Below are 57,671 nucleotides of genomic sequence, written 5' to 3' on the forward strand. Positions count from 1 at the left end.
CGCGGACCCTGAACTGCCCGCTGCAGAAGGAAACAAACCTCTGTTCTCCAAGGATAACCAGGACAAGATCGGCCTTGATGTCATTGTTTCGATCGAGAACATGCTGAAGGAACGGCAGCTGCTGACCTATAAGAATAGAGGCCTAGAGGATCAGCTCTTTACCGCGAACGAGACGATCAACCGGTATAAGCATGAGCAGATCAAGAGAGATCAGCTGGTTCAGGAAAAGAACAAGGAAATCCGCGAACTCGAGAACGTGCTGACGAACAAACAGATGGCCTACGATCAGCTGCTGGAGGATTACAAGGAATACCAGTTAACGTCGAACCTGGCGTATGAGAAGCTCTCCAACCAGCTCGAAACCGAGACCGCCAAGTACAACAAGCTCTATGAGGAGTCTAACAACACTCAATATCAGAGCATGCTCAAGATCAACTCGCTTGAAGAGAAAGTCCGGGAGCTGGAGATTGCCAACCAAAAGTACGCGGAGCAATACCAGAACATCCTGGATGATAAAGCCAAGCTGATGCAGACCATCAATGATTTTACCGAGAAGATGTCCTTCTCCTTCTCACCGAAAACCGCGGCTTCCAATACACCATCGGAATAATCTTACCCGCATGAACAGCGATACAAAGGGGGGCCATCATGTCAGAATCCTATGGCAGAATCATAGAGCTGCTGGCGATCGAGAGGGATACCGAAACATTCGGTCTACGAATCAAGCTATCCCTAATAGAATCGGCGGAGCTATTATGGCTAACCGATAACGAGACCATAGCAAATATAGCAGGCGCGGCGGAGTTCGACGGGGTCCATAAATACCGAATATCCTTGCATACCGCATGGGATGAAAACAAACAGCAATACATAGTATCCATTACGCGTACATATCGTGAACATAGTGAGCGGTTTTCATTTGCCTGCTCCGTTCCGTTCAGGAACGAATTAGAGTCAATCAAGAAGATCCGACATGCAGATGAGTTGCATACGCTGCCTTTCCTCTTCACGCATCGATCCGAAGCGGATCCTTCCGAGGAGATATCCGCCGCCGAAGGGGACCTGAAAACCAATCGTTTCGCAAGGAAACGGCACCATCTTCCGCTTAAGCTGGTAAGCGCCACCATAATGAGCTTGATTTTTGTTGTATTATTAAGTTCTTTTAATTACTCGTCTCCCGGTGACATGAATCCTCACCCTACAGTAACGGCCACTGGGGAAGCAGAGACCGTTATCCAATTGCTTGCCGAGAACCGGAGCCCTATCATCGCGAAACCCGTGGCAGCCTCAATGGAGGAAGCAGCGCAGAGCAAACCGAAGGAGAGTAAACCGGAGGATAACACCCCCCCTGCATCCATTCCACAGCTGGAGCTGGAGGAGTTCATCTCGTTTAGCCTTCCCAAAGGCTATGTAGCCCTTACATTCGATGATGGGCCATCCAAGCACTCCATCGATATTATGAATGTCTTAAAAAAGCACGAGGTTGGCGGAACGTTCTTCTTTGTGGGCACCAATGTAGAAAAACATCCCGACTACGTCAGGGTCATCCATGCGAACGGATACTCTGTCGGCAGCCATTCCATGACTCATAGCCAGCTGACAAGCCTTACCTATGAACAGCAGCAGGCAGAGTTGACCCGCGTGTCAGACCTCATCGAGCATATTACCGACGAGAAGCTGATACTCTTCCGTCCGCCCTACGGTGCCTTTGACGATCGGACCGAGGCGTTAAGTCAACAGCAAGGCAGTAAGATGGTGCTCTGGAACCGGGATCCCGAGGATTGGCTGACACGCGACAAGGATAAAATCCTCGAGTATGTCCAGCACATCGAAGCTTCCGGCTCCATCATCCTCCTGCATGAATCGCAGGCGGTTGTGGACGCCTTGCCGAAGATTATTAAGCACCTGCAGGATCAGGGACTCACCATCGTCAGTTTGAAATAGCGAACCTATCCTGTAAGAGAATGCCGTATCCGTTGTTCTGCAAACATCGGGTACGGCATTTTTATGGATAAACGAACGATGGGCCTCAGAAGCTAAATATATTCGTTCAGCCTTCTTAAAGGCATTAAGAACGCAAGCGTAGAATAGTATGTTCGAGGTGAACCTATGACAACCCGGATTTCCCGCAAGAAGGCCATTCTTGCGATCATCGTCCTTCTTGCTCTAATCGGCATCGTTTTCTTTGCCTACGCTATCATCCGAAGCAAGGAGAACCCCGACGTGACAGCAGCGTTTATTGAAGAGCATATGACCAACGATAACGGTACCATTGCTACCTATCTCAAGCCCGCTTCTTCCGAGAACCCGGACATCGTTGCCGGGAGAGAAGCGTTATCCGAGTCGCTCGGACTTTGGATGCAGCATGCTGTCTTATCCGGCGATCGAGCCCGGTTCGATGATAGCGCCCAGCTTCTTACAACCTACTTCCTCCATAATGGTCAGGAAACCTATATCAGGTGGAAGCTCAGACCAGACGGTCAATCCGAGGTAACGACCAATGCCCTGGGCGATGATCTCCGAATCCTCGATGCCCTGCTGAAGGCGTACAAGCTCTGGGACCAGGACGAATACCTTCAATTGGCGAAGGAGATCGGCTCCACATTGCAAGCCTCCGCTCAAACCCAAGGATATTTCGTGGATTATCATGATTTTGAACGGAATGCATCGGCAGCCGTGTTAAGCCTGGTCTACGCTGACATATCGGCGCTGCGCGAAATGCAGAATAACGGAATCCTGTCCCGCCAGAAGTATGAACAGTATCAGGACCTGCTCTCCCACATGCCTTCTGACGGCATCTTCTATCCCAAAACCTATCAAATCGGGTCCGGTCAATATGAGTATGACGCGTCGGTCAATCTGATTGACCAGCTGATCGTTGGCATCCATCTGGCGGAGATGGATCATCCGCCGAAGGAGCTCATACAATTCTTGAAGGGAGAATTCCGGAAGAATCAGCAGCTGGCGGGGCGCTACAACCGGAAGACACGAAAGCCTGACGCGGCATATGAGTCGCCTGCCGTCTACGGACTGGCTATTATCCTGGCGTCAAAAACGAATGATCTCCCTTGGGCCCGGGAGCTGCATGATCGAATGATCCAATTCCGAGGCCAAGATCCCGCTTATCCGGGAGGGTATGTGTTTGATGGAAATACGCATGCTTTTGATAACCTGTTTCCTCTGCTCGCGGAGACGCTGCTAGAACCAACCGTGAAATAATCCGTCGTCGCTCCAGTCTTTGGTCTCTTTACAGACTCTCGATGAGCATATACACACCCGTAAAGATTAAAATGATATAGGTGAATATCTGGAATACTCTCTGGTTAATGACAATGAATAGCCGCTGTCCGATCAACAGCCCGACGAACACCAAGGGAAGCGCAATTCCACTCGATACCCAGACCGTCTTGCTCGTTCCCGCCACGATCGCCTGAATGATCAAACTCAAGGAATAGATAAACAAATAGAAGGCCAGTGTCGTCCCTCTGAGCTTTGCCTTCTGCGTGTCGGTGCCCGAGAAATATAACAGCAGGGGCGGACCCGGCATTCCAATGCTGGTCGTTAGAGAGCCTGAGAGTCCCCCTACCGCCAGGTCCCTGCCATGGCTCTGACGGATTCTGAATGTTAGCATCAGCATGACGGTTAATGCCAATATGATCAGACTAACGCCTAACTTCAGATAACGAATATCGATAAACGAAAAAATAACGATGCCGAGAGGGAGTCCTGCCGCACTTCCGATCACCAATCGTTTGAGGATGCCATAGTCGATGTCCTTGCGTATCCTCGCAATTAGAGCAGCCGAGATGACAAGAGAAAGAATCAAATTAATCTGAATAGCCTCGTTGGGTTGGAACAAAAGCAGCAGAAACGGCGTAGCCAGGATAGAGAACCCGAATCCGGTGCTGGTCTGAAGAATGGATGCCACAAATATAATGACCGCAAACAGCATAATATCCACGCTGCACCTGCTTTCTTCACGTAATGCGGGAGACTCCTAATTTGAGGCAATCCCATCCTATCATTGTAACATAATGGAATCATGGGGACGGGTAAGTGGGCCTGCTTAATTTGTGCATGTTGTGCACCAAGCACCAGATGTAAGACGCGTGCCCCGAATCCGTCGATTATGCAATCGTCCTATATTAGAAGCCTGTAACTGGCCAATACCAATACTTCGGTTACCGAGGATTAAGCCTTTCCGCAGACACCGTAAAAAAACATATGAACCATTCCCTCCAGGAAGCCGTCCATATCATCACTTTGCTGGGCCATAGCCAGAATCGATTCATATTGATTCATGTACAGCTGGATAAAAGCCAGGACGTGTTCCGTCGATACCTCCGGTGAAATCTCACCGCTGGCCTTGCCCTCCTCAATAATCTGGATGGTGAGCGGAATGGCTTTGTTCCTGTACTGCTCCTTCATATAACGGGCCAATTCTTCGTCATCGATCAACAACTCTTTAATCAATCCTGGCGGGAAATCACTGTAGGATTCCTTCTCCAGAAAAATAATGTGCTCGATCTTCTCCTTCAAGGAATGGCCTTCGCTCATATATTCCTCAAAATCCCGGATCGCCTTATCAAAATAGTTGCGAAAAACCTCGCGCAGCAGCTCCTCCTTGCTGCCGAAGTAATTATAGATCGTCACCTGCGACACCTTGGCTGCCTTGGATATGTCGGCAATCCGAATTCGCTTCAGCTCCGAGGTGCGCACCAGTTCCAAGGTGGTTCTCATAATCTTCTCTTTGATCAGATTCGCTCTTTTCTCAAAACCGTTCATTTCCCTTCATCCTAACTCCTAAGATTAATTATGTAATTTATGAAATTTATACATAAATTAATTTCATTAAATCATTGACGATGCCACAAGCTGGGTATATTATAACATATGAAATATCCGATCTATAATATTTCATTTCTTCAATTATTCCGGAGGTGGCGGTATGTTAACCGTTCAACATTTGACGAAGACATTTTCCAACGGAAGGGGCATCTTCGATGTATCGTTTTCGGTGGAGCCGGGCGAGGTTTTTGGTTTTTTAGGGCCGAATGGCGCCGGAAAATCAACGACCATCCGGCACATCATGGGTTTTATGAAGCCGGATCAGGGATACGTCAAGGTAAATGGGCTGGATACCTGGAGAGAACAAGGAAAGTTCCAATCGGACGTGGGTTACCTGCCAGGTGAAATTTCCTTTATCGAAGGGATGACTGGAAAGACCTTTCTGGATTTCATGGCCGATATGCAGGGAATTCGGGACTTGTCCAAGCGGAATCAATTGATCGATCGCCTGCAATTCGATGTGCAGACCCCGATTCGTAAAATGTCCAAAGGAATGAAACAAAAGGTCGGGATCGTCGCCGCCTTCATGCATGATCCGAAGGTCATTATTCTGGATGAGCCCACTTCGGGACTCGATCCGCTGATGCAAAAGGTGTTTATTGAAATCGTTCTTGAGGAGAAAGCCCGCGGCACAACATTCTTGATGTCATCCCACAGCTTTCAGGAAATCGAGAGAACCTGTGACCGAGCCGCGATTATCAAGGACGGGGTCATCATTGCCGTCAAGGACATTCACGAACTGCAATCCATGCAGCGGAAGCTGTTCGAGGTCAACTTCGTGCATTCAAGCGATGCCGAGGCCTTTCAGAGTTCAGGGCTGCTTATCGAGTCTTATGAAGGCACTCGGGTGAGCGTAGCCGTCCAGGGCAATTACGATCAGTTTATCCAAGAGACGGGCAAATACCCTGTGCGCAGCATCGATGTCTTCACCCAGAACCTCGAGGATATTTTCATGAATTATTATGATCGGAAGGGGATATCGAAATGAATGTCACCTTATATAAACAGATGTTGAAAGTAAATATGAAAAGCTTGATGAATTACGCGTTCGGGTCCGCTTTTTATATTCTCCTGATGTTCTGGTTATATCCCAGCATCGCCAAGAACACAGGAGCCATCGACGATCTGGTCGCGTCAATGCCGGAGGGCGTCGGAAAAGCCTTCGGGCTTAATGGCTTCGGTACAGCGGAAGCTTTCATCTCCGGGGAATATTACGGATTAATTCTGGTGCTCATCCTGGCTATCGTCTGCGTTCAGCTGACGACCCAGCTAATGGCCAAATTGGTCGATCAATGCTCGATGGGCTATTTGCTGTCGGCTCCGACGACAAGAGGGAAAGTGGCGCTCACGCAAGCCATGGTTATGACGAGCGGGCTCTTCCTTATCCTGGCGGTCACGACGCTTGCCGGATTCGCCGGATACGCTTGGCTGCTGGGGGATTCCTACGAATTCAATACCGCCCGATTCATCCAGATGAACGCAGCGGCTTTCCTGCTCTTTTTTGCCATCTCCAGCATTTGTTTTCTTGTGTCCTCGCTGTGTAATGACGAGAAGAAGGCACGGAGTATCTCCGGGTTAATTACATTCGGGTTCTTCAGTCTGGATTTGATCAGTAAATTCAGCGATAAGATTGATTGGATGCGCAACCTCACCCTCTTCTCCTTATATCGGCCTGGGGAAATCGTAAATGGAACGGGGGATTTCGTGGTAACCTCCCTTGTGCTTGCCGCCATTGGCCTGACCGCATTCGGCCTGGCCGTCGTGTTATTTCGAAAACGTGATTTGCCGTTGTAATCCATTCAGGTTGTTAGCTAAGTAAACATAGAGGGCACCCGGGTCGGGTGCCCTCTCTTATATATTCCATTCGTTCTCCTCCAAAACCCACCTACCCCGTTATGATCGACTTTGCCTTTTCCAACGCCGAAACAACCTTGTCACACCACACATCAAACTCTTCATCTTCCCGTTGATGCTCCGGATGGGATAGGATATAGTTCACCGTTTGCCTGATTCCTTGATCCGCCCGGGTGGTTGCCACGAATTCAGGGACAAGCCGCTTGAGCTTGGCATTATCAAACACAACGGTATTCGCTTTGTCCCCCAGCAAAGAACCTCTAAAGTCCTGCGTGCTGGTTGCATCCAAAAATTCCGAGGACACGTGCACCGCGTTCAGCTGTACGCCCAGGGCATCCGCAATGATTTGGTAGATCTGATTCCAGGTGAGCGACTCGTCAGAGGTAATATGCACCGACTCCCCGATGGCATGAATATTGCCCATCAGACCGATGAATCCTTTTGCAAAATCGCTGTTGTGCGTCAACGTCCACAGAGACGTCCCATCCCCGTGAATAATGACCGGTTTATTCTCCAGCATCCGCTTCACAACCTGCCAGCTTCCTTGGCTGCCGTGCACGCCGAGTGGAATCGACCGCTCATCATACGTATGGCTAGGCCTTACGATGGTTACCGGGAAGCCATGTTCCCGATACTGCTTCATTAGATAGTCTTCGCAAGCGATTTTATTCCTGGAATAGGCCCAGTATGGATTGGATAAAGGCGTGCCTTCCGTAATGCGATAATCCGATAGTGGCGTCTGATAGGCGGAAGCGGAGCTGATAAATATAAACTGCTTGGTTTTTCCGTTGAATAGACGATAGTCTCTCTCCAGATGGGCCGGTTCGAATGCTATAAAGTCGGCAACAATATCAAAATCGTGAGGCTCCATAAGTTTCGCCACTTGGTCTTCGTCATGAATATCGGCCTGCAAAATATGTGCGCCCTCGGGCAATGTGTCGTTTCGGTTCCCTCGGTTGAGCAGGTATAACTCGCATCCCTGTTCCAGCAGCTGCTTCGTAATCGCCGAGCTGATCGTTCCGGTTCCTCCAATAAACAACGCTTTCATAAACTGCACCTCCGCTAGCAATAATGAGAAGACCTGAAACTTGACCTTCTAACCTTTACGATAGCATGGGCACGGTTGCCATTACAATTTCCAAAAAGGGGTTGACCAGCAGCAAGTTGGTTATTTGCACACCGCTAATGCAGCCTCCAAATCCGGTGAGAATTTGGCCGCCAGCTTGTGCAGCAAGAATAGCAGACGTTGTCGCACGCTCCCGTAAGCCATATACTCCAGCAATTCTTCCATTTCTTTGAGCCTGCCAGTTACGAGTTCAATGTACTTGAATGCCAGATCCGGCTGTTCGCTGATCAACCTTCGGAATTGACGGCTCTCGATTTCACAAATGACGGAGTCTTCCATCGTGACGGCAAACATGGCAGATCCCGTATGAAAGGATGTCATTTCCCCAAACAGATGCCCCGCGCCCAAAATATCAAGCGTCAGCTCCTTCCCTCCTGCCGTCAGCTTATAGAGCCGCACCTTTCCGGATTTTACGATGTACAGTACCTTCGGCACCATATGAGGAGAGGCCACCACGGTTCCTTTGTTACGGATTTCAAGTGGCGTCACATGGTTCAATTGCAGCAGCTCTTCTTCGCTAAGTCCATGAAACAGATCCAGCCGTGATAGATATTTAATCATCTCCATGCCATGTTTCTCCCTTTCGCTATGTATTCTGGACTACATACTCCGATGTTTTGTGGCGTGTAAACTAATCCTCGACAGGTTAAGCCGCCAGAAAACAAAGGAGTGAGGATCACATGGAACCACTTTGGGTAATTTTATTTCAATGCATCTTGATCGGTATGTTTGTACTTTCCGCGTCGTTCAAATTTCTCCGCACCCGCTCGATGGTGCAGCAATGGAGCGAATACCGATACCCCCTCTGGGGGATGTTCGTTGTTGCCGGTCTGGAGTCAGCGGGGATTGTCTTGATGATATCAGCATTCTGGATTCCAGAGAACAAGATCTACGCTGCTTCTCTATTTGCGGTTCTAATGGTGGGAGCCATTCATGCCCATCTGATTCGGGCCAGGCATAAACCCTTCATGGCCCTGAATGCCCTGCTCATGCTTGTATTGTCGGTTACCCTTCTTCTTCAGTAGTCGCTCCGAATAAATCTGCACCGTAAAAAGAGGCAACACATGCTGTCTGCAAACAGACGTGTGCAAGCCTCTTCCTCTTTTCCCTATTCTTTTATTTCACCCATTTATGCAGCAGTGGCCCTTCCGCTCCAAAAACAGGATCCATATCCGGAACAGGCATGCTTCGGATTTCATTGATCGCCTGCGCCCGATCCGTCGGGTTCCGCTCCCTCATATTCGGCGTATTCCCTTCGGGATAGGCACCAATCACTTCAAAATCAGGGGTGCTGGTGAGCTTCATATGTGCAGTGCCTGCCGGCAAGACAATCACATCGCCTGTGGCAAGCTCCAGCCGTTCTCCCGCATCGCCGCCCACCAGGACGGTCGCACTTCCGGACCGCACACCCAGGACTTCGTGCGTGTTGCTGTGATAATGATGGTAATCGTATACGCCGCCTGCCCAGCTTCCGCTCCAGTGGTGCCGGTTGAAGGCAGCCTCCAAGCCGCTCGGGTCATCCGCGAACACCCCATTGTATACAATGACCGGCAGATCGGGATTATTGGGAACCTCTCCATCGTCTTTCACGAAAAAGGATCTGACATGTACCTCCACGGTCTTCCGCTCCTTTCTACTCATTGATGCACTCGTAGTACCAGTACCCGGGGCAAGTCGTTTTTAAACCGAGTTGCTTAAAAATAGGGATGATGAAGAACGGTCAAAGCGATTTTATCGTTCTTTTTTGTATCATGTTCGACCGCCCAACATTGCCGCCGCAATCATCAGAAAATCCTCTCGTTTGATCTCGAAATGCCCATAACGAAAGGCATACCCCCAATTTCGATTCCCTCGCGTAAAGCTAAGCTGGTCCAATAGGCAGGCTATTTTCACTTGCTGAGCTGGAACATACCGGATATCCCGGCGGTAGGGGACGAATGATGCCGTCATTGGATACTCATAGACTTGATCATTCACAACCTGGCCGACTGCGGTGAATGCTTGAAGCGCCTCCCCAGACTTCATCTCGGTGCGCGGAGAATAATAGATCAGCCAATCTCCTTTGCGCATACGCCGCAGTGGAGCCGATTTACCGTGACATAGCTGGGCAAATCCCCCTTCCATCCCCAATTTCACATGCGATTCGGATACTACTCCAATCCAATAACGGGTTCGATCTCCTAATCGTGTAACCACCTCCTGACTTCCCATCATCCACGCTGCTGCTCTAAAGTCTGTTTCAATCGGTCCAGCTGCCGGAGATGATGCCGATAGTGCATCTCGATAAGCAAAAACCACTCTTGTGCATGCAATCCTCCAAACCTCGGGTGGGGGACGGTATGCTGCAGGGATGCCTCAGCTAGCATCGGCTCAGTTTGTCTCATTCGTTGGATGACGGTTACCACGCCTTGAATCAACTGCTCTTTGGTTGCTGGCTGCTCCGGTGTATATTGGGGAGACGGCGGAACCTGAATACGGATAGGCGGGAAACTGCCCTGTTCGAATATCGCCATACCTTCTGTCGTTTTTCCCGCTGGAGAGGCAAGTCCATCCCCAATCGGGTTTAAACATAACTCAATATTTCGCAGATGCATGTATAACGCGGATTGAATCAAGTGCTGGTACATTTGCCCGATCGACCACTCGTCCTCTGCCTGTCTGTACTTTAATTCCTCCATGCTGAAGCCATCCAGCTCCTGCAGATAGACCTGCACCGTCACTTCAAATTGCTGCAATGCTTCCGTTGTATTCAATATCAACCACTCCTTTAAATCGTCTTTGTACCGAATATACAAAAACGCTACTGACAACGTCATGTCAGTAGCGTTTTAACATCTTTTCCGCTTCATCGCGGATCCGGTCACGGAAGGATTCCGGCTCAAGGACGGCGACATTCGATCCCCAGCCGAGCACCCACTGCATGATCTCCTCCAGCCGGCGAACGCGAAAGCTCACAAGCAATCCGTCCTCGCATTCTTCTAATGTCTCCATGTAATAGTTGCCGGATTCCTTAACTCGATCCGCAATATCGGGATTTGCCAGAATCCGCACCCGCAGGTTACGGTCATCCGAAGGTCGATAGTCTTCCAAGTCAAAATTCGGCGGCATCTCAAAACGCTCCTCAAGGACCTTCAATTCCTTCATGCGGGATAGCCTAAAATGGCGGATTCCCTGCCGCAGATCACACCATGCGATTAGTGTCCATGCGCCTTGGAGAAATGCCAGACCATAAGGAGCTGCCGAGCGAAAACTCTTCCTGTTGCCGTTAGAATCGGGCATCTTCTTCACATAATGGAATTCGACCTTCCGCTCCTGCAGGATGGCTCGCCGAACGATTTCAACATAATCCTTCTCTTCTCCTAAACTTACCCTGTTGCCGGGTGAGAGCAGCCGCATGGTCTTCCGAACCCGCCAAGCATCTGCGCGGACAGGCTCCGGCAGAATGGACTCTATCTTCTTGCTCGAAGTCCGAGCCTTCAGACCATATTCCGGGTCAAAGCGTTGTTCGACGAAATCCGTTCCAATGAGCAGCGTCACAGCCTCCTCCACCGTGAACATGACCGGTGGCAGAAAATACCCCTCCATTAATGAGTATCCTTGCCCGGGAGCTCCCATCACAGGTACGCCCGATTCGCTAAGGGCCTGAATATCCCGGTAGATGGTCCGGACACTCGTCTCGAATATGGATGCCAAATCTTCAGCCCGAACAACCTTTCGCTGCTGCAGCTCAAGCACGATAGCCAGCATCCGGTCTGTCTTGTTCATGCTGCTGTACCTCCCGTCCATTATTAAAGCCGGTGCTCTATTATTCTGCAAACAGCGAAACCGAGCCAGAGGACTATTACACCTCTCCCCAGTACACCTCCGTCTCATAATCAAAAAACACGCAGCCAGCCTGCTCATTCCGTTCATATATCGTGCGCAGTTCGTTCATCATTGGATCGTAGTTCGGATGCCCCGGCAGCGGAGCGTAAGAGGACGACTGCAAACGGCCGCATAATCCTTCATAATCAAATGTCTGCCGATTGAAGAACTTCGCCTCTCTCATGTCCCCTCCCCGGAAAAAAGCAGCCAGCGTTTCACGCGAAATGTTCTTCTGATCCACTTCTTTATAATCGGTGCCATAGGTAAGGAGCAGCTGCTCATACGCTTCCAGGAACGGCGTTCCCTGCGTGAGCCTGGAATTCCATATCAAGGCAACCCTTCCGCCCGGTCTCAGGATCCGCCGGAACTCCGGTTGGGCGGCATCACGGTCAAACCAATGAAAGGCCTGGGCGCTCACGATATGATCCACTGATTGATCAGGCAGTCCCGTCTCTTCGGCTGAACCCGAGACCATTCGAAAGCCGGGCTCGCCTTCAAGGTCCGACTCGGCAGCTTCCCTCATCGCCTGATTCGGCTCCACAGCGGTCACGCGACTTCCCCGTTTCAGCAGCAGCTTCGAGAAGATCCCCGTCCCGGCGCCAATGTCAGCAATCTCGCCGTCCAATCCTACCGTATCATACAAATAATCCATGACCTCTTGCGGATAACTCGGGCGATACTTCGTATACGAATCGACGCGATTCGAAAACCGTTCCTTGCTGTTCATCCTAACCACGCTCCCATCCAAGATATAAGCGAAATCCAGACAATGACATTATTGTCTCACTAGATGAAACCCTATTTCATTTTAATTCCATTTTATAGCAACATTCACCTATTAGCCAGCATTAATTGCCTAACGCCTAACCGGATCGGCGAAACTCTCGTGCGAGCATTTGCAATATACAGATAACCCCGCATTCGCCTGAGCAGGCAAACCGGGGTTATCCGGGATTGTATCTAAGGCTCATACTCGCTCAGTTTCCCTTCATAGACCAGTTGCAGGCGCTCGCTTTGGCGAAAATCGTCCGGCGTCACCAAGGCCGGCAGCTTATCCCATAGCCTGACTCCGGACCGCTGCAGAATCTCCGCCACGAATTGCGAACAGAAGTAGGAGTTGCTGAATTCGATCGGTTCTTTTAGCGCGATGCCCAGGACGCCCAATATATTATAAAAATACTTTTTGTCCTTTCGGATAAAAGCCTGCAGAACCCGCTTCATTTTCGCAATGTCGCGTTCCGATACCTGAAGCTCATAGATGACACACGTCGTGTTGGGATATTTACTGAACGTTCCCGTCTTCAAATCCTCCTTCACGAACCCGCCGTTCAGAGGATTGTTCGGATTCTTTCTCCCGAAGCTATATAACTCCGACAGCTCCCGATTAAAGGAGATCGAAGCATGGTTGTAAGGCGCCCTCGTGTAGCCCTGAATGACTTTCGTAAAGAGCGTTCCGGTATTGGTAAGCAATATAAAGACCGATTGATCCTCTACCATTTACGAAATTTCCCCTTATCCGTATTGAATTATTCCTTCATAATAACATATGATTCTTTTAGTAGAACAAGAATGATACCCGTGATAAGTTGGTGATGATAGGCATATGGACAGCTCGCTTCTAACCTTAATTCTAATATTCTCCGTCTTGTCGGTCATCCAGCTGCTCTATTATGTGATGAGCAAGACGCAGCCGAATATCGACTATACCGAAGTCGGATTTCGCATCAAAACCTGGTGGGGCATGCTGGTCATCTTCTGCTTGGCCACGCTTCTGAATCCCGTGGTTTCCCTGCTATCCCTTATGGTGTTAACCTTCTTTACGCTTAAAGAATATTTCTCGATGATCAAAACGCGAAAAGCCGATCGCCGTTTGTTTCTATGGGCGTATTTAACCATACCGGTCCAATTCTATTGGATCTACATCGAGTGGTACGGGATGTTTATCGTGTTTATTCCGATTTATGTATTCCTGGTGCTGCCGCTTCCGCGGTTGATTAACAAAGGCACCGTCGGCTTTATGCGCAGCGTCAGCTCCACCCAATGGGGTCTCATGCTCATGGTGTTCGGGCTCAGCCACCTGGCCTATTTCCAATTTGCCACGCCCCAGTATGGAGCAGGGCTGGTGCTGTTTCTCGTTGTCTTAACGCAGCTGAACGATGTGGTGCACACGATCGCCTCCCTCTATTTTGGCAAACGAAGAATCGTGCCCACCTCGAACCCCAATCTGACTTGGGAAGGCTTTGCCTGCGCGTTTATCGTAACCACCGCGAGCTCCTATCTCATCTATCCCTATCTGACGCCGCTCAGCCCGACATTTGGCCTTCTGTCCGGCATGCTGATCAGCCTCGGCGGCTTCTTCGGCAGCTTGACGGTTTCGGTGCTGAAGCGCGATTTGTTAATCGGGGATGACGGACGGTTCGATGCCTTGAAGAAAAGCTATCTGAGCCGGGTCGACAGCCTGACCTATACCTCACCGATCTTTTTTCATTTCATCCGTTACTTTTACGACTTTATGTAGAAGTGCCAGACAATTCCTTAGGTACAGCACGGGGCGATATAACCTTTAGAAGCCATAACCAGGCGAGCTAGGCTCAACTTGGTTATGGCTTTTTACAATGCATGAAATCCTATTAGTGCGAATACCCCTGAATCCTTGTTCCAGAATCCATGGACACCCCCTGCCAAATCGCTTTAGCCGCCTAAAATATAGAAAGTGGAACCAAAACAGAGACTGCCCTCGAAAAGCATCTATGTATTCGTTTTCTTGCTCTATAGAGCGGTTTTACAATTAGGAGTCCATTACGATAGTTTATTACATAGAATGTCATATGGGTTTATATGGAACTAAAGGTTTTAAATGGATGATATTACCCCTTTATACCTGAATTTTATCCCTTGACATTGATGGCTATAGAGAGCGCATACCTACCCGAGTCCAATAGAGTAGGCGCACCATACTGGTCTTCATCACAAAGAGAGTCAGAGAAGAGAGGAGTGAGGAGTTTGCAGTACTTTTTTTATGGATTAGCCGGCGTATTTCTCGTGTTTCAAACCCTGTATACCTTCATCCCGCTGCTGTGCAGCAAGGTGAAGCAGCTAAATCCGGATCTCGTCGAAAAATCAATCTCTGTGCTCGTCCCCGCTTACAATGAGGAGCTGACGATTCGAAATTGCATCGATGCCATGGCGGGCTTGCGCTACAGCAACTATGAGATCATGATCATCAACGACGGCTCCAAGGACGGAACCTTATCCGCCCTAGACGAGCTCCTGGATTTGGAGCCGGGCAACAGATCGGCCGACAACAAGCTGAACTACAAGCCGATAAAAGGATTCTATCGCTCGAATCGATACCGCCATATTTACGTTATCGACAAGATAAATGGCGGAAAAGCGGATTCGCTGAATGCCGGGATCGATCATGCCGCCTCCGATATCGTCATCACGCTAGATGCGGACAGCATGCTGGAAGCCGACTCGCTCAAGTATGTGAATCAATATTTTCATGATGACGACATTATTGCGCTGGGCGGTACCGTCAAAATTGTACAGGGCGCCGCGCGGGACAAGAACGGGGCCATCGTTGAGAAGTTTCGCGGAAGAGGGCTCATCAAGAGCCAGATCATCAATTATACGCACGGCTTCTACGTCCGTAAACTCACGCAATCGTATTTTAATTCCATCGTGGTGATATCAGGCGCGTTTGGCGCCTTCTATAAAGACGTTCTCGTTCATGTTGACGGCTTCCGCAGCACGGTCGGGGAGGATATCGACATTACGCTGAAAATCCACGAGTACATCAAAGCCAATCAGTTGAAGAAAAAACTCGTCTACGCTCCCGAAGCGGTATGCTATACCGAATGTCCGGAGAATCTATCCAACTTCTATAAGCAGCGCATCCGCTGGCAAAAGGCCTTTATTGACTGCATCCTCATCTACTGGTCCAGGCTGTCCCGAAAATTCAGCGTCAGCGTGAGCCTGTTCTTCGCGATTGACGGGTTTATGCTGGGGACACTTTCCGCGTTTACTACGATTTTTTATCTGGGGCAGACCCTGATCGTTGGCGGAAACCTCCTGCATGCCATCCTCTTTCTGCTGATGAGCGTGCTGCTGAATGCGGCACAGATCATGATCGCCCTGTACTTATGCCGTAAATATGGCAGTACGTATACATTTTCCGATTATATGAAGATGTTCTTGTTCAGCCAAGCGGAGCTGTTAACCTACCGAAATTTGCTGCTGTACATTAACATTGCGGGGACATTCAAATATTTTGACAATGATGAAGGCTGGGGCTTCGTGGAGCGCAAAGGCGTGGCCGCCATCAGCCAGAACATCGCCGCAGGATCGAATTAACTTAAGGTGAAGGAGGCTGCCTGAAACAGCATGGTTCCCAATAAAAGAATTATTTATGTCGATATCCTAAGAATTCTATCCATTGTTGCCGTCATCATCCTGCACTACACAGCGGAGGTGCTGACCAGCACGAATGATTTCCATTCCTCCTCCTGGTGGATCAGCAACGGGTTCAACTCCATATCCCGCTTCGCCGTGCCGGTTTTCTTCATGATCAGCGGAGCGATGATCCTGCGCACGAAGATCACATCCTACCGGGAGTTCTATGCAAAGCGCGTCGTACCGCTGCTTATTCCCCTTCTGACCTGGTCGCTCATCTATGGCTTGTATAATCAATACTATTTGATGCGAAGCAAGCTGAATGCCTATGAGTTCGTTGTTGACTTCGGGTATCGGCTGCTGACCGACCGGAATTATGTGCATCTGTGGTTCCTGTACGCCATTATCGCCATCTACATGACGGTGCCGCTGATGAGCAAATTTATCAAATCCTGCAGCGAGAAGGATCTCCGGTATTATCTGCTCCTCTGGTTCATCGTCAGTATCGCCTATCGCTTCATCTCGGATGCCGTATTCCGTGCAACGGATCAATACATCAACATTCCGATCATGAACATCCCGTTCTTCATGGGCTTCCTCGGCTATTTTATATTGGGGTACTATCTCTTTCATTTCGAACTGCCGCTCAAAGCCAAAAACATCCTATACAATGTGGGCATCATCTCGTTTTTTATCACGCCGGTGGCCACCTATTTCGTCTCGCTGCGCAGCGGTGTCCTGGATGAGATGTTCTACGGCAACTATTCGATCACCACGTTCTTCATGGCTGTCGGGTTGTTTATCTTCTTTAAGGAGAAGGAGGCCCGAATCAGCGATCAAGTGAACCATAAAATCCAGAAATTGATCAGCTCGGTCTCCCGGGCGAGTTTCAGCATCTATCTGATTCACCTGCTGGTCGAGATGATGTTATCCGGCCGAACCGAGGTTGAAGCCACATTCCTGGAAGCCTCCCTCAGTCTGATCGTGAATATCTCCATCATCTTCGCCATCAGCTACATCACCGTCAAGGTGCTGAACCTAAGCAAGACGGCAACCTACATTCTATTTGGCGGGCGAGGTTAAAGGACGATGAGAATAACGATATATACAAAAATATTCATTGTGGTGCTGCTTGCCGGCATGGGTCTCTATTTTTATCAGATCTCCGCGGCGGAGGACCGGAAAATCACGGCAGTCTACGTGGAGGCCTGGCAGGATTACCGAAACATCAAGTTATCGGAGAAAGGCGTGGACATCGCGTTTATCGCTTTTGCCAAGATTAAGGGAACGGATCTCTATTTCCATGAAGACAGCACAACCAACAACCAGATCAAAGAAAACATCAAGCAGTTGAAAGCGGCGAATCCGAAGACCCAAATGGTCCTGGCTATAGGTGGTTACGGCGCAGACGGCTTCTCCGACGCTTCGCTGGACGGCAACCGGTACCTCTTCACCGAGAGCATCATCAACCTGGTCAAGGAGCTTGATCTGGACGGCGTGGATATCGACTGGGAGTATCCGGCGTTCCATGCCTGGAATACGCAGAAAGCGCGCCCGGAGGATACGAAGAATTTCACCAATCTGATGAAGGAGCTGCGCGAGAAGCTGTACAAGCTGCCTCACAAGAACAAGAAATATCTGCTGACCTTCGCCTCCGGAACCCAGGACTGGTATTTCCAAAACGTCGAGGTCAAAAAAGTGGAGAAATACGTGGATTACATCAACGTCATGACCTACGACCTGACAGGCAAGTGGTCCGACACCACCGGCTTCAACTCCAATCTGTATGTGGACAGCCAGGGGAAATCCAAGCACTCCATTGATGGAATTATCTCGATGTACCTGGACCATGATATCGACAGCCAGAAGCTGCTGCTCGGCGTCCCTGCTTATTCGTACGGCTGGAAAAACGTGAAAGAGGCCAAGGGTACTAAAGACGGACTCTTCGCTCCCGGTACGCCCATCGACATCGACAAGGTGGACCTCAATTATAAGCAGATCGAGAAAGCCTACCTGAACAAAAACGGCTTCACGCGTTATTACGACAACAAGGCGAAGGCCGCCTACCTCTATGACGGAAGTACCTTCATCAGTTACGAGGATACAGAAGCCTTGAAGGAGAAAGTGGCGTACATTCAGAGTAACAATCTTGGAGGAGCGATGGTCTGGCAATACTCCCAGGATGCGGAGGATGGCATCGTGAAGTATCTGACGGAGCATTTAAATGAGAGGCAGCAAGACGACAAGCGGTAACATTCAGTACCTTTTCTAAAGTTATCTCCTTAACGGCATCTTTACTGGGGTATGCGCCTAGCGTCAACACGCCCCTGTCGCAAAAAGCCGATGATTATCGCAGTCGAATGCGGATCATCGGCTTTTTTATATATTTTCTGTCAGACTCCCGTGAGAGCCTGGTGGGACGTTTAAAGATCTTGCCTGATCACTTTTCACCCGTGATTCTAACTGCCTCTATGTGACTGTATCGATTAAAGTATAGAACCTTGTCCTTTTTGAACCATCTAATCACGATATGGGATAGGATGAAGAACCATAACAGACCTGTAAGGAAAACCACCCCAATTGTAAAAAGGTTGGCTAGAAGATCTTCACCCATATGATTGGAAAATATCTCCGATAAGGCTGAACACAATAAAGGCAAATAGACAATGGCGTAACGTCGGCTCAAACTTCCTATCCAATTCCCCTTTTCCGGAAGTAATCTCATGCGAACGATCTTAGAACCCACCGTATTTCCTTTCCAAATCACAGGGATAACAACCATTAACACAAAGAAAACAATGGCAAAGATGATCTCGTCAACAAGTAATCCTGGACTCTTCAGCAACCCGAATATAAAGCCGGTTATCACTCTGGCAATCATAATATTTAGAAGAACCTCCATGAGCTGGGCACCAAAGGTTGCTTTTCTCTGGTTGTGAAAGAAGTGGCTTTGCTCACTAAGGGTTTCCCGCGATGGTATTAACACCAAAAACATGGGGGCGAGTATAAAGCCAAGTAAAGTCCCAACCGTATTCGTCAACAAATCATCTACATCAAATATACGGTAGGGGCATTCATAAAAGCCAAACAAAGCGGTTCGTTGGGTTATTTCAAAGAAAAGCGAAACCCCAAAGCCAATAAGAGCAGCATGAAACCATTTTGCTTTCCCCTTGAAAAAATACCTCAGAAACACACCTAAAGGAAACAAAAGCAAAACATTAAAAAACATTTGATAAAAGGCCCGCGTTGTTAACAAATGGATATAACTCGAAGGGGCCGTCCAATGAAATCCGCTTTCCCGTTGAATATCCCGTATAAATTGAAAAGGACGATATTGAGTGAATATCGTGTCGGGATCCATTGAAGCGCAATTATTCCGAGCGCTGGGGAGTGGAAAAATCACTAAGAAGAAAGCACTTAATCCATAAAAGATAAAACTTAAGATAAGTAATGTTCTCCAAAAGCTAAAGTATCCATGCTTACGATACTGATAAACGACCCAAGGGAGCGTCAGAAAGGATGCTAGTAAAAAACATATGGAGAGCGCAATGAAAACAGGCAATACATAGGCTTGCATTTCTTTCTCCCTTTCTAGAAGCAGCTAGTCTTTAGTGTTTATATAAGTGTTTCCAAAAGATTGATCCGGCAATACTTTATGATCCAGTTCATCAAAGGGCACAGAGACGTACATGATTGTGAATAAAATCGATATTGACTTGGTGTTAACACCAAGTTGTACGATAATAGGGCAAACCAAGCGCTGCTGCAGAAAGAGGTGCCAACATGGGAGACACATTTTCCATCAAACAAGTATCTAAACGAACCGGCTTGACTGAGGATGCCATTCGCCATTACGAGAAGATCGGACTCCTTCCTCCTCCCGAAAGGAAAGATAATGGCCATCGTGTATATCACATAAAGGATGCCGAAATTATGGAACTCATCACATGCCTAAAGAAGACAGGAATGTCACTGGAGGATATGAAAGCATATGTGCATCTTCCCTTTAAGGAAAATATTCAATCCGTTCCGGAACTTAATGCCATGCTTCGGGACTATCGTCTGAAAATTACCGATCAGATTTCGGACCTGCAGCGCATTCTGCGGTTCATCGATGACAAGTTAAACCATAATCAGTCCCTGCTTAATCCCGATATGGCAACCAGCGAAGAATTTTAAGTATAGGAGAATGACACATGAAACATAAAAGAAATAATCGAGTCGCCTTGATCACGGGCGCAAGCTCCGGCATTGGCTTGGAGCTAACCAAGCGATTGTTATCCGAAGGCTGGCACGTCATCGCCTTGATCCGTTCCGCCTTTCCATCCAGTGATTCCCTTGTGCAAGATAGCCTTAGATCACAGCAGCTGAGAATATACACGGCCGATTTGTCGGATTTCACGGATCTCCAAGCCTCGCTGAATCAGATCAAGAAACACGAGGACCATATCGACCTGCTGTTTAATAACGCAGGTGTCTCCTTTGGTGAATTATCCTTCTCCAAACAAGGGCGCGAAATGCATTTTGAAGTAAACTCCGTAGTCCCTTATATCATCTTAATGGAACTGAAAGAGCTTCTTGGGAAGGGAAGCTTTAAGACGGTAATCAATACGTCTTCCAATGCGCTGCTGTATCTCAAACAGTTCGATTACCATACGTTGGCTTCCCCTACCGTGTTCAAAAAGCTGGTTGGACCTTACGCTGCGAGTAAATTAGCGCTATCGTTGTGGACTCAGGAGATCGCCAATTCCATACAGAAGGATGGCATTATGATCCGGAGTGTCTGTCCGGGAGCAAATAAAACAACCATCACCAATAACGCCGGGATGCCAAAATTTATGATCCCGATCCGCCACCTGTTCTTCTCTCATCCCAGTGAAGGAGCTTCACGTCTATATGAAGCAGCGCTAGGGAGTTCCCCACATTCGACGGGAGTCTTTCTCAACAAGGGGAAAGTAACGCCTTTGAAGTTCTCGAGCCAAGGTACGGAGGTGCTTGGCATGGTAGAACGGATTTATAGGCAGGAGTTTACGAGTTTACCGCCATTTCTTAAACCCATGCAGCAGAGTTAAGGTGCCATCTGTTATTGATTTCGAACGCATGCCCGCCAAAGGATCGCTCATGCTCACTTTCGTCCCCTATTTCTTCCTGAAAGTAATTCTTCGTCAAGTCCCACACATACAACACGCAGGAGAATCCATTTTGACACTGGATTTTATAGACAACCTTTTGCGCCCCGCCATGCATCTTCGTGACATCCGCCACAACATAACCGGTACCCAAAACCTTTCCGACATACTCCCTGACATCTCTTTCATCGAGGTGACAAGTCCAACTCATGAAACCCCGCTCCATTTCATTGTTTTTGCCGGCTCCCCCACTCTATGGCATTTCCGGGCAAAAATATAGACTGTTTCTTTCGTCTCTGCTATGATGTTGAATAAGGTCTCGAATAAAATAGCCATACGATGAATAGCCCTTGGACACCAGTCCAAGGGCTTTTGTGATAGCACCCGATTCATGCTCGTTATTGGTACTTTCCGCTATTCTTACGTGCCGCAGAAGGTTCGGTAAGGACGCGACAGCTCAGGCACGATAGCATATTCTGCTTGTTCCGGCGAATGCGCATATGGATCGGACAGCGCATGAAGCAGCTGCTCCATCACGCTGTAGTCCCCCTCCTGCTCCGCTGCTTCCAGCGCTTCCTCCACCCGATGGTTCCGGGGAATGACCGCAGGATTGCTGCTGCGCATTAATTGATGGGATTGCTCCTTCGATTCCTGCTGGCTGCCAAGTCTCGCCTGCCAGCGCTCATACCAGGAAGCCAATTCGGATGTGCCGTTTAGAGGCGTATCCTCCAGCTTGTCAAACGTTAACGCGCGGAAGGTATTGGTATAATCCGCCTGATGATTTTTCATCATCTTGAGGAGATCCTCGATCAGGGATTCGTCATCCTCCTCTTCATGGAAGATCCCAAGCTTGGCTCTCATGCCTGCAAGCCACTGCTCGTGATACAGATCGGTAAAGCTCCCAATCGCACCTTCGGCCAGCTTGACCGCCTGTTCCTCTTCTTCATGCAGCAGTGGCAGCAGGGATTCTGCCAATCTTGCGAGATTCCAAGCCGCAATATACGGCTGGTTCACATAGGCATAGCGGCCTTGTGAATCGATGCTGCTGAATACCGTATTCGGGTCAAAGGTATCCATGAAGGCACAAGGGCCATAATCAATCGTTTCGCCGCTGAGGGTCATATTATCGGTGTTCATCACCCCATGGATAAATCCGACGAGCTGCCACTTGGCGATTAGAGCGGCCTGACGCTTGATGACCTCCCGAAGCAGGATCAGATAACGGTTGGCACCGCCACCAACGTCAGCCTCCGGGTAATGCCGCCGCAGGGTGTAGTCCGCCAGAATCTGCAGATCCTCGGTTGTACCCGCTCCCCTTACGTATTGAAACGTGCCCACTCTCACATGACTCGAGGCGACGCGGGTCAGAACCGCACCCGGCAGATCCCTCTCACGAGTAACAGGCTGTCCGGTGGACACCACCGCCAGGCTGCGGGTAGTCGGAATCCCCAGCGCATGCATGGCTTCGCTGATGATATATTCGCGCAGCATCGGACCCAGAGCCGCCCGACCATCTCCTCCACGGGAGTATGGGGTTCGGCCCGAGCCTTTAAGCTGAATATCCATACGCTCATCCTGCGGCGTGATTTGTTCACCCAACAGGATCGCACGGCCGTCGCCCAGCATCGTAAAATAACCGAATTGGTGCCCGGCATAAGCCTGTGCGAGCGGCGATGCCCCCTCAGGTATCTCGTTGCCCGCGAGGATCGCTGCACCCTCTGGGCTCTTCAGCCCCTCGGCGTTTAAGCCCAGGGATGCCGCCAACGTCTCATTAAGGATTACCAGCTCCGGTGAGCGCACGGGCGTGGGATCTTGTTTGGTAAAAAAGGACTCCGGCAGCTTGGCATAACTGTTATCCAAATTCCAACCTATATCGATCATGGCTTTCTTATTGGTCATGGGATCTCCTTCTTCATGCAGTATGATGTTGACAGTATCTACTTATTATTTAAACACAAGTCGCTCTTTGTAGGGTTTACTGAAGGAAATTTATTATTCTGCTGGTTCAAAGGCCATATACTTTCTGATATCTTAAAAAAAATCGCTGTCGAGAATGCCTCGACAGCGATTTTGACCGTACCGATCCAGATATTAATCCCGATTCGCCAGCTTCGCCAGCAACCGGATAATTTCGATATACAACCATACGAGCGTAACCAACAAACCGAAAGAGCCGTACCATTCCATATATTTGGGTGCACCTTGCTGCGCTCCCTCTTCGATAAAGTTAAAATCGAGTATGAAGTTAAGGGCTGCAATAATGATGATGACAACCGAAATTCCGATGCCGATCGGAGTGCTGTCGTGCAAGTAAGGCACCGCCACACCGAACATGCCCAGAACGAAGCTAAACAGATATACAAGCGCAACGCCGATGGTTGCTGCAATTATACCCTTTTTGAAGCCTGCGGTTGCCCGGATCAGACCTGTTTTATAAGCGAGCAGCATACCGAGGAATATGCACATTGTCAGTAAAGCCGCTTGTAATGTAATTCCGTAATACAGATATTCATAATGAGCGGATAATGCCCCGAGGAAAAATCCCTCCACAATCGCATAGATCGGTGCCAAGTAAGGGGCTGCCTTCGGCACAAAGCTGATGATCAGCGCCAGAACAAAGCCGCCAATGGCTCCCCCGAGCATGAACGGGAATACATCATACCCGTTAAAGTACATAGCCCATGAAATGACCGCTGCCCCGATCAGCAGCGCGAGCAGCATGAACGATTTGTTCACCGTTCCGCCAATCGTCATCGTTTCCTGGCCGTTGTAATACCCACTCTTCTCAAATGTTTCTTCGTTTAGTGTCGGATTTCCACTGCGCCCTATCAATTAAATGCCTCCCTAACTTTCTTTTTTGTATCCATTTTAGCATAGGTTGGAATATTTTAGGATACGAAAAATATTGCATCATCCAAAGTGTTCTAAACATACATGGATCATCGGGAGAACTAATATAAACCCCATCTTTACATATCCAAAGAAAAAACATCCCCCATCCAGGAGATGCTTAATTCATTTTATGCTGATGTTATTGTTCCAAGCCGCCAACGAAAGCATCGAAATTGGCGGCAAGGCGAGTTGTTTTGTAATCATTGGCCTTGTCCACATGGATGACTTCGGGCTCACCGTCATTCCCGGATGAACGGTAGTCCAGCATCACGACCTCAGACTGGGAAGGACAATCACAAATGACCACACCAATCTCCGGGTATCCGCCATGTTCGATCATATAGCGGCTGCCCAGGCTTCCGCACAATGATTTTTTCTTCTCTCGTCCAATGCCCAAAATACCTGTGATTTCAATATAATCCTGCGCTTCATCTCCGATAGGGAACCTCCGGTTCCGGGGAATCCCGCCATTATGTAATTTCATTGCTTGAATATAAGATGCGGGAAGCTTGAAGACCAGTGCTTCCTCCACGGATTCAATCAATTCATCCGTAGGCGGAGCCGACACGTATTGATCTGCCTCAAGCGCGCCATCATCCCAGAAATTCAGCACATCCGGGTCCGTATAAGACACCGCAGTGGGCTCCTTAACAGGTTTCGAAGCCGTTTTGTTCCGAATCCATTCCAGAAACTCCAGCGTATCCTCATCGCCAGGATCCAGGTGATCGGCCACTTCAAACGCTCTCCGAGCATCTTCATACCGCTCCAAATAGTAATAAGCAAGGCCAATGCGGTAATGCCATAAGGGATCGTCCTTGCCCTCTTCCTGAATGGACAGAAATTGCTCAACCGCCTCTTCGTAACGTTCGAGATTGTTCAGCGCTCGGCCCAAATGGCTGATCAGCGCATAATCCCGCTCTTCCTCCGGGATCTCCGAAATCGCATCTACGATTTCTTCAAACTCGTCCTCTTCATGCCACTCTTCCAGCTGCTCCAAAAGCTCCTCACTCATCGTTCATGCCTCCCACTCTATTCATCCTTTCTGAAATTATACCATTCCAGCATAGCCCTCTCCAGCATGGAAGCCGGAGACCTGATCGAGTATATGACAACAAGCATGCACACCTGCGGTTTATTACGTTCAATGCAAATACAGAGGACACTATCGGTGTCCTCTGTATTTGTCGTTAAACTTTATTTGGATAGACCTAACATGTTCATCAGAACGTTTACGGCCTCTGCTCTCGTGGTTTGAGCGCTTGGATTGAACTCGTCTGCTCCTATTCCCTTAACAATACCAAGTTCCTTCAGCGCTTCAATAGAGCTTTTCGCCCAATCAGGAATTGCCTTGTCATCTGAAAAAGAGGTTGCTGGGATGTCCTTGGCGGATAGCTCGAGCGCATTCGCAATCATTGCCGCCATCTCAGCGCGCGTCATTTTTGCATTTGGACGGAAAGAGCCATCCTGATAGCCTTGAATAATGCCAGCCTGGACGGCCTGCGAAACTGCCTTCTTAGCCCAGTCACCGATCCATGCCGTATCTGTGAATATCAACTCCGCTCCAGCATCTGTCGACTTCAGCGCATTCATCAGCATGAGGGAAAATTCTGCACGCGTCACGGTGTTGCCCGGCTTGAACGTTTCATCCGGATATCCCGTCACGATACCCTCACGTACCGCTTCCTTAATGCTAACTTCGGCCCAATGTCCGGAAATATCGGTAAAGGAAATTTCCGTAGTCGGGTTTGTCGATTACGGGCATTCCGTTGGCTTTATTTACTACGAGTGCTGCATACTTCGTAAAATGATTGACCTCTACGGATATATAATTCGCCTGTATCATGCCGCCCTCGACATTCACCCATGCCTTTTTCACTTCATCAAAATAAAAGACGGCCGCTGTTTGATCGCTCTTTAAGCTAGCAGTGTCGTAAGCTAAAGTCAGCCTAATACCGCTTCCGAAAACGTGATTGTCACCAATGAAGTTTCGCCATCCTTTAGCGCCGTGTCGGCAATTACGATAGTAGCTGTTGGCCTCAGTGTATCGATTGCGTAATTGTTCGAATCGGTGGTACCCGTTCCCGTATTACCTGCCGCATTCTGTACTCCCGTGTTGTCGAGTGTAATGACATTGGTTGCATCTGTGATGCCGATGACTGGCGTCAACGTCGCCGTCCATGTGACCCCGCCATCGGACGAGCTCAAACCGCTCAATGTGCCATTCGCTACTGTCAGATCTGCTAGCGTAAAGCCACTCACCGCTTCCGAGAACGTGATCGTCACCTGTGAAGTCTCACCAATTTATAGCGCCGTATCGGCAACCACGATCGTGGATGCCGGAGACGATGCATAGACTACACCGGTCGGCTTGAGAAATAACAGCCCCGCTACAATAGATACGATTAGAGATAACAGCCCTATTTTCTTGCCAAAATACATAATATTCCTCCCCTAATGTGTGGTTTTGTTCCTTGATCTATCAAATGATGTACGTACCGGATATATCGCGGTTCACGCCATATTCCATAGGATGTGAACTACCAGTATCGACAAGATCTAATCGTCCTTCTAATTGTATATCGTCCATTTCTTTCAAAATAGTAACTCCTGCCATGAACATCGTCATTTTACATACCCATATCATTAAAATGATAGCTCCTATCGCTGTTAACGGAATATTCCCACGCTTAAAAACCAAAACACTGACATAATGCCGTCAGTCATCGCAGTTCATAATAGCTATAAAACCAACCATAACGGGTTATAGGAGGAAAATAAATGATGAGCACACACCCAACATTGCGAGGATTTGCGACCATCAGTTACTGGGCGGACGATATGGAAGCGGCAAAGGCTTGGTATTCGGATCTGCTGGGTATAACACCTTATTTCGAACGTTCGGGGCCCGATGGTCAACTGGCCTATGCCGAATTTCGGATTGGAGACTACCAGCACGAGCTGGGTCTCATCGATCGCCGTTTTGCCCCTTCACAACCAACGTCCAGCCCCGGCGGAGCGATCATGTACTGGCATGTCGATGATATAGAAGCCACACTCAGCCAATTAAAATCCATGGGTGCTGTAGAGTACGAACCTCTCGTACACCGGGGAGAAGGATTCATCACGGCTTCCGTCACGGATCCATTCGGCAACGTGCTGGGAATTATGTACAATGCTCATTATTTAGAGATCGTGAATTCACGAAGCCGGGGGTGACCCAGAAACATGGAAGTCGATAAGACGGTACATGTGCAGACTCGGCATGATGAGCTGAAGTGGTTAAGCGATCGTCACCGTGCTGAAAATCATTGTTGGTCGATCAAACGAATCCTTCCGTAAATTATCTGGATTTGGTTGAGGAAGCCTTATGTTTTGGCTGGACTGGTCAGAGCTCAATAAAGAGCGTGTCCGACGGTTAGATCAAGCAGGCTTCCTAACGGAAGCAGGAAAGAAAGTAGTGCCCGATATAAGGACCGAATCTTTTATACGTTGTGTATTCATCAACCGAATTACGGTTATAGTTATCTAAGGGCTTTTTCGTTCATGAATGTACCGATCCATATCATTGGATCCAGGTTATAATGGATGAGTATATGATAGATGTACGGTGGAAGTCTGTATATATAGATATTCGAATATAACGTAGAAGAGGTTAAAGATGAGTGAGAAGCATTTTACAGATTATCCTTTAAGTGAAGAGATTGTGAGAGCGCTCCATAGCTTGGGCTATAAGACACCCACAGAGGTTCAGACAAAAGTCATTCCTGTTTTGCTTAAGAAGAAGGATCTTGTTGTTAAATCGCAAACCGGCAGCGGCAAAACAGCTGCGTATGGAATTCCGCTCTGCGAGCTAGTGGATTGGAACGAGAATAAGCCGCAGGCATTAATCTTAGCGCCAACCCGCGAACTTGCGTTACAAGTCAACGAAGACATTACGAATATCGGGCGCTTTAAGCGGATTAAGGCGACCCCTCTTTTTGGGAAGCATCCTTTTCATATCCAAAAAGCCGAGTTAAAACAAAGAACGCATATCGTTGTAGGTACACCTGGGCGTGTGCTGGACCATATTGAACGCGGCACGCTATCGCTAGAGCGGATGGCCTATCTCGTTATTGATGAAGCCGATGAGATGCTGAATATGGGCTTTATTGAGCAAGTTCAGTCGATCATTCAAGCCCTGCCTCGTGACAGGGTTACCTTGTTATTCTCCGCTACGTTTCCTGAGGATGTGACCAAGCTGGCACGCAAATATATGGACAATCCTGCCCAAATAGAGATCGAGGCGAGCGGTATTACGACGGCAACGATTGAACACGCTCTTATTCAGGTGAAGGAGGCGGACAAGCTAGCATTGCTTCAGGATCTACTCATTGTTGAGAGTCCTGACAGCTGCATTGTTTTCTGCCGTACACAGGAGCATGTGGACAACCTATTCAGAGAAATGGCTAATCTCGGTTACTCATGTGATCGTATTCATGGTGGGATGGAGCAGGAACAGCGATTCGAGGTCATGCATGCGTTCAGAAGAGGACAATTCCGTTACTTGATTGCGACCGATGTAGCCGCCAGGGGTATCGATATCTCGAATATTACCCATGTTATCAATTACGATATTCCACTTGAAAAAGAAAGCTATGTTCATCGGACGGGACGTACAGGTCGTGCAGGCAAGACGGGTAAAGCGATTACCCTCGTCACGCCGAAGGATCTCAAACGATTAGCCGAGATTGAGATGTATATTGGATTCGCGATTCCGAAAATAAAAGCTCCCTCCGAACAGGAAGTGGATCGCCATAGAGAAGATTTTGAACGGAAACTAAAATTTAAGCCCGAACCGAAAAAAGATAAGCGCGAGCAATTAAACAAGCAAATTATGAAGCTTAACTTCAATGGCGGCAAGAAGAAAAAGCTAAGAGCCGTAGACTTTGTTGGGACGATTGCTAAGCTTGACGGGGTAACTGCAGACGATATCGGGATTATTACGATCCTCGATTTTGTGACCGATGTTGAGATTCTGAACGGCAAAGGACCGCTTGTGCTTGAAATGATGCAGAACACGACGGTCAAAGGCAAACTGCTAAAGGTGCGCAAAGGGAATAAATAAAAAGTTGAATTTGTCCTAACAAGGGTGATCTTAACATTGTGCTGAGGTCACCCTTCTGTATTGGACTCGTATAAAATCCCTAAAATAAGGAGCAGTGATAAGCTGCTCCCCTTCTATTAATCTTAATTAACTCGAATCAAACAACATACTCCGCCATAATCTGCTCAATATCGAATGGAGTAACCCCCTGTTCCACCGAAAAGATCGTTTCCGCCTGATCCGCTGTATCTACCGACTCTCCTCTTGCCTTCGCATGCAGCATGAAAAGATCGTACAGATCGGGCTTCCGTAGGGCTGTCATGGCTTTCCCCATCAAAACCATCCCCTTCTGATTCCCCTGTGCCAGTCGTGATCATACCCCCTTATCATGCTTCATTAATGAGGCTGCCACGAATCCCGCATTCTCCTTGAATGGAATCTCGGGAGGAAGGATGGCATCCAGTTCAACGGGATTTGCATGCTCGATAACGGCCTCAATATCCTCTTTATCTGTTTGGGAGATGGAGCCTTTAGCCTGGATAAGCTGACGAATCATGTCATAAAAATCGGTTTTGCTCCCCCGTTCAATGACTTTCAGTTTGACTTCGTCCTGCAGCGGAGGCCTCTCCTCAAGCCCATACTCAGGCATATCCCATGTAAGATAATGATAGATGGCATTCAGATAAAGCTCGGCATCTTCCTCATCCATCAGCTGTTTCGGGAAAGCAGGATACATCGGCTCATATTTCACATGCGCACCTACCAGCACCCTTAAATCGTCAATTAGTGGTTGATAAAACGCTTCAAACTGCTCCTTGGATAAGGTACGAACAGCATGTAATAGTGGATATGAGAATGCAAATCCAAGGTGTTCGATGTTGTTTATGGCGGTTGCCAAATAAGCCTTCGACAGCCGATCCGGCCCTTGGCCTTCATTTACAATCAACTTGTTCGCTCTTCGCGAATAAATGGCATTCATCATCATAAAAGAGTCCAGGAGAGCCATATCCCTAGATAACCTGGACGCCCCCTCTCTTGAATAGAACTCCTTCAGGAAAGCAAGAACCCCATCTCACACCACCGTTCGCCTTCCCTACATTTATGACACGTGTCATACGGATCTCTTTACAGGTGTGAATGTTGCGCCGGACGGATCGTTCCTACAATAAAGTGACAAGAGAACTTAGAAGAAAGAAGGAATGGGAGATGAAAACACAAAAGGACAGAATCCGCCTGCTGGACATTTTACGGGGTTTCGCGATCCTGGGAACGCTTGGGACGAATATTTGGATCTTCGCGCATGCGGGGGACCTCAGCTACATTACAACCTTTGATCATTCCGGTTGGTGGGGAGCGAATGACTTACTTCGCATGATCGTCTTATTCCTGGTGAACGGAAAACTGCTCGGACTGCTGACCATCATGTTCGGCGTCGGTCTGGAAATGAAGTATCGGCAGGCCAAGCGCAAGGGAAAGCCATGGCCGGGCGTTTATTTGTGGGCCGTCCTGTTCCTGGTCCTCGAAGGCCTGCTGCATTTTATATTGGTCATGGAGTATGACATCTTAATGAGCTATGGAGTAACCGCCATCATTGCAGCTTTCATCGTAAAGGGCGGCGACCGGCTCATCGCACGTACGATGAACGTAATCGGAAGCGTCTTCGCTATTGCGATTCTGGCCCTCGCGGGACTGATGCTGGCGAGCGGCGCAAGCGTATCGTTGGGCAGCTTTGACGATGTTGTTGCCCTTTATCAGGAAGGAACCTGGATGGAGCAAGTCCAATATCGGCTGGCGAACTTCCTTCCGCTGCGAATGGAAGCCATCCTCGTGATACCGACCAACGTGTTTTTGTTCCTGCTCGGGATTCGCTTCATGCGCTCAGGCGTATTCTCCCCGGACGAGAACGGCAAAAGGCTGCGGAAAAGGCTATTTAGGCTGGGGATCTATGTAGGCGTACCGCTCAACCTGCTTATTTTTGTGCCTGGCGGCGCTTTCGATCTGCCGGTGCGCTATTTATTCGCCCCGCTGATGTCCATGGGGTATATAGCAATTTTGGCGAGAATGATACAATATACGAAGTTGGAGTGGCTGTGGCGCCTTCTGGAGAATGCTGGAAAAATGTCGCTGAGCTGTTACGTGCTCCAAAACATCATGGCATCCGCCGTATTCTACGGCTGGGGCTTGGGCCTTGCCGGCAAGCTGAATTCGGCCGCCATTATCGCCGTCTGGCTGGTAATCTCCGCGTTTCAGCTGGGCATGGCATCCCTGTGGCTTCGCGGCTTCAAGCTGGGACCCATGGAAACCGTCCGTAAACAGGCGGTAGGTTTCTTCGAATCAAGATAGCCGGATTGGAGGCTAGTATGTTCTATAAGCTGTATCCGAGGGATCAGATTAAACGTTATTTGCTCATCGATGTCGTATTGACCGTATTCTTATGCTACCAGGTGTTTCGTTCGGATACGGCGCTGGGACTGTGGGGCAGCCTCTTGCTGCTCCTGCTGTTCCTTGTTTCGTTCTATATCGCGCTGTGGCGCCGGGACGGCTGGCTGCTCGCTGCCGTGCTGACAGGCCTGTTCGCCATTGGCATGCTCGCGGTATATACGGGGCCGAGCACCCTGATGTTCGGGATTATTTTTGCCGACTTGCTGGGCCGGTCCAAGTTCAAGGGGCACATCGCCATCGGCAGCGGGGCCATTGCCCTATCATTCCTGCTGGTGTTCGTATTCCGGAAGGAACCGCTGCTCGAAACGTCCAATGCCATTTACCTTCCGATCATGATCATTCAATCGATATATCCGATCGTCATCTACATTAAGGAGAAAGCGAAAAGCCTGCAAGGGGAACTGGACGAAGCCAACGAGCAGATTGCAAAGTATATCCAGCAGGAGGAGCGGCAGCGAATCGCCAGGGATCTCCACGATACCTTGGGGCAGACGCTCATGATGATCAAAATGAAGAGCGAGCTAGCAACGAAATGGGTGGATAAGGATGCTGCCCAAGCCAAGCGGGAGCTAAGCGAGATTCTCGATACCACCCGAAAGGCCCTGAAGCAAGTAAGGGAGCTGGTATCCGATATGAAATTCATCTCGCTGGCAAGCGAGCTGGAGCATTCGGCCAAACTGCTGCATACAGCAGGAATTTCGCTGAGCATCGAGAATTCGGAGAAGCTCCCGCTGTTATCCAGCGTGGAGGAAACGATGCTTGCGCTCTGCGTCCGGGAAGCCATGACCAATATCATCAAGCATAGCCATGCCAAGCGGTGCACGATCAGACTGGAAACGAAGGACCATGCTTTCGGAATCCATATCGCGGATGACGGCGTGGGGCTGGCGGGGAACGGCGACGGAAATGGCATCCCGTCGATCATGGAGCGGATGAAGACGCTTGGCGGCTCTTTCGCCATCGCCCCATCGCCTGAGGGAGGCACCAGGGTATCCTTGAATCTCCCGCTTCGCCGGCATGAAAAGGAGGACGCTTCATGATTCGAATCGTTATTGCGGAAGATCAGAAAATGCTTCGCGGTGCATTCGCCTCATTGCTTCATTTCGAAGATGACATCGAGGTCGTTGCCGAGGTGCCGGACGGGCAGCGAGCCTGGGACGCGATCCTGCAGCATCAGCCGGACGTGTGCCTGCTCGACATCGAGATGCCTCATATCAGCGGCCTGGAATTGGCCGAGTCCATACGTCAAGCAGGTCTGCCCTGCAAAATCATAATCGTTACGACCTTTGCGCGCCCGGGTTATTTGCAAAAAGCAATGGACGCTCAAGTAGAGGGATATCTGTTAAAGGATGAGCCGATCGATTTCTTGATCGAAGCCATTCGGCGGGTCATGAAGGGCGAGCGGGTTGTGAGCACCGATCTGGCGGCCGCGCTCTTCATGAAGGAGGAGAATCCGCTCAGCGAACGGGAAATCGAAATGCTTCGCTTAACCAAGGAAGGCATGACCACCAGCGACATCAGCAAAGCCCTGTTCCTGACGAGAGGCACCGTTCGCAACTACCTCTCCTCCGCCATACAGAAGCTGGAGGCCGATTCCCGGCAGCAGGCCGTGGCGATCGCCGAGGATAACGGGTGGCTGTAAACATCCTCGGACTCATGCAGCTTCTTTACGATGTGAAGGAAATGAACGCTTTGTCCCAATCGGTAACCAGCATTCCCTGGCAGCGGTTGACGACCGCCTATGGAAGAGGAACGGAGATTCCACGGCTCATGGAGACCGGGCAGTATGAGGAATTAGCCAACCTGATCGAGCACCAAGGCACGATATGGTGCGAAAAGCCCGAAAGTGTACATTTTTTAGTTGCTGAAACAACGCAGCCTCATTAGCTGCGTTGTTTTTTAAAGAGTACAAGGCAATGCGAGTCTATGTCCCAATCTATCCATGTTCCCCGACCGGGTAAGCATAGAAAATATAACGCTCCGGCGCATTGCCCACAAAGCGAAACGGATAGCAGGTCGAAATGACCAGCACCTCGGTACCCATAGAACGAATAACCGATGTATCGTCTTTATCTACAATATCCGTACTTTTAATCTCATATTCAAAGGTACCATAAGGCAGCTTTACGATAAAATGATCCCCTACCGAAAGCTTATCGAAATCCCGAAAAACGGTGTCCCGATGCCCGGACAGCAAAATCTGCTCGTTATCCATCGGAAAAGCGGTACCGCTGTAATGCCCGACGCCTCTCTCGAGCATCTCTTCATCCGTGCCCTCGATGATCGGAAGTTCTGCTTCCAGCTTCGGGATTTGAAGCATTCCGATCACATCGTTTGGTTTCGGATCGAACTTGGATTTGTCGATCACTTGATCGTGATAGGATATAGGATCCGCACGCCGTTCATTCGAAGCATCTATTGTGTTTGACTGGCGAATCAGTTCGTTTGCTTCCGCCATAGCTTCCTTCAAGTTTGCCTGGTGTTCGACATACTGAATGACAGCGAAAGTCACGATCCCCATACCTGCGAGCAGCAAGAGCGCACCTACTATTCTTCGTATGTTCTCTCCCTCCAGTCTGCGTTAATATCTCAATTGATGACTGCCGGATGAAACAACCGGATGAAACAAATAGCCAACAAGAGTTTGATTATCCTCTATATTTTTACAAGGATATCTTACTGTTTCTTATCTATAAAATCCAGCGAAGGCCATACTTCTGCAGCATAATAAGCCAAAAGTAATATATCCCCCTAGCAGTATCCCCCTCTCTGTATTAAGGATTTGCTCACCTGAATCTATATTAGATTGGGGCTTCGTCCAGTCGCTAACCCCCACTGGAAACGTCATTCCAGCGTTATCCAATGAAGCCATCCGGTGACCAACATCCCTATACAGACTACCTATTTTACACGGCAACTTTGTAGTTATTTGTCGAATCATGGTATGGGCCAAACGTCCATTCTCCGCTGGTTATATATGGTGCCACGGGAATATTGTCGATAAATGGTAGCTAGCTTATACTTGACGGTAAATTGTATAAATTTGGAGGTGAAAAGGAGTGGGCCGGAAACAGGAGATAAGCATATCGCACTAAGGCTCCGGCGATCCAAAAACATAATGATTGGAGGGAGACAAAATTGCATTCTACCCGCTCGGCAAGAAAAACCGTATTGAAACGGATTTTCATTCAATTTTCCATCTTATTAGTTATTCTTGGCGGGTTACAGCCTGTAATGACAGTACCTGTGGAGGCTGCAGGAGCCGAAAACACGGAATCTAATGATGCCGCATGGACGGCTACTTCCGGTATTACTCCTCTAGCCACGTGCCCTGCACCAGTAGCACTGATCAATGGCAGTTTTGAGGAGCCGGTGTATGCGGCTAACGATCCAAGATTCTCGACCGGCCCAGGCTATTTTTCGGTCCAAGGTCAATACGTGCCAGGCTGGAAGACAACAGATTCAACGGGACTGTTTGAAATTTTTAATAAGGACTTAATGGATAAAATCCAGCCCGGTTCTACTGAAGATGGGCAAGGCCTTAAGAATGCTGTGCCTCATGGGCAGCAAATGGCGGAGTTGAACAGTCGAGAGCCTGCTCAATTATATCAGGATGTTAAAACCACCCCAGGGCAAACGATTTACTGGCGGGTGGCACATAAGGGCAGATTCGGCGTGGATACAATGGCTGTTAAGATCGGCTCAGCTGATGTGAATCCGAAGGTTCTTCCGATTGTCGACCAACTAACGACGGGTAAGGACGCTTGGAAATATTATACCGGTACCTACGTCGTTCCGACCGGCCAAACGATGACACGCTTTGGATTCGAAGCCGTCTCATCCACTGGCGGCAACCCGGCAGCAGGTAACTTCATCGATGATATTTTCCTCGGAACAGAGCCTTGCGTCATTGCAGATAAAACAGTATCTCCACAGGGAGAGGCATCTGCCGGTCAAGAATTAACGTACGAAGTAACGGTCAAAAACAATGGCGGCGACGCCGCAGCAAATGTAATTTTTGAAGACAGCATTCCTGTTGGAACTGAATTGGTTCTAGGCTCTATTGTGGTGGACGGCAAACCGGTCAACGATTCTCACTATGATAGCAGCAGCGACATGATCGTGATCGATTTGGGTGAGGTGCAAAATGACACCCAATTGCCTCAAGGGAAAACCATTCAATTCAAAGTGAAGATACTATCCGGTTATGGGGGCATCGTCACAAAGAATCAGGCCATTATTAAATACGACAACCTCTTGACAAACAAATCAGAAGAAGTAGCTACAAATGAAGTGAGCACGTCAATAGTCGGCGAAGCCAATGTGTGCCCGGCTCCAGTAGCGATGATTAACGGCAGTTTTGAACAAGGCGCTGTCAAAGGATCTGCTGTTAATACGTCCGGGCTTTACTATTATGAATCCGAAGTACCTGGATGGAAGACCACGGACGATGCTAACGGTTATCCGGTCATTGAGCTATGGGACTGGGCACGAAATAATCCTTCGGTTGTAAAGAACTGGCCAGATCCCCCTGATGGCGGGAAATGGGCAGAACTCAATGCTTTCGAAAACGGGATGCTGTATCAGGATGTGAAGACAACCCCTGGACAAACCATATATTGGCGCCTATCCCATATGGGGCGGAATGGGGTTGACACGATGCAGCTTCGTATTGGGGCAGCAACGGCTAACCCGTACGACACCAAAGTCCAAGATCAAATGACGGATGGCAACAAAGCATGGGGAACCTATACAGGCACGTATACAGTTCCTGCTGGTCAAAAGGTCACTCGCTTCGGCTTTGAGGCGGTGAGCTCAGCAAGCGCGAGCATTGGTGCAGGAAACTTCATCGATGACATCTTTCTTGGAACGGCACCGTGTGTGACGGCCAACAAGACCGCATCTCCACAAGAAGTGAATGCGGGTGATGAAGTAACCTATGCGATTCAGATCAAGAACGAAGGCGGAGACATCGCTGCCGATGCAAGCGTAACGGATTTGATTCCGGCAGGAACGGAGTACGTCTCTGGTTCTATGAAATTAACCCAAGGCTCGACCACCAAGGACCTGACGGATGCGGACGATACCGACGAAGGTCGCTTTGACGGCAGCCAGGTCAGCATTCAGCTTGGCGACTTGGCCAATACGAGCCAATTGGCAGATGGCGTGACCGTGCAATTTAAAGTCAAGGTGTTAGCGAGCGCCGCCAATCAGCAAATTAAGAATAAAGCTCAAATCAGTTACAACAACTTATTAACAGGCAATACGGAACAAAAGGAAACGAACGAAACCACCACACCGGTCCGTTTCAATCCTCCTGTTCTGGAATCCAACAAAAAGGCTGTCCTTCAGACCAAGGCGGCTGGAAACACGGACCCTGACCATCCTGAACCGGGCGATACGCTTCGGTACTCGATTCAGGCACGGAATACGGCCCTTAACAGCTTCGTCAGCAGTTTGGTCATCTCCGACGATCTGCCGGCTGGACTGCAATATGTACCGGGCAGCTTGAAGGTAGACGACGTCTCCGTCACGGATGACGAGAGCGATCAAGACGGTGGTTTTTACACCGATGGTCAAGTGATCGGCCTGTTCGGGGACATCACGGATACCGAGTGGCACACGCTTGAATTCGAAGCGGTCATCGCGACCGGGCAAGCCGGCAAGAATATTCGCAATACCGCCGTCGCCGGCGGCGAGAATGTAAGCACGCCGAGCAATGCCGAGGAAGTCGTTCAGGTCTATCCGCGCCATCCGGTTGTAGAATCGGAGAAGTTCGCAGAAAATCTGGATGCGGGCAAAACCCATTTTGAAGTCGGGGATACGGTTGTCTACACCATTCGGACAAGAACGGTGACGGACGACGCTTATATCTCGAATTTGAAAATTACGGATACGCTGCCGGCAGGACTGAAATACGTACCAGGTTCCTTAAAAGTGGATGGCAAAACCGCCACCGATGAGGAAAGCGACGATAACGGTCACTATGTCACCGGGGATGTATACGGTGTAACCGGCGCGGTGTACGGCGGATTCGGCGACATCTGGGATAAGGAGTGGCATGAGCTTCAATTCCATGCGACGATCCAAACCGGACAAGCCGGCAAGGATATTCGAAATATTGCCGACGTCAGCGGCGACAATTTCGACGAGCCAAGTAGGCCGGAAGAAGAAGTCAAGGTCTACCCGCGGAACCCGGTCATCGTATCGGAGAAGTCTGCAACAAACCTTGAAGCGGGCAAGCAAACATTCGAAGTGGGCGATACCGCTATCTATTCGATACGGACAAGAACGGTAATAGGCGATACGTATATGGCCAACCTGATGATATCCGATACGCTACCGGCCGGTCTGGAATATATTCCGGGCAGCTTGAAGGTCGACGGCGTTTCGGTAACCGATGACAAGGATAGCGACAAAGGACATTATGCTTCAGGTCAGGTCGTCGGTAATGTCGGGGATGTATGGGATACGAAATGGCATACGCTCGAGTTCCGGGCGAAGATCGTATCAAACGCAGGGGAATCGATCCGAAATACCGGAGAGATTACCGGGGACAACATCGATCAGCCGAGCCGGCCAACGAATGAAATTGTGGTTGAGGAAGGCGATACGCCGCCGGTGAACCCACCGGTAGATCCGCCAATCGATCCGCCAGTCAATCCGCCGGTAGATCCGGATCCACCAGTTACACCGCCTGTAACACCACCGACTCCGCCTTCCCCAGTCATCGAGTCACGGAAGACGTCGCGTGATCTAAGTGGCGGCAGCATCGCGGGAGGCGACACGCTGGAGTATACGATCTCGGCACGGAATACCGTTGCCGGCAGCTATGTGTCGAACCTTGTGATTGCCGACAGCCTGCCGGAAGGGCTCGCGTATGTAGCAGGCAGCCTGGAGGTGGACGGCGTTTCCGTAACCGATAACGCTGATGGCGACAAAGGTCAATACGTTAACGGCAAAGTTAGCGGTAACTTTGGCCGGATTACGGATACCGAATGGCATACGATCGCGTTCCAGGCAGCCGTCAAGGCGGGACAAGCCGGCAAATCGATCGTAAACATCGGTGAAGTCACGGGTGATAACGTAACAAGTCCGGAGAAGCCATCGAATGTCATCGAAGTGACGGACAACGAGAACAGTGGCGGAAATCCTACGAACCCGGGTGGAACGGGAGATTCCGACGGCGATTCGAATGAAGACCCGAACGGAAACACGAACGAAGACACGGATGAAGATTCCAACGGGAACCCGGATGAAGACTCGAATGGAGATTCCGACGGGGATTCGAATACCGGGGCACAAACACCGGAAGATCATGACGATTCAACATTAGGCGCATCGGATTCGACTCCACGAGATCCGGCTGAGTCCGGAGATCAGGCAGCGAACGAGCCTGACGGAAATAAATTACCGAACACGGCTACGAATATGTACAGCTACATGTTAGCGGGATGCATCCTCCTGCTTGCAGGCTTGCTACTGCTAAGAAAAAGAAAAGTATAGACGAATAATAGCTGTTCAACCAGCATTTACGCGGAATCGAGAGTAAGCTTCTGGCTGGTCCCACTAAGGACTATCCGGAAGTGAAGTATCCGAGCTCGTTTTTCAAGGAGATTAAATCCATAAGTATGAGTCAATGACCCGCATGAGGCACTTTGGAATAAGTGATCTCTTGCGGGCCATTTTTATTCACCCTTCCGCGCTATGTCCAGTTTTTGTCTATTTGCCTCATTTATAATAAGAATCGATTTTTAATTATTTAGGAGGTAATTTATGAACGCGTCATTCAAAAAGTACGCTGCCGAGTTCATTGGAACTTTGGTGCTTGTTCTGTTCGGCTGCGGAAGTGCCGCTACGGCGGGAGGAGAGCTCGGCCATTTGGGCATTGCATTGGCATTCGGACTATCTATCGTAGCGATGGCCTACGTCATCGGTCCGATTTCGGGATGTCATATCAATCCGGCGGTTTCGCTTGCCATGCTTATTAAACGTAAGCTAACCGGTACCGACTTCATCGGGTACGTTGTTTCGCAGATCGCCGGTGCCATTGCGGGCGCTGCTATTCTGTACGCCATCATCGTCTCCGCGGGTATGCCCGCAACGGGGCTCGGTCAGAATGGTTTCGGCCCTGGGTATGGAATCGGGATTTCAACCACTATGGCATTCGTTGTCGAAATCATTTTAACCTTCGTATTTATTTATACGATCCTGGGCGTAACCTCTACGGAGAGCAACGGAAACGTAACCGGCCTTGTGATCGGACTGACACTCGCTTTCGTACATATTTTAGGTATAGCCTTAACGGGAACATCCGTTAACCCTGCAAGAAGCCTGGGCCCGGCCCTTCTGCTTGGCGGGCAGGCCTTATCCCAGGTGTGGGTGTTTCTTATCGCCCCGCTCGTCGGCTCAGCGCTGGCCGTTGCCGTATACCAGCTGCTGAATAGTAAACCTAAGGGGAAACAAGCGTAACATATTCCCTATAAAGGACGCCTTCATCTTCATGCGTTTCCAATTCCAAAAAGTCGGAGCTTCCATGCTTCGGCTTTCTTTGTATCGTATAAAATTACTCTTACCTCGGTTCGCTGCGCACGTAAAAAGTTACCTCGGTTCCTTTACCCAACGTGCTTTTGATATGAAGTCCTGTGCCGAAGTGCCGCTTCAAGCGCTGATGCGTATTGATCAGGCCGACTCCTGAGCTGCGGTCTGCATTTCTTTCCAATACCCGTTGCAATTGAACTTCGTCCATGCCGATCCCATTGTCCTGAACCGTTATCTCTGTAAGCGTGTCATGGACAGAAATTCGAATATGTATTTCCCCTCCGCGAGTGCGCTTCATAATGCCATGTCTTATTGCATTTTCAACCAAAGGCTGGATCGAAAGGAAAGGAATTTGTAACTCTTCGCAATCATCTACCTCCCAAACGACCTGCAGCCGCTCTTCAAATCGGACCTTTTCGATATATAAGTATGAACGCACTAGACTTAATTCCTCTTTAATCGAAACAAGTCCATCCGTATCTTGAAACCTAAATTTATACCTTAGAAAATTACTGAACTCATCAAGCAAATGGCGCATCTTATCCAAATTAATGTCACTCAAAGCGGTTACCGCGCTTAAAGCATTGAATAAGAAATGAGGTTGGATTTGGGCTTGCAGCCATGCCGCCTCCAATCGCAATTGTTCCCGAACCGTTTGTTTAACCGTCGTTAGCGCTTCAATCCGCGATCTGATTTCTAATGCTTCTACCGGCTTTGTCACATAATCGTTTGCTCCTGCTAAAAAACCGCTTTGGATATCCTTCGGCTGGCTTCTTGCGGTAAGGAGCAGCACCGGGAGCTCGGCAAGCGTATACCGCTCTCGAATTCTTCGTGTCAGCTCATAGCCCGACATCTGCGGCATCATAATATCGGAGATGACCAGATCCCATTCCCTCGTGTCCAGCATAGCCAACGCTTCTTTACCGCTCGTTGTCATCGTTACATCATAATCATCAGGCGGTAGTATGGTTTCGAGCACTTGCAGATTAACAGGATCGTCATCCACAATTAATAAGATCGGACGATGACGATTCATTGCAATAGAGGTTGTTGGTTTTGCCGCTGACGGGATGTCCTCTTTATCCAGGATGATGGGGGCAGTTTCCTGAGTCAGCGCTGGTTGTAATGTAAATGGTTTGAATGAGTTAGAAACAGGCTCCTCATCTTCCGCACTCAATTCCGCAAGCTTTAACGAAAATGTAAATTTCGAGCCTTCTCCTAAAACAGAAGATACTTCTAACGTACCTCGATGAAGCTCAATAAGCTGCTTGCTTATACTTAAGCCTAAGCCAAAGCCGCCTTCAATCATGGTCTCGCTAGCGCTGGCTTGCTCATACGGAAGAAATAAACGCTTCAGCATGTCCTCATCCATGCCGATCCCGGTATCAGCTATAACAATATACGCTCTTCCGTCTTCGGCCAAAGCTTGAATCGAAATGACCCCTTCATTCGTATACTTCACGGCATTATGAAGCAAATTGAAAACAATTTGAATCACCCGATTCTCATCCGCAATAACAGGTGGAAAATCCTCAGGAATCTGATTTACGATGTTGACGGACTTCACCTCTGCGTTAAATTGCAGCATATCAATGACTCCCGTTACGATCGGCTGAATCGATACGACTTTTTCCTGTAAACGGGGATTGCCTTCCCGCAGACTCATCACATCAATCAAATCATTTAATATAAATGTTAGCCGATGTCCTACCGATAGTACCGTTTCGAGCTCCTTGACACTTCGATCCTGTAACAAATGCCCTTCTCTGTTCAGCACGGACTGTGACATGTTAAGGATGCTATGAAGCGGATTTTTAAATTCATGAGACGTGTTCGCCAGGAATTGATCTTTATGGTCATTCACTCTTTGCAAGGTTGCGGCAATCTCCTTGGTGTTAGCATGCATGATGAAATAAGCCTTAAACCATACAGAGGCCAAACACCCCATCGATATAATCAGGTCAAACGGATAATGGACAATGCTCAAACCGCTCTCCCGCCAGAATAACGACCAAAAAAAATTGTGAACCAGCGCAAGCATAGAAAAGAGCAGTAACAGATGGCTTTTTATATCCTGGATTACTTTTTTTAAGATGGCTATGATCGTGATTACGGCCGCGATGCACCCCAATAGAAAATAAACCGGGAAGAGCATGATCACCTGATGCGGAGCTAAAAATAACGTAACCGCGGCAGTCCCCAGAGCCATTACGGTATAAACCGGATATACCCTGCGCCAGTAAGGGAGCTCACGATGATCCGTACATTCCAGCAACGCATAGCATCCGACAATGAAAGCGGCGTTGGACAGCCGAAAATCCCAATCACTGCCGATGTAAAATAATTGATGAAACAGCTTTTCATCGTTACTAAACAGGCTGGAAATGGTTACGCATAGTGTTAACAGGGAAAAATAAAGCAGCTTCTTCTCTTTATTTCCTAGCAAAAATAAAATAAGTGCATACACCGAATGCATAAGAAATATAATGGCTCCCAGCGTCTGCATGGAAACGGAGAATTTCATTTCCTGTGCGACGGCTTCTTCCGAACCGAATTTAATGGACCTGGCAATGCCGCCGCCTCGACTATCCACATAATTTGCCGCCTGAATCACTACATCGATGACGCCGTTTTTGTCTGCTGTAAAGCTTGTAGAGTAAGGCAGGTTCTTCGCCGTATATTCTTCCTTTGTTTTCGCCACCTGCCCGGATTTAGCAAGCAGTCGTCCATTTACATATAATTCGGATGACGTGCGTACGCTGGGTACACGAATACTATAATTAACGTTCTGTTTCGGGTTTACCTTAATACGCAGGCGGTAGGACGCATAACCATATGGAGTCGGCTCTTCACTATGCAAAGCTTCGTTCCATCCTCCCGGAACCGAAATCAGCTTTGGCTCGATCTCGGCTGACACACGCTGCCGACGACTACCATCCAGCAACCATAGTGAAGGATAAAACTCCCATTCCCCATCAAGTAAGAGCACGCCGCCATCATCTGCATTCCAATGACGCAAATCCAGCTGCCCGTTCGTAATGGACACCTGCTCTTGATGAGGCAACAATACCATCCACACCATACGCAGGCTCGATAGAATGACTAACAATAACCCTATTAACAAGATCATATGACTCTTTTTCATTTGGTATATGGGTGAGTCGTTTGCCAAGAAGTATTCTCTCCTAATCCATTCTAATGTAGGCACTGCTCCATGCAAGAACAACCATTGACGACTTCCATGCCATCAATGGTTGTTTTAAGTTGCTTCATTATTTATTGCTCAATTTAGTAATTTCAGCAGCTATGCAATTAATACTCTTACCGCTGCACGCGTCAATTGTTCAATATCCAAAAATTGTCCTACATTAGATTAACAACCCTATCTATACAAAATCTATACAGGCTGGCCTAGGGCATTGACAGCGATTCTATGACGGGACACAAACTATATAGACAACAAAAAAAGAGCGTCCCCCTTATGGGAAACGCCCTTTCTAGTTCTCCGAATTATTTCAAGCCCAGTACTTCAAAATCATAAATCCGCGTAGCCGTGTCCCCGCCTTGCGTCGCCTTCTCTATTTGAAGACGCACGTACTGTGCGGAGGTGAGTTCGATGGCATGGCTGCTGACCGCTTTCGTATTGTCTTTGACCGATACCGCGTCCTTCCATTCCCTGCCATCCAAGCTTACCTGAATGGTAAATGCCCGCGTATTGAACGCGGCCGGCTCGCCCCCGGCTTCCGCATGCTTGATCACGAATTCGCTGAGCTTATGCTCGGCTCCCAGGTCCACCGTCAGCCAGTGAGGCCCGTCTCCAACAGCACACCACTTGGTGGCGTCGTTACCGTCCACCGCAAATGCAGGTGCTTCCTTCTCATTCACGAAGCTGGATGCTGATGTTTCCTTGCCAAGAGCAAGGTTGCCCACGCCATTCTCCGCTTCCCGTGTAACCGTGATGAGCTTCTTCCGAACCAAGTCCTCGCCAACGCTATTTGTAGCGGTTAGCGTCACTTCGTACGTTCCTTCCTCCGGATAGGTCACTTTAGGATTCTGCTCCGTGCTGGATGCTGGCTGTCCGCCCGGGAAGCTCCAGCTCCAGGACTCCGTCACTTCCGAGGAAAGATCTGTGAATTGTACCGTTTCTCCCGGTGCGATCAGCGTTTTATCCGCTTTGAAGGCTGCAACCGGCTTCGGATATTCCGGCCAGTCCAAGCTTACCGACGATGCTTTTCCTTGTTCGTAATGGCGGTTTACCGGAATCACGACCATCTTGGTTGCCTGCTCCTTCAGCATCCGCTTCATTTCCGGCACGTAATATACCGTATTCCCCGTCATGCCCATCAACTCGTACTTGCCGTCCGGATGAACCCGGTACACCTGGTAGTACATCACGTCCTCAGCCTGTTTCGGTGCCTTCCAAGACAATCGCGCATCTCCATATATTCCGTCGCGGAAATCATTATCGATGACCTGAAGATCGGTCACCTGGTGCGGTTTCTTCGCCTTATCGTTCACCTGAGTAACGGCCAGTTTTCCAATATTCGCCCGATAATCCGCTATATCCGCGGCTGATTCGAATTGCAGCGAGATTCCCACGATCGTGCGGCCTTTATACTTGTTCAGCTTAACGCTGCCCTGCTTCCAATCCTGATCGGCACCCGTGACGGTCCACTTGCCAGGCTCGAAAAATTCATACCGATCCGGCGCATCGGAGAATGCCAACCCAATCTTCACCTTGGCGTCCTTCGCATTGTCCGCATAGACGAGCGATACTTCCGTCGTCGGTTCTACCGGGATATTCGCCTTATACAGCTTGACATGAGTAGAGGAGCCTTTGCTTACGGCACCCGCCACCTGAAGCGAGCTGCCTCCGTAGTAAGATTTGCTGAAGTCAAATCCAGGCTTGAGGGCTTCACCCTTGCCATTGGTTTCCGTGATCCAGCGCCAGGTCGGCAAAATATCCTGCAGGCTCCGATTGCTCCAGTCCCTGCTCCGCATCACTTTACCGTCCACCGCAAACATATGGCCGTTCCCGGTATTGAAATGGGTGACAAATTCGGAATCGGTGAGCACGGTTTTGGCCACCACATCATTCGCAATCCCTCTCCAGGCGAGCGGATCGGTCCCTTCAGGCTGCGAGGTATTAGCAGGATTCATGCCAGGTCCCGCCCAGAAGATCTGCTCCTTTTTCATATACTCCTCATGGGTTTCGGAGCTGTTGAACGCCCAATCGGGACGATAAATGCCAAGTGAAGTCGTGGCTTTCTTCCCATCCGGGAACACAACCGGCCAATTGAACTTGCCTTCGTAGCCCTTCGCCTCCACGTCGATGCCGGCATATAAATCATACGGACTGCGGCCAAGCTCCGCCGCTTTGGCCGGGGAATTCAGGAACGGAGTAATGTAGTCGTATTTGCCGTTCTTCTCATCCTTGTACTGCCAGCGGAAATCGATAAACATATGGTCGGAAACCCGCTGATTTCCCGCCTGGAAGAACATCTCGTTCTGGTCCGTCAACGCGCCCTGCCACTTCACCGGTCCTTCCTTGATCATGGAATCGTACCAGATCACTTCCATGCCCGGCGCTTTTTTCTGCTGAAGATACGTTAAAAACTGGGCCATCTTGGCGGCATCCTCAGGCGTTCCGCCCTGAGTCTCCTGATTGATGAACCAGCCGTCAAATCCGTAATACGTGGCAACCTCAATCAGTTTGTCTGCAACCGGGAAGGATCCATCCTCCCGCTGCTTTAACAGATCGTGCATCCACTGGATCTTGCCTCCATGCTCGGTTTGCGGCAAGAAAACGGTTCCAAAAACAGGTACGCCATTCTTGTGCGCCGCATCGATCACATCGGCGCTTGGCGGAACGATCAACCCTTCGCCTGCCGAGCCGCCCCACATCACCAGCTTGTCAATATACTGCCAATTGCTGAACGTATAGGTATGGAACTTCTCCGAGCCTTGGGAAGGAGCTCCGCTTGTGCTTGGATACATGGATGCGATCGATAAAACCTTCACTTCCTCCTTGGCATTGCTGTTTACCTTATGACCCTGGATACGCTGATCCTCCAACTTAACCGTTCCCCGATTAAATAGCGCATCCTTATCCGTGGACGGCGACCATTCCAGCAGCGTGTTCGGATACCAATATGACGAGTGAGGCTGTGCTGCTTCGGCTTCTCCAGCAAAACCCGTCAGGGACGCGGCCAGCACTGCCGTGCTCATCCATACCGTCATTCTGCGTTTCCACTGGGCTTTCGTTAAATAATCCGGTTTGATTCGTTTCATGGGAAAACCTCCTGTTTATTTCATGATTTCGTGGTGAACAAATGCGTTTTCCATCTAAAAGAAGGAATGACAGAGAGAAACGGCCGCTTTAGATCAGCCGTTTCTACCCACTCATACACTTTTTATGGATTACTTGTTTTGAGCCTTCCACTCATCAAACTGCTTTTGAGCTTCAGCGATAACCTTGTCAATTCCAGCATCCTGGAATTTTTGTTTTGCTTTTGGCAAGTATTCTTCAGGATCGATGGAGCCGGTGTACAGCGCAGGAATGAATTCCTTCGCTACGTTGGTGATGGCCGCAACCTCCGTTTTTACCGGAGCCGTGTCGAAGTTAAAGCCGAACGTAGGAGCTACCACAGCCGAGCTGTTAAACTTCTCAAATGCTTCCCACTTGTCTTCAGGCTCGCCTTCATGAAGATACGTCAGGAACATATTGCCGAGCGCAAATCCAGGCATGGCATAGCTTTCCTGCATAGCAGGCATATCTTCGATGTATGGTCCTTCAAGCTTCTTGTAGTGCGTGCCTTCCAAACCATATTGAATCATATTCCGAAGCTTCACATCCGTATTCAGCAGGTTCAAGAACATCATCGCCCGCTCCGGATTTTTGGAGTACGAAGAAATCGCCATCATCGAGCCCGCAGCGGAGCTGGTGTAAATGACCGGATCATGCATCGGTCTTGTCACAATGTCATATCCCGCGTTTCTGGACCAGCCGAGCTCCGCGTATGGCTGTGTAATCTCGCGGTCCACGAGCCATTTGCCGGTTTTGATGTTATCAATGCCGTCGAGCGTCGCTACGTCCTCGCGCACATAACCCGCTTTATAATATTTGCGCATCGTGGTCAGAGCCGATTTCAGTTCAGGTGAATCCAGCAGATTCTCAAATTTAAAGTCCTTGGTGTCAAGGTACATCCCGATCGGAATTTCATCACCAAGCGGGAAGTCGACCGGCAAGTAAGGCTTAAAGCCTTTTGGTACGGCAAGCGGTGTAATATCCGCAGGCTCGTTCTCTTTAATCGTTTTCAGGAGCGGCTCCAGATCCTCAAGTGTTGTCACTTTCGAAATGTCCAGGTTGTACTTATCCAGATACTTCTTATTGAAACGCCATACAAACTGTTGTGCCAATTCCTTGTTGGCCGGGATGCCATAGTTCACGCCATTGACCTTCGTTCCTTCCAAGAAACGAGGATCCAGCGCTTCCTTAATGCCTTTTCCATATTGATCAAGCAGATCATTCAGCGGCTTAAATGCGCCCTTCGCTGCATTTGGCAGATAATCGAACGCCCATGAACTAGTGAAGGCAATGTCGTAATTCTCGCCGGAGCTTGTAATAACCTGCATCCGCTGGCTGTAATCGCCCCAGTCGATCATACTGATCTCGAGCGTTGCATTGATTTTTTCCGTCAAATATTTATTGATTTCCTCTTGAACCACGGGAAGATCCTTCTGGTTTGGCCCGATCATGTACATTTTCAGTTTGACCGGATCCAGCTTGGAAACATCGACCGTGCCGTCGCTCTGAACGGCTGCCTCTTCCTTCGCAGGCTCGCCGGACTTAGCGCCTTCCTTGCTGCCGCAAGCCGACAATACGACCGTCAGCAGAAGCACAAGAGCAAGGGACAGTATAGAAACCTTTTTCTTAAACATGTGTTTTCCCCCTGTATCACTTAATGGTTAATGCTATATTGATACCGCTTACACACCTGAAACATCAAAGCCGGATATCTCCGGCCGTATGCGATGCGGGTACAACCATATGAAATTAGCCTTTGACCGAGCCTACCGTCAGGCCCTGGACAAAATATCGCTGGAAGAACGGATACGCCATTACAATCGGCAGTGTCGCCAATACGACCATCGCCATCCTTACCGTCTCTGTCGGCAGGCCGGCTGCTGCATCGAATGAACCGATATTCTGCGCATTCTGCGTCAGGAAGTCCATGTTCTTCTCGATCTTCATCAGCATGAACTGCAGCGGTGGCGTTGCCTGTGGATTGTTATAATACAGCAAGGCATTAAACCAGTCGTTCCAGTAACCCAAAGAGCTGAACAAACCAATCGTTGCAATCCCCGGCAGCGAGACCGGCAGCACGATTCGGATAAAGGTCAGAAACTCCCCGGCGCCATCGATTTTGGCGGACTCGATAATTTCATCCGGAATCGTCGTTTGGAAAAAGGTCCTCATGACGATGATGGAGAACGCGCTCAAGGATAAAGGAAATATCAACGCCCAGATCGTATTTTGCAGATGCAGGAACTGGGTCATCACGATATAACCAGGTACCATACCGCCCGAGAACAGCATGGTAAAGAATGCAAGGAAGCTGAAAAAGCCTCGAAATTCAAAGTTTCGACGGGACAATGCATACGCATAAGTCGTAACCAATGCCAGACTCACCAGTGTCCCCAGTACCGTGACCAAGAGCGTTAAGCTGAATGAGGACAGCAGCTCGCCTCCCGTTTCAAAAATATATTCGTACGCCGCCGTACTGAATTGACTCGGCAGCAGCCTGAAGCCTTCCAAGACCAGCGTCTGTTCGTCGGTCAAGGAAATAATAATAACAAATAGAAACGGAAAGATACAGGAGAACGAGAAGATGCCGATCACGATATTGAAAATCGTATTCCACAATGGGGAGATGGCGTTGTAGTCTCTCTTCTTTGGACGCTTTGCCGGCTGATTCGCGGTTTGCGTGGATAGCTGCGTCATGAACGGTACACCTCCCTTGGATTAGAAGATCGCATGATCTTTTTCAATTCGTCGAACGATATAGTTGGCGACAAGAATCAGAACCAGCCCTACAAGCGATTGATACAAGCCCGCTGCCGTACTCATTCCGATGTCCCCCATATTGATCAGTCCGCGGTAGACGAAGGTATCGATAACATTCGTTACCGGGTAGAGAGCGCCCGAGTCCTTCGGAAGCTGATAAAACAATCCGAAATCGGAACGGAAAATGCCTCCGATTGCCAATATGGTCAGGATGATCATAAGCGGCTTCAAGAGCGGAATCGTAATGTACCGCGTTTGCTTCCACTTGTTGGCCCCATCGATAACAGCCGCTTCATAATAGGACTTGTCGATCCCTGTAATAGCCGCCAGGTAAATAACGCTGTTGTAGCCCACGCCTTTCCAGATGCCGACAAAAACGAGAATGAAGGGCCAATATTTAGCTTCGGCGTACCAGCTGATCGGCTCTCCCCCGAAATAAGTGATGATTTGATTCAACGTCCCTTTATCTACGCTCAAGAAGGTAAACGCAAAATAACTGATAATAACCCACGACAAAAAATGCGGCAGAAACATGCCGGTCTGATATACCTTGGCCGTCCGCTTGTTGACAAGCTCGCTTAGCATGATCGCAAAGCCCACCGCAATGATCAGGCCCAGGATAATAAAAGCCAGGTTGTACAGAATCGTATTCCTCGTAATGATATAGGCATCATTGGTTGTAAACAGATATTCGAAGTTTTTGAACCCTACCCATTCGCTGTTGAACACGCTGGCAAAAAATCCGTCCGGGCTTATACGGAAGTCCTTAAAGGCGAGAACGGTGCCGAACATGGGCAAGTAAGCAAAGATAAGAAACCAGATGGTTCCGGGCAGTATCATCAGCAGCATAAACCGGTTGCGTATAACCTTTTTGATGAACCCCGACATGAGCACTCCTCCTCTTCCCCGTTAAATACAAGCGATGCGGCTGTTCTAGAAGATCCCCCATGATCTATGTCAATGCGGCTATTCTATCACCCGACCTTAACTACTATCATTGTGCCAAGTAAGCGCTATCGCGCTCAAGTTGAAAAATACTAGAACGGGATGGATAAATTAAAGAATCCCCAGAAAATAACAAAAAACAGGCCGCAGGGTTATCAGCCCTGAGCCTGTCACTAGACGGTTTACGGTTTATTTAGATCCGATACATGGACCTCATTTCAGTTGGAGATACGCCCGTATATTTTTTGAACTGCCTGTAAAAGTACGAGCTGTCCGTGTAACCTACGCTGAACGCAATATCCGCCGTCTTTTGATCGGTATGTAAGAGGAGCTGCGTGGCTTTCTCGATGCGGTACTGGTTCAAATAATCCGAGAAGCTTGCTCCGACCTCCTGCTGAAAAAGCTGCCCCAAATAATTCGGATGCATCTGCAGCCGCTGGCTCAGCGTCTTCAGGGAAAGCTCTTCCGGATAATGGTGCTGGACCTGCTCTACAAGGAACGAGACGTGCAGGCTATAGCCCTGATCCGCTTCTTCCAGGCGCGCAAGGCTGCGCTCGACGATACGCCACACATGATTTCGGAGTCCCTGGAGCGTATTAATCCGGTGCATTGGCGTAAACACCTCGCTGTAATCGGGGTTCTTCTCCATATCCTTCGCCGCGATCATCAGCTGGACAGCCGCATTCAAGCAGGTTCCCCGGGGTACCGTCTGCTCCCCGCTGTCACCGCCGAGAACGGACTCGATATACGCCTGCAAGGAGGGGACGTCTCCCTCGATCAGCAGCTTCGCGAACGTGTCGGGGCGAGCGGACGGCGAAGATGCCTGAACGGTCTCCGGTTCCGCAGGCGGACTGTACAGCGTCATGTCATCTCCGGCAATCAGGCAGGCGTTGAAGTGGATCTTCGCCTTCCTGTAGCTCTCCTGAATGTCTTTGAAATCATTGAATCCCGCATTTCCTTCGGAGCACCACATGCGCAAGCCAGTCAGCTCCCGCAGCTTGACCATGGCATTTCTCATACCCTCCCGTGCGGCATCCTTCCGTTCAGTCATCGCGACCGACATTACGACGATATCGTCATCCGCATCGGGGAAGCAGATCACCTCATGGTCTCCCCCAAGCTCTTCTGAGTAAACCCGGCAATATTCATCGGCTAGGCTGGTCAAACGATAGAGCTGGGATACCGGGCGTTCGTCGGATATGAGCCGCAATACGTAAACCTGGTAAGACACATAATTGAGCGGAATTCCGAGAAGTTCGGCTCTTTGTTTTAATTCCGAGCTTTTGATGTCGCCGTTGACCCATCGCTGCAAAATATTGCTGCGGAGGATCTTCCAATCCTCTTCGGAGCGAAACCGTTTCAATTCCTCGCGCTCCCAATCGCCTCGAATATGCTTAATGGTGGCTTCCAGCTCCTCAATGTTGATCGGCTTCAAAATGTAATTCTGAATGCCGAGCGTGATCCCCACCTTCACATATTCAAATTCTTCATACCCGCTCAGCACAATGAATTTGGTGCGGGGATGTATTTCCTTTACCTTCTTGATCAGCTCAAGCCCGTTCATTCTGGGCATCATAATGTCCGTGATCAGCAGATCCACGGGCTCTTCTTTCAACCTCTCAAGCGCCTGTATCCCATCATTGGCCGAACCAGACACATGCAGGTCGTAATTCTGCCAATCCACAATGGTGGCCAAGCCCTGAGCAATCAAAGGCTCGTCATCAACAAAAAATACCTTCCTCATGTCGTCTCCCCCTTGCGAAGCATCGGTATTTCCATGCGGACCTCGGTGCCCTGTCCTTCCGTACTGTTTATAGTCACTCCGTAATCATTCCCGTAGTTCAGCACGATTCGTTCATGCACGTTCATCAGCCCAATCGAACGGTGGCCCTTTTCGAGAGGCTGGAGAACCTTGTTCAGCGTGCCGCGGATTTGGGTCAGCTTTTCCTCCGGAATGCCCGTTCCATTGTCCGATACGATGATCACGACCCGGTCCCCTGCCCCATAAGCTCGGACTGAAATTTGATTGTTGTCTTCCAGCGGACGAAATCCGTGAACGATATAGTTTTCCACGATCGGCTGGACCAGCAGCTTGATAATGCTGGCACTTTGGATTTCTGGATCCACCTCGATCTCCGTCTCCAGCCGGCCGTCATAGCGAATGCGGAACAAATCGAGATAAACGGAACACATGTCCATTTCCTCTTCAACGGTAACCATCGTGCTTTTCTTTACCATGTTCTTGAACATGACCGACAAGCTGTATATCATTTGTCCCACTTCCTTCGCCCCCACAAAGTACGCCTTCATGCGAATGGATTCAAGCGTATTGTATAGAAAATGGGGGTTGATCTGGGATTGCAGGGCAACCAGCTCCGCGTTTTTTTGCTTGATTTCCGAGGTATACATTTTATCGATGTATTGCTCCAAACGGTCGCCCATGTCGTTAAACCGGCGGGAAATCTGCTGAAGCTCGTCTTCGCCGGACATTTGAATCCGCGTCGACAAATCCCCTTCGCCGATCCGGTTCATTGAGCGGATGATCCGCTGCACTTTTTTGGAGAACTTGCGAACGATCGTAAACGTAATCGCAAAACTGGCCGCCATAAACACCAGAGTGACCAGAATCAGTCCGGTTCTGAGACTCTCCGTGCTCTCTTCGATCAGGGATTTTGACACAATGCCCACCACCGACAGGCCCGCATTGCCGACATTCAATATGTTCACTTTGGAGGGTTCGTCCAGCTGAACCCAGTCCCCGGCTTTCTCCTGCTCCAGGTGGTAGGGATAGGTTTGGCCGTAGTACTCGTCCTCCGAATCGTAAATCACGGTTCCCTGTGCGTTTAACACCAGGATCCGGCCTTTGACCGAAGCGCGGCTCTCCAACCAGGATGAAATTTGCCGGGCGTCGAACTCCACATTCATCATCCCCACCCGATTCAAGGTCCACGGGTCCTTCAGCTCTCTCGAATAGGAATACGACCTTGGACTGGAGCCTCCGGATGAACGCGAGGACTCGTTCTGCGGCATGGTATCCCAGCTATGCTGCTCCCGGCGGGCGAACCAGGTCTCCCACTTGTTCTTGGAGCCCGCTTCATTATTCAACTGCTGGTTGGTCCGGCTGATATGCATGTAAAAATTGTTCGGATAGCTGTAGATCGACACGCTTCTGGCGCTTGATTCCTGCTCCAGGTAATTTTTCAGCAAGGTATTGAAAGAGCGCAAACGCTGTTCTCCCGTCCTGGTGTACAAATCCAGGCGGTATTTCAGGTAACTCTCATATTCGTGGTTCAAAAAGTAGATCAGCTCATCGCTCAGCGTGGCATCTCCGTAAATCTGCTGAAATATATTCTGTATGCTCTCATACTGCCGGCTTAAATAAATATTCAGAACATGCGCGGATTTAAGATTCGCATCGGTCTGCTCGCGGAGTATGCGCTGCGTTTGGTATTGATAAACCAGGGTTGCCGCAATGGCAAACAGCACGATCATGACGGTCGAATACAGCACAACGATTTTGTTGAACATTTTTCGCTTCAGATGATTTAAATAGAATTGGCGCAGTCTGAAAATATGAAACACACCCTGTTCTATAATGGTCACTTCGGCACCCAGTGTACACCCTTTCCGTAAACCCGGCAATTGAAACTTGCATCTTTATGAAGCCCAAAGAAATAAGTCACGCGCTTTCGAGGCCCACGAATTCGGCACTCCGCCTATGCCACCGAACGCGGCATAAACGTATTCTAGTATGGAATTGATGAATTTCGAAGGCAGCAAGGAGTGAGATCCCGTTCGTTCTGACCGAACGCGAAATGGAAATACTAATCGTTACTACTCTTTTGAAATATTAATTTTGCGGGCAACAGGGGGGGCTTTTTCCTCCTCGATCGTGTCGATGACACTGTCGATCACGGATCGCGATGCAAGCAGCCATTCCTTGACCGCGTTTTTTACATGCTCCTTGGTTTGATGTCGCTCCATACTTTCCAACAAACGCTCCACTCGAAGCAGATTTTCCATCACTCGTTCCCTCCTAAGCTCTGCGCTTCTCATTTATCTTCAGCCTTTCCTTGTGCAGTCAATTCCCGTTTGCCAAATCGGATGATAAGCCGGTCCTTCGCATACCTCGCGCCTATAACTTCGCGACCCATCAGCGTTCTTGGTAGAATGACCTTGCGTTTGTAGGCACCTGCATCTACCGTCAATTCGTCGCCTGTCTGCGTTAAATCCAGATCCGCCTTCTCGACAAAGGGAATGGAAAGCTCCAGCAGCATATCTCCGTCCTCCTCCCGGATCGTCTCCGTTCTGCCACGATACAGCATGGTAGAAGGAACCTGCTCTCCATAAACGATATCCGCTAATTCTTCAAGAATAGGGAGTCCGATAACTTCCTTTTGCATCATAGGCGCCTTCAGAATCGGAAGCGGCTGAAAGTTCAATACGATTTCTTCCTCGTATTTCTTTTGAATGTCCCGCCAATGCGCGAAGAATCCTTTCCCTGCCTCATCCGGCAGCACCCGATTAACGATAATGGCATCCGTATTGAACCCGAACAGATTCAAATAGGTAAATGAGCGCTTCGCTTCGGCAAGCACCATTTTCTCCGGATTCAGCACGATCCTGACCGACGTGATCTCCGGATCCAGAACGAGCCGCTGCATTTCCTCCAAGCCGCGGGCTAACCGCTCGATGCTGTCCAGCACGTCATCCGAAGGAAGATCGATATCCTTTACAATTTTGGCCACGGGCCGCACGATCTTGATCAATTTGCGTTCGGTCGGGAATATCTTCTCCAGCCACCAATTCAATACGTTCGGATAGCTTAGCAGCCGCAGCGTCTCTCCGGTCGGGGCGCAATCCACCACCAGTACGTCATATTGCCCGCTTTCAGCATGTTCCTTGATTTTCAGCAAACTGAAAAGCTCCTCCATGCCTGGGAACACGAGCATTTCTTCTGTAGTGACATCTTTAAGCTGCGCTTTGTCGAGTAATTTCGTGATCCAGCCCTGGACGGTTCCCCAATTCCGCTCCGTCTCGCGGATTGCGTTCACTTCCTGCCCCCACAAGTTGTCGCTGATTTGGACGGGATCCGGTCCGATCGGTACCGCCAGCGAATCTGCCAAGCTATGTGCCGCATCTGTGCTGAGAATAAGGGTCCGTTTCCCTTGTTTGGCCATTTTCACTGCCGTCGCCGCCGCAATACTCGTTTTGCCGACGCCACCTTTGCCTGTGTAGATGATGATCCTCATATCCATCCGCTCCTTTTAGTACGATTTCGTAGTAAATAGCCGAGAAATCCGGCTTGAACCGGTTATTCCTCAATCTGAATCTTTACAGCGTGACGCTTCTTTTCTTGAAGCGTTACAGGTCCCCCATCCTGGAAGACTCTGGCTGCCTTGAACAGTAGTGTCGTGAATTGCTCCATTTCCTCAGGCGTAAATGCCGTCTCCAATCTGCTCAGCATCGCCATCATGATTTGCTCCCATTCCTTTGCCAGCTGCAGACCTTCCTGCGTCAGCGTGACGAGCTTAACCCGTTGATCTTGCGCAGACGTAGCCCGTGCAATCAAGCCTTTACGTTCAAGCCGTTTAGCGATGCTTGTCATCGAACTTAAAGGCGCCCCCATCTCGGAGGCCAGCTGCGACATCGTCAAATCTCCGCGGAGGAGCAAAATAAGCAGCGTTGACATATCGGAGCGAGTCACTTTTTGTTCAAGCTGAAGCGTATCGGTCATAAAAGCAAACGGACGCAGACCGGTCTTGAGGAAGAGGTCATATAGGTGTTGGATACCGGTCACTCCTTTTCGTACGATTTCGTAATAATACGTCTGCGCCTATTTTAATACGATTTCGTAATAATATCAATCACCTGCCGATTTTTTATACGATGTTTTTATTAGCAGGTAAAACCTACGATTGACAGCACTTCATTCTCAGTGTTACATTGATCTCCAGTCATTACTACGAAATCGTACTAATATGTTGATGGAGGTGCATGGATATGGATTGGAATAGTATGGTTTTGGCAACGGCCGGTGTCATCGGCGGCGGCACGGCGGTGGCACACGGCATTCTCATGCAGCGGGTGATCATTAAGCCGATGGAGACGGTTTGTGAAGCGGATGGGCGAATATCTGCGCCGCTGCGAAGGCTTGGGACGCTGCTTTTACATTTCAGCACATTCAACTGGTTGCTCAGCGGGCTCTTTTTGATTGCAGCCGCGATCTGGTTCGGGCAGGAGGCAAGGCTCTTGACGGGCCTGCTAGCCGGCAGTTCTTTTCTGTACGGTGCAATCATCTCTTTTTGGGTAATGCGTCGCCTTCATCCCAGCTGGATCTTGATGACTGCTGCGCTCATTCTGACCGTTTGGGGACTAACGCAGCCATAGGCTCTAGTATATAGCCAGTGCTATATAAACCCGAAATTATGGGACCCAACCAAAAAAATGGAACCTATCCTTCTGATTATGAACTTCGATAGAATAAAAGTATTCCTTCGATGTAAGCGTTTCCCATCACGCGCATAGTCTGGGAGAATCCACATTTTTTAAGGGAGGGTATTTATGAAGCGATCTCAAATTTCAAAAAGGCGGTATAGGCAAAAGGTATTGAGTCTGTTCTTAGCAGTCATGATGCTTGCTGGCATCGGCTTATTGCCGGCTTCGAAGGTTCAGGCAGCTGACGCTGCTGGAGCCACCATCACCTCGATGTCTTATTTTTCAACTGCGGACGGACCTGTCATCACAAAATCAGGAGTTGGGCAGGCCAGCTACGGTTTTGTCATGCCGCTATTCAACGGAGGCTCTGCCACCTGGAATGATGTTGCCCAGGACCTGGGAGTAAAGGTGAAAGTAAATGGCAGCTGGATCGATATCGACAGTGTCGGCAGCTTTGTTTATAACCAGAACTGGGGCCACTGGAACGACGGCGGCTTTACCGGCTATTGGTTCACGCTCTCTGCAACAACGGAGATTCAGCTGTATTCCAAAGCCAATGGGGTCACGCTTGAATATTCACTCGTTTTTGAAAACATCAACAAAACAACCATCACGGCGATGACTCCGACGCAAGGACCGCAAATTACGGCAGGATTTACGGGCGGTGCCGGATTTACCTATCCGATATTCAACAATGACCCGGCCATTACCTATGCGGCCGTAGCGGATGATTTGAAAGTGTACGTGAAGCCTGTCAACAGCAGCCAATGGATCGATATCGATAACAATGCAGCCAGCGGCTGGGTCTATGATCAGAACTTCGGTCAATTCACCGATGGGGGCGGCGGCTATTGGTTTAACGTCACAGAGTCGATTAACGTCAAATTAGAATCGAAGACCTCTTCGGCTAACATCCTGTATACGATCACCTTTAATGAGCCCGTAAGAAACTCTTATGTCCTTACGCCTTATGAAGGAACGACCTTTACGGCTGATGCGAGCGGTGCTATCGGCATCCCGCTGCCTAAGATTGATGGAGGCGCCCCA

General features: G+C 49.3%; 52 protein-coding genes and 1 pseudogene (2 of these 53 only partly in view). 22 read left to right on the forward strand and 31 right to left on the reverse strand.

Annotation, left to right across the window (positions count from 1 at the left end; all coding sequences use genetic code 11):
* From DP091_RS08505 to DP091_RS08515, 3 genes are all read left to right on the forward strand, one after another.
* A protein-coding gene (locus DP091_RS08505) for a hypothetical protein (protein ID WP_113057920.1) crosses the window boundary here: on the forward strand, positions 1–610 show its 3' portion. The gene continues 131 nt to the left of window position 1, outside the view; the window shows 610 of its 741 coding nt (coding positions 132–741); its start codon lies off the left edge, out of view; it ends in the stop codon at positions 608–610.
* Positions 611–648: 38 nt separating this feature from the next.
* On the forward strand, positions 649–1,944 hold the full coding sequence (locus DP091_RS08510; protein ID WP_113057921.1) for a polysaccharide deacetylase family protein: 1,296 nt from the start codon (positions 649–651) through the stop codon (positions 1,942–1,944).
* Positions 1,945–2,109: 165 nt separating this feature from the next.
* Entirely contained in the window at positions 2,110–3,219 is a 1,110-nt protein-coding gene (locus tag DP091_RS08515; protein ID WP_113057922.1) for a glycosyl hydrolase family 8, read from the forward strand.
* Positions 3,220–3,247: 28 nt separating this feature from the next.
* Here DP091_RS08515 and DP091_RS08520 read toward each other — a convergent pair whose 3' ends face one another.
* Positions 3,248–3,961, reverse strand: a complete 714-nt coding sequence (locus DP091_RS08520) for a sulfite exporter TauE/SafE family protein (protein ID WP_113057923.1) — start codon at positions 3,959–3,961, stop codon at positions 3,248–3,250.
* A gap of 230 nt (positions 3,962–4,191) precedes the next feature.
* Entirely contained in the window at positions 4,192–4,785 is a 594-nt protein-coding gene (locus tag DP091_RS08525; RefSeq protein ID WP_113057924.1) for a TetR/AcrR family transcriptional regulator, read from the reverse strand.
* Positions 4,786–4,948: 163 nt separating this feature from the next.
* Between DP091_RS08525 and DP091_RS08530 the strand changes: the two genes are divergently transcribed.
* Positions 4,949–5,836 carry an ABC transporter ATP-binding protein gene (locus DP091_RS08530; RefSeq protein WP_113057925.1) on the forward strand — a complete coding sequence of 296 codons (888 nt, stop codon included), beginning with the start codon at positions 4,949–4,951 and terminating at the stop codon, positions 5,834–5,836.
* Complete coding sequence (locus DP091_RS08535; RefSeq protein ID WP_113057926.1) at positions 5,833–6,642, forward strand: ABC transporter permease subunit; 810 nt, start codon at positions 5,833–5,835, stop codon at positions 6,640–6,642. The genes DP091_RS08530 and DP091_RS08535 overlap by 4 nt, the downstream gene beginning before the upstream one ends.
* 91 nt (positions 6,643–6,733) lie before the next feature.
* On the opposite strand, the gene DP091_RS08540 is transcribed toward DP091_RS08535, so the two are convergent.
* The gene (locus DP091_RS08540; protein WP_113057927.1) at positions 6,734–7,750 is read right to left on the reverse strand and encodes an SDR family oxidoreductase; all 1,017 of its coding nucleotides are present in this window, start codon (positions 7,748–7,750) and stop codon (positions 6,734–6,736) included.
* Positions 7,751–7,870: 120 nt separating this feature from the next.
* Positions 7,871–8,395: a Crp/Fnr family transcriptional regulator gene (locus tag DP091_RS08545; RefSeq protein WP_113057928.1), complete on the reverse strand. Its 525-nt coding sequence runs from the start codon at positions 8,393–8,395 to the stop codon at positions 7,871–7,873.
* 113 nt (positions 8,396–8,508) lie between these two features.
* Here DP091_RS08545 and DP091_RS08550 point away from each other — a divergent pair, with 113 nt between their 5' ends.
* Positions 8,509–8,853, forward strand: a complete 345-nt coding sequence (locus tag DP091_RS08550) for a DoxX family protein (protein WP_113057929.1) — start codon at positions 8,509–8,511, stop codon at positions 8,851–8,853.
* A gap of 91 nt (positions 8,854–8,944) precedes the next feature.
* Here the strand turns inward: DP091_RS08550 and DP091_RS08555 are convergent, their stop codons facing one another.
* The 6 genes from DP091_RS08555 to DP091_RS08580 all read right to left on the reverse strand — a co-directional run bounded on the left by DP091_RS08555 (position 8,945) and on the right by DP091_RS08580 (position 13,189).
* Positions 8,945–9,445: a cupin domain-containing protein gene (locus DP091_RS08555; protein ID WP_113057930.1), complete on the reverse strand. Its 501-nt coding sequence runs from the start codon at positions 9,443–9,445 to the stop codon at positions 8,945–8,947.
* 132 nt (positions 9,446–9,577) lie between these two features.
* Positions 9,578–10,024, reverse strand: coding sequence for an EVE domain-containing protein (locus tag DP091_RS08560; protein WP_258394441.1), 447 nt, complete (start codon positions 10,022–10,024; stop codon positions 9,578–9,580).
* 14 nt (positions 10,025–10,038) lie between these two features.
* Positions 10,039–10,581, reverse strand: coding sequence for a DinB family protein (locus tag DP091_RS08565; RefSeq protein WP_113057931.1), 543 nt, complete (start codon positions 10,579–10,581; stop codon positions 10,039–10,041).
* A gap of 64 nt (positions 10,582–10,645) precedes the next feature.
* Complete coding sequence (locus DP091_RS08570) at positions 10,646–11,593, reverse strand: helix-turn-helix transcriptional regulator (RefSeq protein WP_113057932.1); 948 nt, start codon at positions 11,591–11,593, stop codon at positions 10,646–10,648.
* A gap of 76 nt (positions 11,594–11,669) precedes the next feature.
* Positions 11,670–12,419: a class I SAM-dependent methyltransferase gene (locus tag DP091_RS08575; protein ID WP_113057933.1), complete on the reverse strand. Its 750-nt coding sequence runs from the start codon at positions 12,417–12,419 to the stop codon at positions 11,670–11,672.
* 233 nt (positions 12,420–12,652) lie between these two features.
* Entirely contained in the window at positions 12,653–13,189 is a 537-nt protein-coding gene (locus tag DP091_RS08580) for a hypothetical protein (protein WP_113057934.1), read from the reverse strand.
* Positions 13,190–13,295: 106 nt separating this feature from the next.
* On the opposite strand from DP091_RS08580, the gene DP091_RS08585 reads away from it, so the two are divergent.
* The 4 genes from DP091_RS08585 to DP091_RS08600 all read left to right on the forward strand — a co-directional run bounded on the left by DP091_RS08585 (position 13,296) and on the right by DP091_RS08600 (position 18,340).
* Positions 13,296–14,210: a phosphatidate cytidylyltransferase gene (locus DP091_RS08585; protein WP_100541225.1), complete on the forward strand. Its 915-nt coding sequence runs from the start codon at positions 13,296–13,298 to the stop codon at positions 14,208–14,210.
* 485 nt (positions 14,211–14,695) lie between these two features.
* Positions 14,696–16,048 (forward strand): glycosyltransferase family 2 protein, encoded by a 1,353-nt coding sequence (locus DP091_RS08590; RefSeq protein ID WP_113057935.1) that lies wholly within the window; start codon positions 14,696–14,698, stop codon positions 16,046–16,048.
* Between the two features lie 30 nt (positions 16,049–16,078).
* Positions 16,079–17,170 carry an acyltransferase gene (locus DP091_RS08595; RefSeq protein ID WP_113057936.1) on the forward strand — a complete coding sequence of 364 codons (1,092 nt, stop codon included), beginning with the start codon at positions 16,079–16,081 and terminating at the stop codon, positions 17,168–17,170.
* A 6-nt stretch (positions 17,171–17,176) separates the two neighbouring features.
* On the forward strand, positions 17,177–18,340 hold the full coding sequence (locus DP091_RS08600; RefSeq protein WP_113057937.1) for a glycoside hydrolase family 18 protein: 1,164 nt from the start codon (positions 17,177–17,179) through the stop codon (positions 18,338–18,340).
* 187 nt (positions 18,341–18,527) lie between these two features.
* Here the strand turns inward: DP091_RS08600 and DP091_RS08605 are convergent, their stop codons facing one another.
* On the reverse strand, positions 18,528–19,664 hold the full coding sequence (locus DP091_RS08605) for a VanZ family protein (protein ID WP_113057938.1): 1,137 nt from the start codon (positions 19,662–19,664) through the stop codon (positions 18,528–18,530).
* Positions 19,665–19,870: 206 nt separating this feature from the next.
* Between DP091_RS08605 and DP091_RS08610 the strand changes: the two genes are divergently transcribed.
* Positions 19,871–20,266, forward strand: a complete 396-nt coding sequence (locus tag DP091_RS08610) for a MerR family transcriptional regulator (protein ID WP_113057939.1) — start codon at positions 19,871–19,873, stop codon at positions 20,264–20,266.
* A 17-nt stretch (positions 20,267–20,283) separates the two neighbouring features.
* Positions 20,284–21,159: an SDR family NAD(P)-dependent oxidoreductase gene (locus DP091_RS08615; RefSeq protein ID WP_113057940.1), complete on the forward strand. Its 876-nt coding sequence runs from the start codon at positions 20,284–20,286 to the stop codon at positions 21,157–21,159.
* A 4-nt stretch (positions 21,160–21,163) separates the two neighbouring features.
* On the opposite strand, the pseudogene DP091_RS08620 reads toward DP091_RS08615, so the two are convergent.
* From DP091_RS08620 to DP091_RS31560, 7 genes and pseudogenes are all read right to left on the reverse strand, one after another.
* Positions 21,164–21,427 (reverse strand): annotated as a pseudogene (locus tag DP091_RS08620) (aminoglycoside phosphotransferase family protein); the annotation flags it as partial.
* A gap of 209 nt (positions 21,428–21,636) precedes the next feature.
* Positions 21,637–23,115: a protein adenylyltransferase SelO gene (locus DP091_RS08625; protein ID WP_113057941.1), complete on the reverse strand. Its 1,479-nt coding sequence runs from the start codon at positions 23,113–23,115 to the stop codon at positions 21,637–21,639.
* Between the two features lie 192 nt (positions 23,116–23,307).
* Positions 23,308–24,048, reverse strand: coding sequence for a Bax inhibitor-1/YccA family protein (locus tag DP091_RS08630; protein ID WP_113057942.1), 741 nt, complete (start codon positions 24,046–24,048; stop codon positions 23,308–23,310).
* Between the two features lie 199 nt (positions 24,049–24,247).
* On the reverse strand, positions 24,248–25,120 hold the full coding sequence (locus DP091_RS08635; protein WP_113057943.1) for an SMI1/KNR4 family protein: 873 nt from the start codon (positions 25,118–25,120) through the stop codon (positions 24,248–24,250).
* Positions 25,121–25,302: 182 nt separating this feature from the next.
* Complete coding sequence (locus tag DP091_RS08640) at positions 25,303–25,839, reverse strand: S-layer homology domain-containing protein (protein WP_306438101.1); 537 nt, start codon at positions 25,837–25,839, stop codon at positions 25,303–25,305.
* A 210-nt stretch (positions 25,840–26,049) separates the two neighbouring features.
* A complete protein-coding gene (locus DP091_RS08645) occupies positions 26,050–26,409 on the reverse strand; it encodes an Ig-like domain-containing protein (RefSeq protein WP_258394448.1) in 360 nt (119 codons plus the stop codon).
* Positions 26,410–26,547, reverse strand: coding sequence for a hypothetical protein (locus DP091_RS31560; RefSeq protein WP_220091163.1), 138 nt, complete (start codon positions 26,545–26,547; stop codon positions 26,410–26,412).
* Between the two features lie 342 nt (positions 26,548–26,889).
* Between DP091_RS31560 and DP091_RS08650 the strand changes: the two genes are divergently transcribed.
* Positions 26,890–27,324, forward strand: a complete 435-nt coding sequence (locus DP091_RS08650; RefSeq protein WP_113058002.1) for a VOC family protein — start codon at positions 26,890–26,892, stop codon at positions 27,322–27,324.
* 442 nt (positions 27,325–27,766) lie between these two features.
* Positions 27,767–29,212: a DEAD/DEAH box helicase gene (locus DP091_RS08655; RefSeq protein ID WP_113057945.1), complete on the forward strand. Its 1,446-nt coding sequence runs from the start codon at positions 27,767–27,769 to the stop codon at positions 29,210–29,212.
* A 136-nt stretch (positions 29,213–29,348) separates the two neighbouring features.
* Here DP091_RS08655 and DP091_RS31290 read toward each other — a convergent pair whose 3' ends face one another.
* Together DP091_RS31290 and DP091_RS08660 are read right to left on the reverse strand one after the other, a co-directional pair.
* Complete coding sequence (locus DP091_RS31290) at positions 29,349–29,525, reverse strand: hypothetical protein (RefSeq protein WP_181469753.1); 177 nt, start codon at positions 29,523–29,525, stop codon at positions 29,349–29,351.
* Between the two features lie 39 nt (positions 29,526–29,564).
* Complete coding sequence (locus tag DP091_RS08660; protein ID WP_181469754.1) at positions 29,565–30,137, reverse strand: hypothetical protein; 573 nt, start codon at positions 30,135–30,137, stop codon at positions 29,565–29,567.
* A gap of 260 nt (positions 30,138–30,397) precedes the next feature.
* On the opposite strand from DP091_RS08660, the gene DP091_RS08665 reads away from it, so the two are divergent.
* Genes DP091_RS08665 through DP091_RS08680 form a run of 4 tightly spaced genes read left to right on the forward strand, consistent with a single transcriptional unit; the run spans position 30,398 to position 33,520 of the window.
* On the forward strand, positions 30,398–31,534 hold the full coding sequence (locus tag DP091_RS08665) for a DUF418 domain-containing protein (protein WP_113057946.1): 1,137 nt from the start codon (positions 30,398–30,400) through the stop codon (positions 31,532–31,534).
* A 17-nt stretch (positions 31,535–31,551) separates the two neighbouring features.
* Positions 31,552–32,673 (forward strand): sensor histidine kinase, encoded by a 1,122-nt coding sequence (locus DP091_RS08670; RefSeq protein ID WP_113057947.1) that lies wholly within the window; start codon positions 31,552–31,554, stop codon positions 32,671–32,673.
* Positions 32,670–33,275, forward strand: coding sequence for a response regulator transcription factor (locus DP091_RS08675; protein ID WP_113057948.1), 606 nt, complete (start codon positions 32,670–32,672; stop codon positions 33,273–33,275). Before DP091_RS08670 ends, DP091_RS08675 begins: the two co-directional genes overlap by 4 nt.
* Positions 33,266–33,520, forward strand: coding sequence for a hypothetical protein (locus DP091_RS08680; protein ID WP_113057949.1), 255 nt, complete (start codon positions 33,266–33,268; stop codon positions 33,518–33,520). The genes DP091_RS08675 and DP091_RS08680 overlap by 10 nt, the downstream gene beginning before the upstream one ends.
* A 49-nt stretch (positions 33,521–33,569) precedes the next feature.
* On the opposite strand, the gene DP091_RS08685 is transcribed toward DP091_RS08680, so the two are convergent.
* Positions 33,570–34,169: a class D sortase gene (locus tag DP091_RS08685; RefSeq protein WP_306438100.1), complete on the reverse strand. Its 600-nt coding sequence runs from the start codon at positions 34,167–34,169 to the stop codon at positions 33,570–33,572.
* A 602-nt stretch (positions 34,170–34,771) separates the two neighbouring features.
* Between DP091_RS08685 and DP091_RS08690 the strand changes: the two genes are divergently transcribed.
* Both DP091_RS08690 and DP091_RS08695 read left to right on the forward strand, forming a co-directional pair.
* On the forward strand, positions 34,772–39,139 hold the full coding sequence (locus DP091_RS08690) for an isopeptide-forming domain-containing fimbrial protein (RefSeq protein ID WP_113057951.1): 4,368 nt from the start codon (positions 34,772–34,774) through the stop codon (positions 39,137–39,139).
* A 270-nt stretch (positions 39,140–39,409) separates the two neighbouring features.
* Positions 39,410–40,105 carry an MIP/aquaporin family protein gene (locus DP091_RS08695; RefSeq protein ID WP_113057952.1) on the forward strand — a complete coding sequence of 232 codons (696 nt, stop codon included), beginning with the start codon at positions 39,410–39,412 and terminating at the stop codon, positions 40,103–40,105.
* A 100-nt stretch (positions 40,106–40,205) separates the two neighbouring features.
* On the opposite strand, the gene DP091_RS08700 is transcribed toward DP091_RS08695, so the two are convergent.
* The 10 genes from DP091_RS08700 to DP091_RS08745 all read right to left on the reverse strand — a co-directional run bounded on the left by DP091_RS08700 (position 40,206) and on the right by DP091_RS08745 (position 55,986).
* A complete protein-coding gene (locus DP091_RS08700) occupies positions 40,206–43,319 on the reverse strand; it encodes an ATP-binding response regulator (protein WP_373456906.1) in 3,114 nt (1,037 codons plus the stop codon).
* A gap of 365 nt (positions 43,320–43,684) precedes the next feature.
* A complete protein-coding gene (locus DP091_RS08705) occupies positions 43,685–46,465 on the reverse strand; it encodes an endo-beta-N-acetylglucosaminidase (protein ID WP_113057954.1) in 2,781 nt (926 codons plus the stop codon).
* 129 nt (positions 46,466–46,594) lie between these two features.
* Entirely contained in the window at positions 46,595–48,115 is a 1,521-nt protein-coding gene (locus tag DP091_RS08710; RefSeq protein WP_113057955.1) for an ABC transporter substrate-binding protein, read from the reverse strand.
* Positions 48,116–48,230: 115 nt separating this feature from the next.
* Positions 48,231–49,178 carry a carbohydrate ABC transporter permease gene (locus tag DP091_RS08715; protein WP_113057956.1) on the reverse strand — a complete coding sequence of 316 codons (948 nt, stop codon included), beginning with the start codon at positions 49,176–49,178 and terminating at the stop codon, positions 48,231–48,233.
* Positions 49,179–49,199: 21 nt separating this feature from the next.
* Positions 49,200–50,129: an ABC transporter permease gene (locus DP091_RS08720; RefSeq protein WP_071219420.1), complete on the reverse strand. Its 930-nt coding sequence runs from the start codon at positions 50,127–50,129 to the stop codon at positions 49,200–49,202.
* A gap of 250 nt (positions 50,130–50,379) precedes the next feature.
* Entirely contained in the window at positions 50,380–51,930 is a 1,551-nt protein-coding gene (locus DP091_RS08725) for a response regulator transcription factor (RefSeq protein ID WP_113057957.1), read from the reverse strand.
* Positions 51,927–53,828, reverse strand: a complete 1,902-nt coding sequence (locus DP091_RS08730) for a sensor histidine kinase (protein ID WP_258394443.1) — start codon at positions 53,826–53,828, stop codon at positions 51,927–51,929. Before DP091_RS08730 ends, DP091_RS08725 begins: the two co-directional genes overlap by 4 nt.
* 192 nt (positions 53,829–54,020) lie before the next feature.
* Positions 54,021–54,209, reverse strand: coding sequence for a hypothetical protein (locus DP091_RS08735; RefSeq protein ID WP_113057958.1), 189 nt, complete (start codon positions 54,207–54,209; stop codon positions 54,021–54,023).
* 29 nt (positions 54,210–54,238) lie between these two features.
* Positions 54,239–55,438, reverse strand: a complete 1,200-nt coding sequence (locus DP091_RS08740) for an ArsA family ATPase (protein ID WP_113057959.1) — start codon at positions 55,436–55,438, stop codon at positions 54,239–54,241.
* 62 nt (positions 55,439–55,500) lie between these two features.
* On the reverse strand, positions 55,501–55,986 hold the full coding sequence (locus DP091_RS08745) for a MarR family winged helix-turn-helix transcriptional regulator (RefSeq protein ID WP_258394444.1): 486 nt from the start codon (positions 55,984–55,986) through the stop codon (positions 55,501–55,503).
* Positions 55,987–56,189: 203 nt separating this feature from the next.
* Between DP091_RS08745 and DP091_RS08750 the strand changes: the two genes are divergently transcribed.
* The gene (locus DP091_RS08750) at positions 56,190–56,576 is read left to right on the forward strand and encodes a hypothetical protein (RefSeq protein ID WP_113057960.1); all 387 of its coding nucleotides are present in this window, start codon (positions 56,190–56,192) and stop codon (positions 56,574–56,576) included.
* Between the two features lie 174 nt (positions 56,577–56,750).
* Positions 56,751–57,671, forward strand: the 5' end (the start) of a protein-coding gene (locus DP091_RS08755) for a family 16 glycosylhydrolase (RefSeq protein WP_113057961.1). It continues 1,713 nt past the right edge of the window; 921 of the gene's 2,634 nt are visible here — the first part of the coding sequence; it begins with the start codon at positions 56,751–56,753; the stop codon falls past the right edge of the window.

Source organism: Paenibacillus sp. MDMC362 (genome assembly GCF_003269305.1).
In the GTDB taxonomy this organism is placed as follows: domain Bacteria; phylum Bacillota; class Bacilli; order Paenibacillales; family Paenibacillaceae; genus Paenibacillus_AQ.

What these genes read in the sequence shown, in the direction of transcription:
- DP091_RS08615 (WP_113057940.1), top strand. Translation starts at nt 20,284, where the DNA reads ATGAAACATAAAAGAAATAATCGAGTCGCCTTGATCACGGGCGCAAGC.
- DP091_RS08550 (WP_113057929.1), top strand. Translation starts at nt 8,509, where the DNA reads ATGGAACCACTTTGGGTAATTTTATTTCAATGCATCTTGATCGGTATG.
- DP091_RS08740 (WP_113057959.1), bottom strand. Translation starts at nt 55,438, where the DNA reads ATGAGGATCATCATCTACACAGGCAAAGGTGGCGTCGGCAAAACGAGT.
- DP091_RS08650 (WP_113058002.1), top strand. Translation starts at nt 26,890, where the DNA reads ATGAGCACACACCCAACATTGCGAGGATTTGCGACCATCAGTTACTGG.
- DP091_RS08605 (WP_113057938.1), bottom strand. Translation starts at nt 19,664, where the DNA reads ATGCAAGCCTATGTATTGCCTGTTTTCATTGCGCTCTCCATATGTTTT.
- DP091_RS08695 (WP_113057952.1), top strand. Translation starts at nt 39,410, where the DNA reads ATGAACGCGTCATTCAAAAAGTACGCTGCCGAGTTCATTGGAACTTTG.
- DP091_RS08535 (WP_113057926.1), top strand. Translation starts at nt 5,833, where the DNA reads ATGAATGTCACCTTATATAAACAGATGTTGAAAGTAAATATGAAAAGC.
- DP091_RS08635 (WP_113057943.1), bottom strand. Translation starts at nt 25,120, where the DNA reads ATGAGTGAGGAGCTTTTGGAGCAGCTGGAAGAGTGGCATGAAGAGGAC.
- DP091_RS08510 (WP_113057921.1), top strand. Translation starts at nt 649, where the DNA reads ATGTCAGAATCCTATGGCAGAATCATAGAGCTGCTGGCGATCGAGAGG.
- DP091_RS08700 (WP_373456906.1), bottom strand. Translation starts at nt 43,319, where the DNA reads ATGAAAAAGAGTCATATGATCTTGTTAATAGGGTTATTGTTAGTCATT.
- DP091_RS08610 (WP_113057939.1), top strand. Translation starts at nt 19,871, where the DNA reads ATGGGAGACACATTTTCCATCAAACAAGTATCTAAACGAACCGGCTTG.
- DP091_RS08545 (WP_113057928.1), bottom strand. Translation starts at nt 8,395, where the DNA reads ATGGAGATGATTAAATATCTATCACGGCTGGATCTGTTTCATGGACTT.
- DP091_RS08750 (WP_113057960.1), top strand. Translation starts at nt 56,190, where the DNA reads ATGGATTGGAATAGTATGGTTTTGGCAACGGCCGGTGTCATCGGCGGC.
- DP091_RS08575 (WP_113057933.1), bottom strand. Translation starts at nt 12,419, where the DNA reads ATGAACAGCAAGGAACGGTTTTCGAATCGCGTCGATTCGTATACGAAG.
- DP091_RS08655 (WP_113057945.1), top strand. Translation starts at nt 27,767, where the DNA reads ATGAGTGAGAAGCATTTTACAGATTATCCTTTAAGTGAAGAGATTGTG.
- DP091_RS08665 (WP_113057946.1), top strand. Translation starts at nt 30,398, where the DNA reads ATGAAAACACAAAAGGACAGAATCCGCCTGCTGGACATTTTACGGGGT.
- DP091_RS08705 (WP_113057954.1), bottom strand. Translation starts at nt 46,465, where the DNA reads ATGAAACGAATCAAACCGGATTATTTAACGAAAGCCCAGTGGAAACGC.
- DP091_RS08715 (WP_113057956.1), bottom strand. Translation starts at nt 49,178, where the DNA reads ATGACGCAGCTATCCACGCAAACCGCGAATCAGCCGGCAAAGCGTCCA.
- DP091_RS08725 (WP_113057957.1), bottom strand. Translation starts at nt 51,930, where the DNA reads ATGAGGAAGGTATTTTTTGTTGATGACGAGCCTTTGATTGCTCAGGGC.
- DP091_RS08585 (WP_100541225.1), top strand. Translation starts at nt 13,296, where the DNA reads ATGGACAGCTCGCTTCTAACCTTAATTCTAATATTCTCCGTCTTGTCG.
- DP091_RS08720 (WP_071219420.1), bottom strand. Translation starts at nt 50,129, where the DNA reads ATGTCGGGGTTCATCAAAAAGGTTATACGCAACCGGTTTATGCTGCTG.
- DP091_RS08675 (WP_113057948.1), top strand. Translation starts at nt 32,670, where the DNA reads ATGATTCGAATCGTTATTGCGGAAGATCAGAAAATGCTTCGCGGTGCA.
- DP091_RS08525 (WP_113057924.1), bottom strand. Translation starts at nt 4,785, where the DNA reads ATGAACGGTTTTGAGAAAAGAGCGAATCTGATCAAAGAGAAGATTATG.
- DP091_RS31560 (WP_220091163.1), bottom strand. Translation starts at nt 26,547, where the DNA reads ATGTATTTTGGCAAGAAAATAGGGCTGTTATCTCTAATCGTATCTATT.
- DP091_RS08735 (WP_113057958.1), bottom strand. Translation starts at nt 54,209, where the DNA reads ATGGAAAATCTGCTTCGAGTGGAGCGTTTGTTGGAAAGTATGGAGCGA.
- DP091_RS08595 (WP_113057936.1), top strand. Translation starts at nt 16,079, where the DNA reads ATGGTTCCCAATAAAAGAATTATTTATGTCGATATCCTAAGAATTCTA.
- DP091_RS08570 (WP_113057932.1), bottom strand. Translation starts at nt 11,593, where the DNA reads ATGAACAAGACAGACCGGATGCTGGCTATCGTGCTTGAGCTGCAGCAG.
- DP091_RS08540 (WP_113057927.1), bottom strand. Translation starts at nt 7,750, where the DNA reads ATGAAAGCGTTGTTTATTGGAGGAACCGGAACGATCAGCTCGGCGATT.
- DP091_RS31290 (WP_181469753.1), bottom strand. Translation starts at nt 29,525, where the DNA reads ATGGGGAAAGCCATGACAGCCCTACGGAAGCCCGATCTGTACGATCTT.
- DP091_RS08530 (WP_113057925.1), top strand. Translation starts at nt 4,949, where the DNA reads ATGTTAACCGTTCAACATTTGACGAAGACATTTTCCAACGGAAGGGGC.
- DP091_RS08515 (WP_113057922.1), top strand. Translation starts at nt 2,110, where the DNA reads ATGACAACCCGGATTTCCCGCAAGAAGGCCATTCTTGCGATCATCGTC.
- DP091_RS08580 (WP_113057934.1), bottom strand. Translation starts at nt 13,189, where the DNA reads ATGGTAGAGGATCAATCGGTCTTTATATTGCTTACCAATACCGGAACG.
- DP091_RS08625 (WP_113057941.1), bottom strand. Translation starts at nt 23,115, where the DNA reads ATGACCAATAAGAAAGCCATGATCGATATAGGTTGGAATTTGGATAAC.
- DP091_RS08710 (WP_113057955.1), bottom strand. Translation starts at nt 48,115, where the DNA reads ATGTTTAAGAAAAAGGTTTCTATACTGTCCCTTGCTCTTGTGCTTCTG.
- DP091_RS08670 (WP_113057947.1), top strand. Translation starts at nt 31,552, where the DNA reads ATGTTCTATAAGCTGTATCCGAGGGATCAGATTAAACGTTATTTGCTC.
- DP091_RS08600 (WP_113057937.1), top strand. Translation starts at nt 17,177, where the DNA reads ATGAGAATAACGATATATACAAAAATATTCATTGTGGTGCTGCTTGCC.